Below are 51,837 nucleotides of genomic sequence, written 5' to 3' on the forward strand. Positions count from 1 at the left end.
GCATCAAGCTGTTCGGCCCGGACGGCTATAAGCTTTCCGACGAGCTCGAAATGCGCATCGAGGACCTGCTCGACAGCGACCTGCATTCGCAGCTCGCCAAATCCGGCGATATCGGCCGGGCCAAGCGCGTCGAGGGCGACATTTACCGCTATATCGAACATGTGAAGCGCACGCTGCCGCGCGACGTCACGCTGCATGGCCTGCGCGTCGCGATCGATTGCGCCAATGGCGCGGCCTACAAGGTGGCTCCGTTGGCGCTGTGGGAACTCGGCGCCGAGGTGGTGACGATCGGCAACGAGCCCAACGGTACCAACATCAATCTCGACTGTGGCTCGACCAGCCCGGAAGCGCTGCAGAAGAAGGTGCATGAAGTGCGCGCTGATATCGGCATCGCACTCGATGGTGACGCCGACCGGGTGATCATCGTCGACGAGCGCGGCGAGATCGTCGATGGCGACCAGCTGATGGCTGTCATCGCGGAGAGCTGGGCCGAGGACCGGAAGCTCAAGGGCGGCGGTATCGTTGCGACCGTGATGTCCAATCTCGGCCTTGAACGTTTCCTTAATGCCAAGGGTCTCGATCTGGCCCGCACCAAGGTCGGTGACCGTTATGTCGTCGAGCACATGCGCAATAACGATTTCAACGTCGGCGGCGAGCAGTCCGGCCATATCGTGCTTTCCGATTTCGGCACGACCGGCGACGGCCTCGTCGCGGGCCTGCAGGTTTTGGCGCGGGCGAAGCGCCTCGGCCGACCGATCAGCGAGGTCTGCCGCCGTTTCGATCCCGTGCCGCAGCTTCTGAAAAATGTCCGCTTCCAGGGCGGCAAGCCGCTGGAGGACGTGATCGTCCGCCAGGCTATCGCCGACGCGGAAGCCGAGCTCGCCGCCAAGGGCCGCCTGGTCATCCGCCCGTCCGGCACCGAGCCGTTGATCCGGGTGATGGCGGAAGGCGACGATCGCGGACAGATCGAACGCATCGTCGACGGCCTCGTCGGCGTCATCGCCAACGTCCGCAACGCGGCCTGAGGACATGGTCTCAATGAAAAGGCCACCCGCGGTTTTCGCGGGTGGCCTTTATCGTTGCGGACAGTTCCGGATGCCCGAAAATTCCCGTTCTTGCAGCCTTTAGAACTCTTCCCAATCCTGCTTTACGGCAGCGGCATTGCCCTGGAATGACTGCGCGACTTTCGCGACCATTTTGCGGGCCGGCGATTCCGTCGGGCGGTGGCCGCCGGATGCGAGTGCGGGCGAGGCCCGATGCGAGGAGGTTGCCGCTACAGCTGCGCCGCCGATATGGAATTGCGACAGAAGCTGGAAGAGTTCTTCCGCTTCCCGGGCAAGATTGTGCGCCGCCGCCGTTGCTTCCTCGACCATGGCCGCATTCTGCTGCGTACCCTGATCCATCGTGTTGACCGACGTATTGATCTCCTTGAGACCGGTGGCCTGTTCCTTCGAGGCATCCACGATGGCCTCGACATTGCCATTCACCTGCTGGACCTGGACGACGATCTCTTCGAGGGCCTTGCCGGTTTCCCCGACCAGAGCCACGCCGCTCTTCACATGGTCGTTGGAGGTGTGGATCAGTTCCTTGATCTCTTTTGCCGCCTTGGCGGAACGCTGGGCGAGTTCCCGCACTTCCTGCGCCACCACCGCGAAACCCTTGCCGGCCTCGCCGGCACGGGCTGCCTCGACGCCGGCATTCAGCGCCAGCAGGTTTGTCTGGAAGGCGATCTCGTCGATGACGCCGATGATGTTGCCGATCTCGACGGCGGACGAGTCGATCTTGCCCATCGCTGCGACGGCATCACGGACGACCCGGCCGGAACGCTCGGCATTCTCCTTGGTCATGCGCACGAGGTTGCCGGCCTCCTGAGCCCGGTGGCTGGAGTCGGAAACCGTCGTGGTGATCTCTTCCAGGGCCGCGGCAGTTTCTTCGACGGAAGCCGCCTGCTGTTCGGTGCGTTTGGCGAGGTCGTCGGAGGCTGAGCGGATTTCCTGGGCGCCGGCGGCGATTGCACTCGCATTTTCGGCGACCTTCTGCATCGCTTCGCGAAGTTTCGCCACCGCGGCGTTGAAGTCCACCCTCAACTGATCAAGCGAGGGAATGAACGGTGTGTTGATCTGCCGGGTCAGATCGCCGTTCGCCAGGGCCTGCAGGGCGTCGGCGAGCTGGCGGACAGCCTGGCCCGTCTGTTCGGCAAGCGCGCTACGCTCGGTCGCTTCCTGTTCCATCCTGTGGCGTTCTCCCACGGACCGCTTCGCCTCGGCATCCGCTTCGCGCTCCGCCTTGACGGAGATGGCATCCCTCAGGGCGGCCACGGCGCGGGCGAGCATGCCGATCTCGTCGCCGCGCGCCTCGATCGTGCGGTCGCCTTCGAGGCTGCCCGCAGCCATGGCTTTCAGCGACTGCTGCAGCTTGGAGAGCGGTCCAATGATCGAGCGGGCCGTCAGGAAGGCGGCAATGATCGATAGCAGGGCGGCTATGCCGAGGCCGATCAGCGCAAGCTCTCTAAAGCCGCTCGCCGCGTCGCGGACATCGCCACCGATCGATTTGTTGAGCGCTTCCTGATAATCGATGAACTTGTTGATCGCGCCGAGCCAGGAAACGAAGAGCGGACGGGCCTGTTCCAGCAGGACCTTGCGAGCCGCCTCGCCATCGCCTTTTACCTGCAGCGAAATGATCTGGGCGACCAGCGGATTGGTCTTGGACTGAATGTCGGCGATTTCCGCCAATATCGTCTTTTCCCGATCCGTTGCGCCGGCAGGGGAGCCGACCATTTCCGCCATGCGTTTCTCGTTTTCCGCATAGGAGGCCGCCAGCTTGGCGATCAGCGCTTCCGCTTCCTTGCGCTCGGCCTCGGAGGTGACAAGCGTCACGTCGCGGATGGCGATCGCCCGGTCGTGCACGCTGCCGCGATAGTTGATGGCAAAGCGCTGCTTGACGCTGTTGACGTCATTCACGGTCGCGAGGTTGTTGTCGATCGTCTCGACCTGGCCGATGGAATAGAAAGTCAGGCCGATCATCAGGAGAAGTAAGAAGCCGAACCCGACAGCCAGTCGGAATGCGATGCCGAATGTTATGAGTTTGCTCATGGACAGTTCTTTCTTTCGCGGCGCCACGCGCAGCTATAGGCGGTCAATCTTCTCCGGCGGGGCATTTGGACAATTCCATCGCTGCAATCGTCGATGGTAGTTGTTTGCTCGATGGACAAGATATTGCCGGATTGAACTGTATCTCTAGTCTAAACCACAAGCTCAGAATGCTCTAAAGCTTTGGTTGTACTCCTCCAGTCGTTCGGCTTTATCGATTCCCCCGTAATTCCCAGTTCGGAATATGCTAAAAATAGCCATCTATAGTTGATAAAGCCTTAATTGTTTATCTAAGCTTAAATTACCTTTTTCTACTGAAGTATGGCGGTCAATAGTCTGAGGCTGTCGTGGATATGGCGGCCCCGCCTGGTCGGCGGACGGATGGAAATCCCTCGCCTCTGCGGAGCGGGCGCCCTTGTGCAGGTCTGCGGATATACCGTTGCTTGTAGAATTTCCTGCCGGTTTAGGAAAACGCGCGGTAAATAAGCATGGTTAAGCGAGACTTAACCTTTGTCGATCATCATCCACGGCGGATCAACCCGTTGGCTGCGCGCTTTGCACGCCATACGCGATACGAGCTTTGGAGATGAACCCATGAGAAAGTTGCTGGCCAGCGCGTTTGCGCTGACACTGACGGTGAGCGCCGCCAATTCCGCCGATCTTTACCAGCCGCAGCCGGAGCCCTATCAGGATGCGCCGGAAGTGACCGTCCAGGAGGCGACCGGCTGGTACCTTCGCGGTGACGTTGGTTATTCCTTCAAGAAGTCGCGCGGCACCGAATTCTACCAGGGCACCGGAGCCCCCGGCGTGGCGCTTGCGGAATTCGGTCGTTCCGATCTTCGCGACGCCTTCACGCTCGGCGGCGGTGTCGGTTACCAGATCAACAGCTACCTGCGCACCGACGTCACCCTCGACTACATGTTCAACAGCAAGTTCCGTGGCTCGACCTCCGGCAGTTGCGGTGTCGCCGCCGCGTGTACCTCGACCGACCTTGCCTCGATGCACGCCTATTCGCTGCTGGCCAACGCGTACGTCGATCTCGGCACCTATGGCTACTTCACCCCTTATGTCGGTGGCGGTATCGGCGGCACCTACGTCAAGTGGTCTAACCTGCGCAACACCTCGTGCGCCGACAGCGGCGCCGGTTGCGACCCGGAAGTGAGCCATGGTGGCGAAAAGAGCTGGCGCTTCACCTATGCGCTGATGGCTGGCGCTTCGATCGACATCACCTGCAACGTCAAGGCCGATGTCGGCTATCGCTTCCGCCATGTCACAGGCGGCGACATGTTCGGTCTGGCATCGGGCGGCGGCCCGGGCAAGGACAAGGGTTTCTATTCGCATGAAGCGCGCGTCGGCGCCCGCTACATCTTCGGCGGCTGCGACACGCCGCCGGCTTACGAGCCCCCGCCGCAGCCGATCGTCTACAAGTAAGATCTATCCATCTCCAAGCGAAAGCCGCCTCCGGGCGGCTTTTTGCGTTTCGCGTGGCAAAGCTGCGGCAGAAATTTATCCGTTGGCGACATCACCCGCTTGACTGTGAAGACGGAGAGGCATATCCACGGCGGCGGGACACCTCTCCCCAACGAGAGGCCATCTATCTGGAAGGATAGCCATATGGCAAACGCCGCGAAGCCGGACCTGCGTCCGAACAACACCCACTTTTCTTCTGGCCCTTGCTCGAAGCGCCCCGGTTGGTCGCTCGAAGCGCTTTCCGATGCTCCGCTCGGTCGTTCGCACCGCGCCAAGATCGGCAAGGCAAAGCTCAAGCAGGCCATCGACCTCACCCGTGAAATTCTGAACGTGCCGGCGGACTACCGCATCGGCATCGTGCCGGCTTCCGATACCGGCGCCGTCGAAATGGCGCTCTGGTCGCTGCTCGGCGAGCGCGGCGTCGACATGCTGTCCTGGGAAAGCTTTGGCGCCGGCTGGGTCACCGACGTCGTCAAGCAGCTGAAGCTGAAGGACGTCCGCAAGATCGAAGCCGGATACGGCCTGCTTCCGGACCTTTCCACGGTCGATTTCGACCGCGACGTGGTCTTCACCTGGAACGGCACGACCTCGGGCGTGCGCGTGCCCAACGCCGATTTCATCCCGGCAGACCGCAAGGGCCTGACCATCTGCGACGCCACTTCGGCGGCTTTCGCGCAGGACATGGACTTTGCCAAGCTCGACGTCGTCACCTTCTCCTGGCAGAAGGTTCTGGGCGGCGAGGGCGGTCACGGCATGCTGATCCTCAGCCCCCGCGCTGTCGAGCGACTGCAGACCTACGTTCCGGCCTGGCCGCTGCCGAAAATCTTCCGCCTCACCTCGGGCGGCAAGCTGATCGAAGGCATCTTCGTCGGCGAGACGATCAACACGCCGTCGATGCTTTGCGTCGAGGACTATATCGATGCGCTTAACTGGGCGAAGTCGGTCGGCAGCCTTGAAGGCCTGATTGCCCGCGCCGATGCCAATGCCAAGGTCATCCACGATTTCGTGGCCGCCAACGCCTGGATCGACAACCTTGCCGTCGACCCGGCGACGCGCTCCAACACCTCGGTCTGCCTGAAGATCGCCGACGCTGATGTCGCCGCTCTCGATTCCGACGCGCAGGAAGCCTTTGCCAAGGGCATGGTGTCCATCCTCGAAAAGGAAGGCGTCGCTCTCGACATCGGTGCCTATCGCGACGCGCCGTCCGGCCTTCGCATCTGGGCGGGCGCCACGATCGACGCGGCCGACATGAAGGCTCTGATGCCCTGGCTGACCTATGCTTTCGAAACGCAGAAGGCTGCGCTTTCCAAGGCCGCCGCTTAAAGCAAGTCGCGTATCGGCTCCGCTGACGAAGCGGAGCCCATTTCCTCATTCACGACAGAAACTTTTTCAGGAGGCCCACTGATGGCACCTCGCGTTCTCGTATCCGACGAATTGTCGGAAACCGCCGTCCAGATCTTTCGCGATCGCGGCGTCGAAGTCGATTTCCAGCCGAAGCTCGGCAAGGACAAGGAAAAGCTTGCCGAAATCATCGGCAACTATGACGGCCTTGCGATCCGCTCCGCCACCAAGGCGACCGAAAAGCTGATCGCGGCTGCGACCAACCTTAAGGTCATCGGCCGCGCCGGCATCGGCGTCGACAATGTCGATATCCCGGCCGCCTCGCGCCGCGGCATCATCGTTATGAACACGCCGTTCGGCAACTCGATTACGACAGCCGAGCATGCGATCGCCCTGATGTTCGCCGTCGCCCGCCAGCTTCCGGCGGCCGACGCCTCGACCCAGGCCGGCAAGTGGGAAAAGTCGCGCTTCATGGGCGTCGAGATCACCGGCAAGATCCTCGGCGTCATCGGCGCCGGCAATATCGGCGGCATCGTCTGCAAGAAGGCGATCGGCATCGGCATGCACGTTCTTGCCTATGACCCCTTCCTGTCGGCCGAGCGCGCCGAGGAAATGGGCGTCACCAAGGTCGAGCTCGACGAGCTGCTGGCCCAGGCCGATTTCATCACCCTGCACGTGCCGATGACCGACAAGACCCGTGGCATCCTCGGCAAGGAAGCCCTTGCCAAGACCAAGCCCGGCGTGCGCATCATCAACTGCGCCCGCGGCGGCCTCGTCGATGAGGCAGCACTTGCCGAAGCCATCAAGTCCGGCCATGTCGCCGGCGCCGGCTTCGACGTGTTCGAAGTCGAACCCGCCACCGAAAGCCCGCTGTTCGGCCTCGAAAACGTCGTCTGCACCCCGCATCTCGGCGCATCGACCACCGAAGCGCAGGAAAACGTAGCGCTGCAGGTCGCCGAACAGATGTCGGATTACCTGGTCAAGGGCGCCGTCTCCAACGCCATCAACATGCCGTCGATCACGGCGGAAGAAGCGCCGCGCCTGAAGCCGTTCATCAGGCTTGCCGACGTGCTCGGCGCCTTCGTCGGCCAGGTCACCGAGGATGCGATCAAGGAAATCGAGATCCTCTATGACGGCTCGACCGCCTCGATGAACACCAAGGCGCTGACGAGCGCACTGCTCGCCGGCCTGATCCGCAGCCAGGTCTCCGACGTCAACATGGTTTCGGCGCCGATCATGATCAAGGAAAAGGGCATCATCCTGTCCGAAGCCAAGCGCGACAAGTCGGGCGTCTTCGATGGCTACATCAAGCTGACGGTGACCACTGACACCAGGACCCGCTCGGTTGCCGGCACGGTCTTCTCGGACGGCAAGCCGCGCTTCATCCAGATCAAGGGCATCAACCTCGATGCGGATGTCGGCACCAACATGGTCTATATCGCCAATACCGACGTGCCGGGCATGATCGGCTTCATCGGCACGACGCTCGGCAATGCCGGCGTCAACATCGCCAACTTCCATCTCGGCCGCGACCAGGAAGGCGGCGACGCGATCGCTCTCCTTTATGTCGATGGTCCGGTTCCGGCTGACGTGCTGGCGAAACTGACCGCCAACCCGGCGATCCGCCAGGCCAAGCCGCTGGCGTTCAACGTCGAGTAACAATCATCGAAGCTGCTTACGCCCCTTGTGGTGGTGAGGGTTTTCCGAACAAGACGAAGGCCTCCGGCGAAAACAGCCGGAGGCCTTCGTCATTTTATCCGTCCGGCATGTCCTGCATGTCGGAAAGCTCGATGCCATGCGTATCGAACCACCATTCGGGGCTCATGCCGGGATGCCTTTCCCGCAGGCGCAGGTATTTTGCCCGAAGCCGTTCCTGGCGCTGGACCTCCCCGATGAAGAAAGGATGGTCGAGCGTGCCGCCCATCCGATGCAGGCGGCGGAGCAGTTTGCGCAGGACGTAACCCTGCTCCTTGTTTCCCGGAGGGTAGCCGCTTTCGATGATCTTCATGATCGCACTGCCGAGCGTTTCGAGCGCATCCTCCGGCGGCGTGCCGTTGATGAGCATGTCGAGACGGTCGGCGCCAAAGCCGACATCGATGCAGGTTCCGAGCGGATTGACGATGTTTCCGATCTCCACCCCGTCCTTGTAGAACTCGGTACTGTATCCGGTGATGCTGCCATCGCTCCAGGTGCATTCCGGATCCGGGACGATCGGAATGCGCTCGCGGTAAAGCGGCGTCCAGTCGGTGAGGCGGTCCGGATGAATGGTGACATGATCCGGCGTGAGACCGACCGTTCGCAAGAACTCGAGCCAGAAATCGATGGCACCGCCAACGCTCATCTCCCGGAAGGAGAAGAGGCCGAGCATGGTGAAGTGAAGGAAGTGGGTTCCGTCTCCGATTTCGTCTAGGTCGCCCAGACGCAGGCATGCCTGGCTGTTTGCGACGGTTCCTCTGTGGGAGGGATCGGAGAAGAGGGGTTTGTACTGCTGCATGCCAGCGCTGCAGAAGAGCGTGGTGGCGTCATGCGGCCTTACGGATTGAATGCATGTGAAGTCGATGCCCTTTGAAAGGCAGAAGTCTCGATAGTGCCGGATCAGGCGTCCCGCGGTGACATAGGCAACCTCCTTTGCGTTTGTGTGCCTAGCAAGAGGGTAGTGGCATTCTGCACGCGGCGCAATCCGGTCTGCGGGGGCATCTTTTGAAGCAGAGACCCCGCGCCTGGATATCGCAGGCTGATATCCGGAATGTATGCTTTTGGTTGTATTTTTGATGCTTGGCTCCCGTTTGAAACTCCGTTATCTACTTCGACGGGAAAAATGGAGGATGGGCCTAAAATTCGGATGGCCGCCTCTCTATATAAATCGGGAATACCGCGCTTGAGCGGTCTATGAGGAGAAAACGATGTTATCGAACCTTCGGCGTTTCAAGAACCTGTTCGCGATCCTGGCGATCGGAATGGCGGTTTCCTTGACCGCCGTGGACATGGCTGAGGCGCGCCGCGCCAGCGGTGGTTTCGGCAGCCGCGGAACGCGCACATTCTCGGCTCCGGCGACCACCAACACCGCCCCCACGGCGCCGACCGGCATCAACCGGACGATGACGCCCAATACGCAGCAGAACGCCACGACGCCGCAGAACGGCCTTGGCCAGCAGGCGGCACAGCCTCGTCGCGGCCTGTTCGGTGGCATGTTTGGCGGCCTGCTTGGCGGTCTCGCCCTTGGCGGCCTGATCGGTATGTTCATGGGCACCGGTTTCGGTGGCATGGCCGGCATGCTCGGCATGCTGCTGCAGATCGCCCTGATCGGTGGTCTCGCCATGCTGGCGTTTCGTTGGTTCGCCCGCCGTCAGCAGACGGCCGGCGGTCCGGCAGGCGGGATGAACACCGGTTTTGGCCAGCCGCGCAACGCCTATAACGCGCCGAGCCAGAACACCTCGTCCTTCCAGATCCCGAAGATTGGGTCGCTGGGCGGCGGCGGTGCTCAAGGCGGCTTCGGTGGCGGCCATAATGCGGCTCCGCGCCAGGCCGGGCCGGAGACGGACGAGATCGGCATCACCAATCGCGACCTCGACCAGTTCGAGAAGCTGTTGACCAACGTTCAGTCGGCCTATGGCGAAGAGGACTATGCCAAGCTGCGCAGCCTCACGACGCCGGAGGCGATGTCCTATCTGGCGGAAGAGCTCGGCGAGAACGCTACAAATGGCGTCAAGAACGAGGTGAAGGACGTCAAGCTGCTCCAGGGCGACCTTGCGGAAGCCTGGCGCGAAAACGGCCAGGACTATGCGACCGTCGCGATGCGCTACTCGAGCATCGACTACATGAAGGACCGCAATACCGGCGCAGTCGCCGAAGGCGATCCGAACGCGGTGACCGAAACCGTCGAAGTCTGGACCTTCGTGCGCAAGCCCGCCAACGACTGGCAGCTTTCGGCGATCCAGGCGGCCGCTTAACTTCGAAGCAGCGCAACGGTCTTTTCGTCGCGCTCGCCGTCAAAGAACTGTTCAAGGGCTCGCTCGAAAGGCGAGCCCTTTTCGCTGACCGCCTCGAACAGCGTCATCGAGCTCTTGAATTTCATGTCGTCGGGCGAACCGAGGATAGCGTGCGCCGAAAGGCCCGGATGGGAGAGCATCGCGTCGGTGCATTCGATGAGCCGGGGCCCAAGCAGGGGATGTTCCAGATAGGCTGTCGCCTCCGCCCTCGAGCCGATTGCGAAACGCTGGGACATGATTGAAAAACCGAGGCCCCCGACCTGGGGGAAGACGTACCACATCCAGTGGGAGCGCTTTTTGCCGTCGCGCAGCTCGCCGATGACGCGCGCATAGACAGGCGCCTGCGCGTCGACAAAGCGCATGAGATCGAATTGCATAGTCTTTCCGTCCCGATCGCCCTGTTGCTACAAATCACCCCACGCCATGAAGGCTCCCAAATCATGAAATTTTTGCGGCCGCTCTTTTCGATGCTGCATCGCACCCTAGCTGATGGGGATGGAACGCTTCATTCAGGAATTCCGGAATGACAGGGCCTGGCTGCCGGACTGGCTGGTCAGCTGCGGTGTAATGGCCGTCGCATTTCTGCTCGGCCTTGCCATCCAGCGCTTCGGATTTCGTTTTCTGACGCGGCTGGTCGAGAGCAGGGACCTGTTCTGGCGGTCGCTGGTGTCGCGTACGCGGCGGCCGATGCGGCTGGCGATCCTCACCTGGACGCTGTCGCTCGGTGCGACGATCGCGCCGCTCAGCAGCGATCAGGCGGAGGTGATACGGCATCTGCTGCTGCTCGGCTTCATCATTGTCGTCGGCTGGATGGCGAAGATCGCCCTGCATGTGTGGATGATCGTCTATCTGCGCCGCTTCAAGCTCGATACGGAAGACAATCTGCTCGCCCGCACGCATGTCACTCAATCGCGGATCGCCGAGCGGATCGCCAGCTTCATGATTGTGGCGATCACCATTGCAGCGACGCTGATGACCTTCCCCGCCGTGCAGCAATACGGGGTCAGCCTGCTCGCATCGGCCGGGGTCGCCGGCATCGTGCTCGGCCTTGCGCTGCAGCCGGTGCTGAAGAACATCTTTGCCGGCATCCAGCTTGCGATCACCCAGCCGATCCGCATCGACGACGCGCTGATCGTCGAGGGTGAGTGGGGCAATGTCGAGGAGATCACCTCCACCTATGTGGTGGTGAAATTGTGGGACTGGCGGCGGATGATCCTGCCGCTCAGCTATTTCATCGAGACCCCGTTTCAGAACTGGACGCGCGACAGTTCGGAGCTGATCGGCACGGTGATGATCTATCTCGACTATTCGGTTCCGGTGAATGCGGTCCGTCGCAAGGTCGAGGAGATTGCTGCAACGTCAAAGCTCTGGGACAGGCGTGTGGTGGCCGTGCAGGTGACGGATTTCAGGGAAAACGTCATGGAGATCCGCATCCTCGTCTCGGCCTCCAACGCACCAAGGACCTTCGATCTGAGATGCGAGGTCCGCGAAAAGATCATCGACTTCATCCAGCGTGAATATTCGGCAAGCCTGCCTCGGGTGCGGGCGGAAGGCACCGCCAGCGCCGTCAGGACGGCTGCCGGGAAGGCCGTACGGCACGGGACGCTGCAGTCCTGAATTCCGATCTCCCCATCTCCCCATCCTTGTCCATGTCGCGCATGTTGCACGGGCGTTGGACTTGTATCAGGTCGCTTACCCGCAATCGGTGCGGCGTGAGGCCTCGACCGTTCTTTCCTAAGCCGCGCCTACGATTTGCGCTTCTCCTTGCGCGGGCCACAAATCCTTTCTATATCCCACAACAATTGCCTCCGACGGCCGATCCCGCCGCAGGCCCCGAACATGCTGCCCTCCCATCATGGACCGGCGGCTTGAGAGACCGAGAGAGTTACCCGTGAATACGCTGGATTTTGACAAGAGGCCGGAAGACACACGTGTTGTCGTTGCCATGTCGGGGGGAGTGGATTCCTCCGTCGTCGCCGGTCTGCTCAAACGCCAGGGCTATGACGTGCTCGGCATCACGCTGCAGCTTTACGATCATGGCGCGGCCGTGCACCGCGCCGGTTCGTGCTGCGCCGGCCAGGATATCGACGATGCCCGGCGTGTCTCCGAAACGCTCGGAATCCCCCATTACGTGCTCGATTACGAAAAGCGGTTCCGCGAGACGGTGATCAATCCCTTCGCCGAAGCCTATGCGATGGGCGAAACGCCGGTCCCCTGCGTTGCCTGCAACCAGACGGTCAAGTTCGCCGATCTTCTGGCGACGGCACGAGAGCTCGGCGCCGATGCGCTGGCGACCGGCCACTATATCCGTTCTTCCGCCAATCCGTCGCCGGGCAATCCGAACCGCCGCGCGCTGTTCCGCCCGATCGACAGCGATCGCGACCAGAGCTGGTTCCTGTTTGCGACGACCCAGGAGCAGATCGACTACCTGCGTTTCCCGCTCGGCGGCATGTCGAAGGCGCAGGTGCGCGATCTCGCCGAGGAAATGGGCCTGGTGGTCGCCAAGAAGGCAGACAGTCAGGACATCTGTTTCGTGCCGCAGGGCAAGTATGCCGACATCATCGCCAAGGTGAAGCCGAACGCGGCGCTCGCCGGTGATATCGTGCATATGGACGGGCGCGTGCTCGGCCGCCACGAGGGGATCGTGCATTATACGATCGGTCAGCGCCGCGGTATCGGCATCGCCACCGGCGAGCCGCTCTACGTCGTTTATCTCGATGCCCGCTCGCGCCGGGTGATCGTCGGACCGAAGGAAGCGCTCGATACGCACCGCGTCTATCTGCGCGACGTCAACTGGATCGGCGACGGTGCTCTCGGCGAGGATGCGAAGGGTGGTTTCGCCTGTTTTGCCAAGGTGCGCTCGACGCGCCCGCCGACACCGGCCACCCTCCACTGCGACGATCACGGCGTCTATGTCGATTTGGCAATCGGAGAGGCGGGCGTGGCACCGGGTCAGGCCTGCGTGCTCTACTCCGCCGAAGGTGCGGATGCGCGGGTTTATGGCGGCGGTTTCATCGAACGTTCGGAACGGGCAGCCGAGGCAGAAACCGCTCTGAAGACCCTGCTGTCGACACCGGTTGCCGCCTGAGACCGGCGCCAGCCACGCGGCACGAAATTGCCGCCGGTTTTTGCCCAAACCCTGCTTGACACTTTGGTGACGGGGGACTTATAAGCCGCACGACCAAAGCGGAACCGGGGATGCCGGAACTTCCGCAGTCCCTGTGGCGGGGTAGCTCAGTTGGTGAGAGCGCAGGATTCATAACCCTGAGGTCGGCAGTTCAATTCTGCCTCCCGCTACCACCTCAACAGCCGACAACTCAGGTCCGGCTATTGAGGACAATTTTCCCCTGATTTCGTATTTATAATCGGCTCCGGGTCTTCTCGGATGCACTGTAATGCTGGTGACAATCTCTCTGATCATCGTGCCTGCTTCATGAGGAAGTTCGCCCAGCTTATTCTGTAGGAGCTCTGTGAGGTTTTGGATCACGTAGCGGAACCGATCTATGGCGAGCGGCTTCAGATACAGGACATTGGTGGTCGGCTCCGTGGTTGCAAGTTCCGCTTTGATCCGGTCGCGTTCCTTCCGCAGCTTCGGCATGATGGCCGCAACGTCGTCATCTTCAATTAGGCCGCGCGAAATTTGGTCGACGATAGCGGTGATGCGGTCTTGCACGTCAGTCAAGGCAGTCTCCAGCGTCGCGCGAGTGCCGCGCCATTCGGCTGCCTTGCGGCGGCTGTGGGCCTCATATTCAGTCAAGAAACCGTCGATATATTTGGTGTCTGAAAATATGCTCCGGAGCCGGTCGACAACGTCGTCTTCGATTTTCTGGAGGTAATAACGACCGCTGTTCGCGCAGTCGCCGGACTCCCGGTACCGACTGCACATGATGCGCGGGCCCGACTTGTCGGTGCTAGTCGTGGTCAATGCCCCACCGCACGATGCACAGCGCAATAGGCCTGTTAGCATTCGCTTGGCCCGAGGCATGTACTTGCCGCGCGGACCGCCAACTGCTTCCTTGCGAGCCCTTGCCGCCTCATAGATCTCGTCGGAAACGACCCGCAAATGAGGGGCTTCCGAATATTCATATTCGTTGACGTCGTTTTCCCTGGAGACCCGTCGGCCCGTCGCAGGGTCTTTCACCATCCGCACGCGGTTCCAGACCCGCTTGCCCACATAGAGCGGATTGCGCAGGATGCCGTGGCCTCGCTTCTCATTGCCGTTGATAGTCGAAGCGTTCCACTGCCGACCGCGGGGGGCGGGGATGTTGTCGTGATTCAGGATCGAAGCGATTGCTCGCGGGCTCACGCGGGCCACATAGAGATCGAACACTCGGCGGATTACTTCTGCTTCGGCCTCAACGATCCTTAATTCCCCCGGCTCACCGGGAACAGGTTCATAGCCGTATGATTTGCCGCCGGCATTGCGCCCCTCGCGGATCACGCCGAGCATGCCGCGCTTCGTCTTCTTTGCTCCTTCCTCCCGCTGCATCTGCCCGATAACGCCGTACATACCCACCTGGACGGTGTCCAACAAGCCGCCATTCACGCAGTTGATTGCCACACCGCGGAACTTCAGCGTTTTGTGGACATGGGCGAGATCGGCGATGTCGCGCGATATACGGTCGGGCGCTTCCGAAATGACGATGTCGAATTCGTTCCGCTCTGCCGCCTGCATGAGGTGAGCCAGCCCGGGACGGCCGAACATCGAGGCCCCTGATTTTGCCCGATCAGAATATTCACCTACGAGCTCGAACCCAGATCGTTCGGCATAGGCTTGGCAAAGCCTGATCTGGTCCTCAACCGATCTGTCGTTCTGGAGGTCGGTGGAATAACGGGCGTAAATGATTGCGCGGTTCATTTCGTACTCACTTAACGATGTTTTTCATACATATTGGAGGGCCTGAGGGAGGAGGCGTCAAGCTCAGCCTGATGGCGTGCGAGAATTTTGATCAGCTCCATCAGCGGATCTCGCTCCTTAAGGGGAGACGTTACCCCGGAATGCGTGGGGCGAGACGGCGTAGGTTTTGGTCGGTCGATCATCTCAAAGGTTTCCATAATTGGAGGGGGTGACGGTCAGGCGTTGCCGACTGTCGGGTAGGTGAGAGCATCGTAAAGGCCCCATGTTTCCACGAGGCCCTTGGCGTATTCGAGATCCCCGATGGCGCCGAAGCGTCGGAGCTGCGTGGTCGGGTAATAGGTTCCGTCGATCGACCAGAAGACGCTGCCCACGGCAGCCTTACCGACAACAAACTGAATGATGTAACTGCCGGTCGGGTAGCCGTCGCTGTCAACCAGCCGCATTGTCGGAGTCCATTCGCAGGCGTAGGGCATCAGGCGCGCAGCTCCTTCAGCGCCTCGTCCCTGGCAACGTTGAGTTCGGCCATTGCCTCGGCACTGCCGCCGGCGTCAGGGTGAGCTTTGCGAGCCAACTCCTTGTAGGCTTGCTCGATAGCATCGGCCGAGGGGACGCCGTTCGATCCCTCGAGTCCAAGCACCTCGCGCCAGTTCTTCTTGGTCGGTGCCGGCAGAGCCAGCAGACCGGTGAAGGTGGCACGCACGATGTGCAGGCCTCCATGGCGGAGTTCCGTCCGCCGGCCGTCGATGATGTGATAGATCGCCTGGACATTGTCCTCGACCTTCGGATAGCGATCGACGGCGATGCAGACTGACATCCCATCCCATGTGAACCAGACAGCAACGCCAGTGTCGGACGGCCGATCCTCGCCGAGTGTGACGTTCGAAGAGATCGTGATGTTCTCGACTTTTCTGCCGGAGTCAGCGGCGAACAGGTGCAATGACGACCGCACGTTCTTCAGAGCGCCTGGCAAGCCAGTCTTGAATTTCGAGGCGGTCTTGTTCTTGGTCCGCGGGATGTTGTGCGGCCAGGTGAGCGGGTAAGCGGTAGGTTCCATGTCAGATCACCAGGGTTAGATGTTCAGCCGCCCGGGTCGCCGCCGTGTAGAGCCAGCGATCGCGGTCTTCTCGGAATGCGCTGCTCTCGTCGAACACGCACACGTTCTGCCATTGCGAGCCCTGCGATTTGTGGCAGGTGATCGCGTAGCCGTATGTGAATTGCTGGGTGTCGCGCAGCTCCTTGAAGGGGATCTTCTGCGCCTCCACATCGTCGTCGAAGAACTCCTTGCGGACGGCTACCTTGATGGGGTCTTTCATTCGGTCAGGGTCGTCCGACATGATCGACAGGCTCACCGACTTCTTGAGCGCGCGGCGGCTCACGACTTCGAAGATTTCTCCGTTGGAGATCTTCTTGTCCTTGTCGTTGCGGAGGCAGATCAGCGGCTCGCCCTTCATCGGCAGGGGATCTTCCTTGCCGGCACGCATGCGTAGGCGCTTGTTGTAGGCCTGCCGCGTGCTGTTGCGCCCGACCAGCACTATGTTCGCGCCGGTGACCAGTTGAGGGTCAAGGTGCTGCCTGTCGGTGACGATCAGCCCGTCGGTGTTCATGTGCTCACCGCGGAACCTGCCCTCGCGGATCTGTGTGGCGAGCCAGACGATCGGGCTTTCGGCGGCCTGGCGGTGCACCTCCGTGAGGAGGTAATCCGGCTTCTGCTCGGTGAAGTAGCCGCCGCCCTTGACCGGCGGGAGTTGCCCCGGGTCTCCAAGGACGATGACGGGCTTCCCGAACGAGAGAAGTGCCTTGCCAACTTCCTCGTCTACCATGGAGCACTCGTCGATGACGATCAGCTTGAACTTGTCGAGCGCATCCGGTTCTCGGAGGGTGGTTTCCAAATCGCCGGTGACCGGGTGGATTTCGGTCTTGTAGATCAGCGAGTGAATGGTGCGGGCGCCTTTGCACCCCTTCTGCCGCATGACGCTGGCGGCCTTGCCGGTGTAAGCCGCGAAGGCGACCCTACCGTCGACGTGCTCGGCGAGATGCATGGCGAGGGTGGTCTTGCCGGTACCGGCGTAACCGGACAGGTAGAAGGTGGGCTTGTAACGCATGCGCAGCCAAGCGCCGGCAAGCGAGAGGGCTTCATTCTGTTGAGGACTCCATTGGGTCATGGCGCCCCCGCATAGATCAGTAGCACGAGGCCGAGGAAGACGACGGTGAAGACAATGGCGCCGCCCTTGATCCCGCCAAGGTTCGGGAACGCCCTATGCAAGACGAAAGCGAAGACAGCGCCGAGTACGAGAAGAGCAAAAAGCATGTCAGACTCCTGTGAGTGGTGCGTCCATTTTCAGGACGGGGACGAACCAGTTGATTCGGATGTTCTTCTGGTCACCGAAATCTTTTGCCTCAAATTCCCCGACGATCCAGGTTGGCTTTTCGCACCGCCGGTCATAGGCTCCATCCTGCCGGCGCCACCGCTTCCCGCCTGTCGTGCCGGTCGGAAGAGTGGCGCTGTATTCGGGTAAGGCTTCGAACTCCGCCTTGGTCAGGTGCAGCGGAGGGAGGCTGGCGTAATCGAAGCCGTGGCTGTTGCACTCACGAGCGTCCTTGCACATCTCCCTGTGCAGCTTCGCGTGGTCGTTGTCGCCGTAGTCCGAATCTCCACACTCCCTGCAGCTGTAGACCGGGATTGAACAGGCCGCGTCCGGATAGCATCCGCAGTTGGCGCCGCCGAGGATGACCATTAGGTGGCCGTTGGCGCAGTAGCGTTCGGTCATTTCTTTTTCCCCTTCTCGATTGGCTCCAGGACCAAACGGTATCCGAGCTCGTTCGCCATCTCCTCGACGTCCATGATGCTTGGGCTGCGGTAGCCGTGGCGCCAGTGGCGAACGGCGTTGAAATGGCGATTGATGCGGAAGGCCATGGCCTTGAGGCTGATCTTGCGGGCGCCCATCTCTGTGAAGAGCGCCTTCAATATTGGTGATGCCGTCCTTGGCTCTAATGTCATTTTATTGGCACCTCGAGGCCGTGCTGATTGATGAGCTCGGCGAGCCGGCGGGCGATCGCGTGGGTCTGTTCTTTCGAGATACCGTTGGTGGTACCCATCAGCGCGATCTGAAATTGTGCTCGGCCTTGGGCGTCGAGCAGCAGCAGGCCACCACCCACGATGCCGGAGTAGGGGATGATGCGGGCGTCGACCTTCATTGTGGTCATGCGAAAATCCTCCAGATGCCGTAGGCTACGAGCGCGATTGCTGCCCACAGACCAATTGAGACGAGGAACGCTGGCCGGAAGCGCCTGACAGGGACGGTGATCGCCTCCTCAGTCTCCCTCAGCTTTTTCGTGAGATCGTTTTGGCTCCGCACCCGTCTGATGGCGATGTCGATGTCAGCGGGGTCGAGGTTCTGGATGACCTGAAGATCCACCGAGCTGATCAGCACCTTGTGGTCGACGGCTGCCTCGCACATCGTTCTGATCTCTGCCGCCTTCCTCAAACGCGGCCGCAATGGATCGCCCATGGTAACCGCTAAGAGACCGCGGCCGCCGATCGAGCGCCATTCTTCAGTGGCTTCGTCGTAGTCGGATTTGTGTTTGCTGAAGGCGAAAAGGAACGGGTCGATCTTCGACAGCAGATCGTAGGTCGAAACCCATGCCATGGCGGACAATGCAGCGGTGCCGGTCATGCTGCACCGCCCTTCAGGCGCTTCACCTTGTCGATGATGATGCGCGGGTAGCGCTGCTTGAAAATGTCCCGGGCCTCGTTCGGGTCTTTGGCTTCGATGTCGATGTGCCCGCCGCCGTCGTAGTGGACGCGGAACAGGGTCAGTTCCTCAGTTTGAGATTTCATTTCGGTTCTCCGGGTTTCGCATATTTGCGGGGTTGGAAGGGACGGGAGGGCCACTTGCTCTTGCGTGGTGGCGGCTCTTCGCCCTGGTCCTTCGCCAACAAGCGGCGTCGGAAGTTCTCCTCTGAGTCAGAGACTCGGTGCATTTTTGCGATTTTGCCGACGTCGCCGTCTGCGGTAGTGATCCGTTTCTCCCCGCCGCGCCCAAAGGTCTTTTCCTTGTGCTCGGCGAGAAGCAGCATATCGATGTGGTCCGGGTCGTTGGCTGGTGGGACCGTGTCACCTGTATGTGGATTGATGGGCCGGAGCGCGAGTGCCGGGTTGTGGTCGAACTGAACGTCAGCGACGCTCAGTCCGAACCTTCGGAGGGCAGCTATGAGTTTGACGCGGTCCGGTATCGCTTTGCGCTTTACCTTCTCTCGCATCCGTCTCAGAGCCGCCCGCCTCCGTTCTGGTAATTATTGAGGAGGTTGGCGATGGTCTCCGCCTTGCTCGGGTCAACCATGTGGCAGACCACGCCCTCTTCGTTACCCTCCAAGATGTGCCGTCCGGTGACGCGTGACTCGACCACGTAGGTCTGGTCTTCATCGGAGAGGTGGATAGTAATCGTCTTATAGCGCGCCTCCATGATTACGCCTCCACAACAGGGGTTTCGGTGGCTTTGCCCTGTTCGGGCTCGAGCGGCTTCAGCTTGCGGGTCAGGTGAACCGCCTTGAGGGAGGCGAAGCTGCCGCTCTCGTCGCGAACCCACACCATTTCGTCGTGGACCGCGAGCACCGTGACCTTCTCGAGTTCCTTCCCGTCGATGCCAGCGGGGCGCCAGGCCTCATCGCCAACCGCGAAGAATGGGCGGACCAGCTTGAGCTCGTCGGCAGTGACCGCAAAGCCTTGGTATTGCACGTCGACATAGACACTTTCTGGCTTTGACTGATCGTACTTCACGACACCTGGCACCAGGACCAGGTCACCTTTGCGAAATTGCTGTTGCATAATCGCCTCCTCAAGCGAACGGTGTGCCGGCCAAGCCGCGCGATTGGTTGAGCCAGTGACGGGCGGTGTGCTTGGCCTCCGCATCGATGTGTGCCGCCTTGTTGACGCACCAATCGAGAAAGCCGAAGTCCATCTCCTCCCACGTTTTCCCGTAGTTTTGGCCGAACCTGACGGTGAGCTGCAGAACCGGAGCGCCGGTTAGCTCGATCAGTTTTTGCGGATGCTTCATCAGCATCTGCCGCGCGAGTATGTGCGCCGTTACGTAGCAGTCTGGACCGGCACGGTGCGGGGGGAGCGTCAGCTCGGACCGCGCAAAGTCTTCCTCGAGGTTGAGGTAGTACCGGAGGGCTTGGTTGGAAAAGCTGGGCGCGTCAGGCCACAAGTGCTTGGCGCACTTCATTGTGCAAATCCAGGGGAAGGCCCCGCCGGCAAAGAACGACCGCTCGAACTCTGCATGGTGAGCGCAGAAGATGTCGCCGGGCTCCATGCCGTCCATCAGGATCATGCAAGCCTTGCCAGGGTCGATCGCGCCGGCGACCATGTCATCGCTGATATGATGAACTGCCCGAGCTTCGGGCGGGATGGCGATTCCGGGATTGACGAGCATGGTCGTCGGGCGGGAAACGATCCCTGCCTCATCGACGTCGCAAAACGCGGCCTCGACAATGCCCACGGCCTTTCCTCTTTGGCGATCTTCCGGCGTCCCGGTAGTTTCGAAGTCAACCACGCGCAATTTCATGGCCTCACCTCCACTGCCAGAGCATCGGCCATGACTGCGGCCTGCAGCTGCTCCTTGGCAGCCTGGAGGTCGTCGAGGGCCCATTTGGCGAGGCCTTTCAGGAGCGTCTCGCCCGGGAAGTGCTCCCGCGCCAGGGCCTCGATGGCATCCTTCATGGTGTAGTCACCGTGGTCGACGTGGATCGACATACGGTACCGGCCGCCTTCTTTTTCGAACCGGTGCACCGCATCAAGGACGCGCTCCTGTCGCGCGACCTTCTCGGTGAGTTGGAATATCTCTTCTGTGTATTTTCTCACGATTAAATCCTCTGCCGTTTCACTCCCCAGCATTCGCGCTGAGGTTTACGGAGCCCCTTGCAAGGGCTCCGATTTCAATTCAGGGTTAGGGGTATTTGCCGACATTTAACTTTTCGACATCGAGCAGGGACTTGATTTTGTGGACGAACATGGCGTGCTCGCCGGCCCACGCCTCCTCCTTCACCTGCTGCTGGATCGCCCAGTCGGACATGTCGATGCAGGCCTTTAGCAATGGATGCGTGTAGGCGGGTGTCGCTTCTTTCCAGTCGACCGCCGCCTGCTTGAGCACGCCGCGCCGGCCGCGAGGATCGAGATCTGGCAGGAGGGCAACGCCGAGTAGCTTCTCGGCGGCTTCAGCGGCTTTCGCCTTGTCCGCGGGGAAGACATCGACTTCTGGGACCGCTGGTGGCACCAAGTCCTTCTTGGTCTCGGTTTTGGTCTGCTGGGTGTTCCCGGCGTCTTTGTTCTCTGGCTGCCGCTCCTGCTTCCGCGATGCCCTCCCGTCGCCGGTGTTGTTGATCCGCTGCTGGCGTGGCTCCTGCTGGCTGCCCGCGGGCTGCGTCTCCCGCGGCTGCTGCATTGGGGGCTGCTGCTTGTTCTCGATCGATGGCGTGGCGTTGCCTTCGATGACTTCGCCCGTGAACGGGTTGGTCCGCTCGACCACGCGGTTCGGTGTGAAGTCGAACAACTCGTCCTGGCGCTCGAGGAGCGCGCGGATCTTGTCGTTGTTGACCGAGATATACTTGGCGCCGCGCCGGAGCACGGCCTTCTTGTACATTTCATTCGTCCAGTTCTTCCAGGCAGGCGAGTCGGGCGCCTTCGAAGCCTTCCGAACGTTCTCAAAGTCGACGATCGACATGGTCTCGAGGTGCATGACCCGCTTATGCTCGTCTCGGAAGACAACGTAGCCGCCGACCACCTTGCCGCGGTCGGTAGCGAACCGGTCGGACACATGGGAAAGGGAGTCGGGATCGGACTCGTCCAGCGTGAACACGTCCTTCTCGAAGACGAGGTTACAGACGATGTTGAAGACGCCGCCGAGTTCCTTCATCCGTTTGATGATGCCTTGCACCATCGGCTGATACTGAAGCTCACCCTTGTAGGGGATCATGGCGGCTTCTTTGTTGTCCGGCACGAGGCCGTCGGCCGCGCACTTCGAGATCTCGCGTTTGATACTGTTCTCGGAGCACTTGAGAATGTCCGGGTTCTGCTGAACGGCGATCATGAAGACGGACCGGAGGCGGTCGAAGCTCTTGCCGCTGTCTAGTACAAGCGGCTCGAGTTCAACGCGCAGGCCGTCGATCAGGCGGCCAGCTTCAACGGTTGTTAGGCTGTTCATACTGGATTCCTCGATTGTAGGAGGGCATGACCGAGTGGTTGAGCCGAAGCGGCGCCTTGGGCGGGGGCGTCCAGAGCTGAGCCGGACCCCACTGGTTCATGTAGGAGTGGTAAACTTCGACCGTGTCGGCCACGATGTTGCGAGCGTGCTCGAACATCCTGTCGGCGGTGTCGATCGAGAGGGTGACCGGGATCATCCCGGAGTCCTTGCGGATCATTACCCAAACCCACTCGACGCCGTCGCCCTCGAGTAAGCTCTTGATGAAACCATCGCGAGGAGCGTCACCGTAGACGGCGCCGTAGGCGAGGAGCTTCTTCGCTTCTTGGAAGAGCTCCATATATGCCGCGACCTGGATGTCGTAGCACATGTCGTAGACCTTAAAGATGCCGGCTTGCTCGTGCGTTCCGCCCTTGTAGGTGTCGAATGATTTGAGGTCGACGATCAATGACTTGACGCGATCGCCGGCCGGCGGGATGGCGTAGTCGAGACGGCACTTGCGCCGGACGCCGTTGATGGTGACGATGATGGACAGCTCGGCCGCACCACTGATGAGCGAGCCGGCGACCATGACAGACGCGAGGGTAGGATCGCGCGTCATATTAGCGACAGCATCCTCAATCTCCTGCACCTGTCGGTCGTCGAGGGTTTCGTGGTCCGGATGGTCGAAATACCAGCGGGCAAGGATTTCGTCGAAGAACGGCGGGCATTCGTCCAACTCTCGAGCTCGGGCCATCAGCTCCGGCTTGTTGCCGGTGAGCTTCTGCCCGTGCATGCGGAGGAACTCCTTGATCTGGTCAGTGGTGTTGAGTGCGTCCGGGTAGTCGCTCGGTACCGGCGGATTGGCATAACGCTCTTCGAACGCCGCCTTGCCCTCGAGCACGCGGCAATGCCACGCGCGGCCCCAGGTCAGATATTTCGGATCGCTCTTGCGCGGGCGGAGCCGGTCGTACTGCCACTTGCAGGGATCTTTCGCCAGCTGCATGAACGAGGTCGAGCCGATCGCCGTGTCGGCGTGGTAGATCTCCTCCGGAAGGCCGAAGTAGATGCCGTCCGGCAACTGGTAGCGGCCGTCGGCGTCTGGCTTGAAATCGAGGTAGGTTTTCACAGGCCACCCTCCTTCGTCGTCACCCGGTACCGGATGATATCGCTGTTGAAATTCGAGTCGTCGGGATTGGAGTGCTTCCACCAGAGCCGCTGAACTCGAGCTTTGTCGGTGCGGCCGTCACGCGTCTGGATCTCGACGAGCGTATTGTCAGGAAGTTCCGGCTTCTCGCGATCGCCGGACCAAACGATAAAAGCCTCGTTTTCGAAGATGCCTTCCTCAAGGGGAGGAATGACGACGTCTGGCAGAGCGCCGTCCATCATGTCGGCCAGCGCGCGAAGCATGCGTGCTGACTTCTCGGCATCGCCGTGGAAGGAGCTGACGCGGGCGTGAAACTGATAGGCAGCGTCGACCTTGATCTCTGTGCCAACCTTGATGTCCCGGCCGCCGTTGAGCCGGGTCCATGCCTCGTCATAGGAGCTGGTGAAACCGGCCGCCTTGATGATCTCTTCCTGAGAGATCTCGACAACGAACCTCTCGCGGCCGGCTGCTGCGATGATCTTCATGCGACACCGCCTTTAAGCAGGGTCACGCCGTCGACAAACCGCGAATCCCACATAGCTCGGAAATCCGTGTCGGGGCTCAAGGTGCCGGCGGAGATAGCCTCGAGGAGCTCGACAACGCGGGATTCGGCAGCCTCGTCGCTCTCCGCCTTGAACTGGTATCCGTGGTTGGCAGGCTCCAGTCTGTGCACGGGAGGCTCAACCGGATGGGCAGGGTCGAGCGCGAACACCAGGAGCTCGTGCGTCATCCCCTCTTTGTAGAGTGTGGGAGCCTGCTGGCCCGGGAGATCGGTCGTAAGGTCGTAGAGGAACACGACGTAGCAATCCCAAAGAGGGTGCGCCCAAGCCGCCTCGACGATCCACGTCTTGTTGAATGCGCCGGTGGCCGGCGCTGCGGGAATATGTTCGCGGAATGTCATTCGGCTGCCTCCAGCTGAGCGCCGGCAACACGACCGTCCTCGATGACGATCGCGGTATCGCGAGGCGACTGCACGGACTCGAGCCAGATCTGCATGTCCTGCTCTTCCGCGTAGGTAGCGAGCAGCTTCATCGAGTCGGTGTCGAGCAGCGAGCCGTCACGCACTCGGATGACGCGGAGCTTCGGGTTCATGGCGCCGGCAACAGCGACAGACACGCGAAGCTGCTCGGCGTCGCTCGCCTGATCGAAAGGCTGGCCGTTGACAAGGATCGAGTCATCGGTCAGCTCAAGGCCGCCGACAGGGAGCTCCGCGCGCCTGACCGCCCTGGAGGCCGCTTCCTTGCGGTCGTCGATGGCTTTGGTGTAGGCGGCGCTCTTCTCCTCGGCTGCCTTCAATTCGTTCTGCAGCGTCGCGCGCTGCTGCTTGCGGTCCACGTAGCGGTTGGTCTCTTCCGCCTTGGTGATCTGCTGGCGGATGGTCTCGATGTCGACCTTCTCGCCGCTCGTGTCGATGCCATCGACTTCATCGCGCAGTTCCTCAATCGCCAGCTCGTCCGCAATGATGGCGGCTTGCAGAGTTTTGATCTGTGCCTTGCGGGTGGCGTTGATCGAGTCGAGGGACTGGATGCGCTGATCGATGTTCTGCCGTTTGGTGATGGCGGCATCGATCTTGCTATTGTGATCCATCGCCCTGGAGAGCTCGCCCATTAGGGATTCGGCGCTGATCCGCTGGTCGGGGGTGTCCTCCGGCACGGCAATGGCGTCGATGCGGGCCTTCAGATCGCGAACGGTGCGGTTGACGTCGGTCCGGGCCTCGAAGTCCGCCTTGTTTTTGGCTTCGGCATCGGCGAAGTCATAGTCCTTCACCAGCGCCCGCAGCGCCACCACCTGCTCCTGTGGCTTCATACGAGCGAAGGCGAGGGGGTCGAAGGTAAGGTCGCCGATGAAGGTCTCGAGCAGCTTGACCGGGCTGTCCGCCTTGAAGCCATCCTTGTTCTTCACCGTCAGGGCGATGGTGACGTCGCCGTCTGGCTTCCGCTTGAAGGTCTTGGTGACGATGTAGTCGCCAAGGTCGATCTCGACGAACCCCTTCTCGGCACCTTCGCGGATTGGGCTCGACTGCACCACCTTGTTGGAGTCGAGCGCCCACCAGATCGCGTCTAGGATTGACGTCTTGCCCTGGCCGTTCTTGCCCGTGATCTCAACAAGATTGCCATCTGGTCGGATCTCGACGGCAACCAGCCGCTTAATATTTTCTGCCTGCAATGAAACGATCTTCACGACTTAATCCTCAGTTGGATGATCTTCTGCTCTTGCTTCCGCGATGAAATTTTCGCGGACTTTCTCTGGCAATCGCCGCCATCGGCGGGCGCATGCCTGCTCCGGGGTCTCCGGGATCTGTTTGCCGTTGAGATTGAGCACCAGGCAGGAGCCAACCCCGAAGGCGATGAAGCGTTGGTAGATTTCGAAAGCGCGGCCTTCGATCAGCTCGTGGTCGGTCAAAGATCCACCCCATGCGCTCGTGCGAGGCACTGAACGCGGGACGATTCGATGAGCTCTTTCTGCCCGGCGGACAGCTGTTCGCCGCGGTGCCACGCCTTGATGGCCTCAACCGTGGCGGAGCGAACGTCGGAGGCTTTCGCCAATGCAGATTGTATTGAGTGAATCATGGGATCCGCGAAACTGCCGTTATCTACGTATCGAATGAACTAGATAATACGCATCGTATCGTAGGTGTCAACGGTGCGGTAAATTAATTCGCAACGTATTGACTGTCGGCATGAGCGGGGAGCATAAAAGAGAAAAGCCCCGCACCTCTTTGCAGGAGGTCGGGGCTGAGACTGGAAGGCAAATTCGTTTCGCGGCGAAGATCTCCAGTAGCGCTGAATATACATACACAACGTATTATTTCAAGCTACTCGTCCTCGCTTTGTTCCAAATCCTGTCCAGTTTGCATCATGTGAATGACGCGAACCGGTTCGCCCATGATGTAGATCCGAGCAAGAACGGGATTTGATCTGGCTCAAGGGGTTTCTGGCGGCGAAAGCTGGCAGCCTGCCCTGATCAACGGAGACGTCTCCGAAAAAGAGGCTGATATGGTGGGGCGGACGAGCACGCTGCCATCTGTGGGATAAGCGGTGGTCGGCTCGGTCGGGCAGATACTCCTTCCACTCCAGGGAACACGCTTCTACTCGGAGCGTGGTTCTTGGTTTGTGGGCATCACAGTGATCTCTCAATCGAGCAGGGGAAAGAAATTCAAGACTTCATGAAGGGTAGAGAAGGTATTGATAGACCCCATGAGCTCTTAACGTTTACGCTCTGTGGTTGTCTCAAGCGGTCGATTCAGAAAAACGCGGACTCCGAAATCAAATCGAGCGCCCGAACCACATGACCCGGCCCGCAACATTGAGCAGATCGACTTCGCCTGAAGTGACTTCTTCCGCGGGGTACTTAGGGTTGTCGCTTATCAGTTGAAGGGAGCCATTCATCCTCCCGTGAATTCGCTTCACCAGAACCATGTCCCCGTAAATCACGACATAGATGGCGTTGTCCTTGACCCGGTTTATCGAGGTGTCGACGAGCAAGACGTCACCGTCTCGAATTGTCTCCTCCATGCTATCACCGCGGGCGCTGAGGATGCGAGCGGCCGACGGATTGACGCCTTTCGCGCGCAGCCAGTGAGATTGGAAAGCGAGATATTCCAGCGGATCTTCGCCATACGGAACCAACCCGTTCCCCGCTGATGCCTGGACATCAAGACGCGGAATCAATGCGAATTCCTGGGAGCCCCCGACTTCCGTCTGGAAATAGAAGACGTCGCCGTCGGCTTTACCTTGGACGATCGCCGTCACTTCGGACTCGGCGCCGATTGAAGTCGCTTTATACGCGTCGTCGGGAGTCCCGAACATCAACCAAGCGGGGTCTACATTAAAATGCTGGGCGTATTTGATCGCGGCAAGGCGATCGAATTCGCGCGTACCATTTTCATGCGCTGTGTAGGTGACAATCTTCGTATTGATCCGACGCGCGGCATCCGATGCGGTCTTATCACCTGCTTTTGCCCGGGCAAAACGTAGCCGAGCGTGCGGAGTATCCAACTTCATACTCTCTGAAACTCCTCTTTTGTGTGGCTTCATACGTTTCGTATTGACCGCATAAAAATGCGTTCCGTATATATTACCTCAAATTGGAGACGTAAAGCCAGATGGAAGCCAAAGAACTTGCGGTAAAAGAAAACGGCTACGAGGCCAAGCTCACCGGGGACCAGGTGCGGTTCATCCGCACGATGCTCGGAGAGAGCCAAGCGACCTTCGCAATGCGCTTCGCAGTTCAGCAGCCGGTCATCTTCCGGTTGGAGAAAAAGCGGACGGTCGAGCAGGGCCCGATCATCATCCTCATCGACATGCTGGCGAAGCAGTTCAGCATCGAGGTGCCGGAGAAGCCCATCCGCCGGCCAGATCCAGAGCCGGCCGCGGCGGCTGAATGAGGCGGTCGCGATGGGGGCGGTACGAGGGAAAGGTTGGACGAGGGAGCGGGACGGCATCCTTCGTGATCTGGCAGCGAAGGAATTATCCGCGCGCCAGATAGCATCGAAGATGGGGCTCAGTAACGTCCTCGTTTCGAAGCGCATCAAGAAATTGGGCTTGCGTGAGGTGACTGAACCCAAGGCGCCACCCCAGCCCAACCACATCATCGATTACAAGCGAGCGCGCCGAGGCTTCCATGTGCCGGCTCATCTCGAGAACCAATACTTCGAACTGATCAGGTCCGGAGTGTCCATCGCCGAGGCATGCCGGCGGCTGGAAATCAACGTGCATGCGCCAGCACAGAGGTGAGAGATGATGAGTAAGGACCACAATCAGAAAACAGAACAGGAGCTCCACGAAGAGCGCGTGTTCCTGAACGCGTACACGGATCTGAAGGGCCACAAGTCCGACATGGCGAGCACGAAGGGCGACATGGGCGCCATCTACAAGCGCCTGAAGGATCTCGGCTGGTCGAAGGCCGATGTCGAGTTCGCCTTCACGCTCGAAGACAAGGATGTCGGCAAGGTCGTCGCCGAGTTCGAGCGCCGCATCCGCATCGCAAAGATGTTCGGCCACCAGGTCGGCCGGCAGATCGATCTCCTCGACAAGGATCGGACGCCGCAGGACGAGCGCGCCTACGAGGAAGGCCTCGCGGCCGGCAAGCTGCGCAAGAGCGCAAGCAATCCGTACCAGCCTGGTTCGGAAGAGTTTCAGCGTTGGCAGGACGGCATGAACGAAGGCACCGCCTGGATCAATGCCGAAACTGACAAGGCCGTCAACGGCGAGCAGGCGCCGGACTGATACCACCTGCAGACTACCGACGACCCCCGGCAACAATGCCACAAGATGGAGAAGACCAATGGAAAAGACGTTTCAGTTCGAGCTCGACGACAAGGTGAAGCTCGAGCTCAGCAACGAGACCGGCATGGTCATCGGCCGCGCTGAATTCACGACCAAAGACCCCCAATACCTCGTTCGTTACAAGGCTGCCGACGGTCGCCTGGTCGAAGCATGGTGGGATGAGGACGCGATCCTCGCGGCCTGACCCGTGTCATGGCCTACCGCCTCTCACGCTACCAGCAAGCAAGGCTGGATGCCGCATTCGCACGGGCTGATCGCGAGTCGGCGCTGAGGAAGCAGGACGGGCGCTGCAAGTACTGCCTCTGCAAACTCAACTACAAAAACGTCACCCGGGATCACGTCGTTGCCCGGGCGACAGGTGGCCTAGACCACCGAAACAACATCGTCGCGGCCTGTGTCCGGTGCAACCGGCTCAAGGGGTCGATGTCGGTCAAGCTGTTCTTGCGTCTGATCACTCACCCGCTTCCAGGCGAGCACATGGTCTACCGGATGATCTGGTTCGACCGCCGGCTCAACATCGCGCTCGATGAAATGGAAAAGAACGTGTTCCGCGCTGTGGGGATCAAACAATAATGCGACTGCTTGCTTACGGAGGTCTGGCTAACTGGCCGTTCGGCGATCTGATGCCGGGCAGCTTTGATTTCATGATGGTGGACTATCCGTGGCAGCAGGAGATGTACTCCAAGCGCGGTGAGAAGAAGGCGCCGCAGGGCAAATACAAAACCATGACGGTCGAGGAAGGCCTTTCCCTTCCAGTCATGGACCTTGCGGCGCCTAACACCGTCATGTGGATGTGGGCCATCAACCCAATGCTCGATCAGGCCTTCATCCTCATGAAGGGGTGGGGCTTCGAGTTCAAGACCGCCGGCACCTGGCTGAAGACCACGAAGCACGGGAAGATCCATTTCGGTACCGGCTATATCCTTCGCGGCAGCAACGAACCGTTTCTGATCGGGACGCGTGGCAACCCGAAGACGTCGAAGAGCGTCCGCTCCGGCTTCACCGGATTGGCACGTCGTCATTCTGAAAAGCCTGAAGAGGCATTCGTTGCAGCTGAAAAGCTGATGCCGAACGCCAACCGCCTCGAGCTGTTCAGCCGCACCGATCGGCCGGGCTGGCAGTCGTGGGGTGACGAAGCTGGCAAGTTCAACCCGCTCGAGGTGGCGGCATGAAGAACGCGGCCATCTTCCTCTGCGACACGACCGGCATCATGGCCCGGCCATGGGCCGAGGCCGGCGTCGAATGCTACTGCGTCGATATCCAGAACGGGTTCAAGCGCAGCAAGGCGATCGGCAACCTCCATTTCGTGTGGGGTGATGTCCGCAGCTGGACGCCGCCGCGCCGCAAGATCCTGTTTGTCGCGGCCTTCCCGCCGTGCACGCACGTTGCCAACAGCGGCAGCCAGCATTTCGAGCAGAAGGGCGGGGTAATGCTGCGCGATGCGCTCGAGGTGTTCGAGGCGTGCCGCATGGCGGCCGCGTGGTCGGGCGCTCCCTACTGCATTGAGAACCCGAAGGGGTTCCTGTCGAACGTGCCGCACATCGGCAAGCCCGACTACATGTTCCACCCTTGGCAATTCGCCGGGTACCACAGCGCCGATCATTACACCAAGGAAACGCATCTCTGGACCGGCAATGGTTTCGTCATGCCGCTTCACCGGCCTTACTACGAGAACGCGACGCCTCCGGACAATCGCATCCACATGGCCGCCGGCTCCGGTTTCCGCGGCGATGCCCGAAGCAAGACGCCGATCGGCTTCTCCCGTGCCGTGTTCGACGCCAACGCGCCAGCATCAATCAGGAGAGCAGCATGAATTACGATCCCAAGGGCGCTCCCGGTTCATATTTCGTCTTCGATCCAGGTCGGACCACGGGCTTCGCTTACTGCCTCGCCGGTGGCGAGCGGATGCGAAGCGGCACCTGGCGCTTCAAGCAGGAGTCGCCGGGCGCGGCCTACGCCGAGTTCGTCGGATACCTGAAGCGCATGTTGACGGGGCTGCCTGACCCGCTGGTTGGCATCGAACTTATGACCGTCGTCGACCATGGCGAAAACGGGAAGTCAGCGATCGACGCTCAGCAGGTGATGTTCTCGTCAGGCTGGCCGACCCATGCGCAGACGCTTTGCCACACGATGGGCCTGCGCGAGCCGCAGCTGATCGCCATCTCGACCTGGCGTTCGAAAACTCATCGCAAGATGCGGGTGCCGGACAGCATGAAGAACTTCAAGCAGGCCGATAAGTCGAAGTGGTTGAAGCAGCAGGCCAAGGACTACTGCGACCGGCAGGGCTGGGGCTACAACTCAGAAGACGAGGCGGAAGCGCTCTGCATGCTCGACGCTCTGCGCATGATGCACGAGCCGTCATATGCCTTCGACAAGGGCGCGTCCTACCAGCAGGAGTCGTTCCTGTGACAGGTCGTATTCCGTGCATCAACCCCTGCTGCAAGCGCACGGCCTCGGCTGAGAAATACAGCTACGAGATCATTTGCGGGAAGTGCTTCCGCAATCTGCCAGTCGAGATGCGCAACACGCACCGCTTCTACTGGCGGCAGCTCCGCAAATGGGAGCGCCGCATCACCAAGACCACCGACGAGCTCAAGCGCGAACGCATGAAGCCGATCTGCAACATGTGGTCGGACAAAATTACCCGCCATTGGGACGAGCAAATCAAGGCGACCTTCAGCAGCGAGAAGCCCGAAGGCATCGACGCCTTCCTCGAAGAAATGGGCCTGTAATGCGATTCACAGATCAGTTTCTCGACGACCTCCGCGAGCGCGTGTCTATATCCGATGTGGTCGGTACCCGTGTGACGTGGGAACGGTCGAAGACCCGGCCGCAGCGGGGCGACTATTGGGGGTGCTGCCCGTTCCACGGCGAGTCGCGCCCGTCCTTCCACTGCGAGGATAAGAAGGGCCGGTACCACTGCTTCGGTTGCGGCGCGTCGGGCAACCACTTCAAATTCTTCATGGACCTGGATGGCGTGACGTTCCCGCGCGCCGTCGAAATCGTGGCTTCGTTGGCTGGCGTCAGCTTACCGGGATCGGAAGAGACCGCGGATGAAAAACGCGAGCGCATGAAGCGAGAGGCAGATCGCGCGCGCCGTAACGTCCAGAAGGAAGCTGACGACCGCCGCGAGCAGGAGCGCAAGGCGGAGTCGGTGCGCTCTATTTGGGAGGGAGGCGTCGCGATCGCCGGCACGCTCGCAGAAACCTACCTCCGCACCCGATCGATCGAGCTGGCCGACTTTCCTGCCGGCATGGCGTGGATGCCGAGCCTTCGCTTTCACTCGCGCCTCAAGTTGGGCACGGAGCGGCACCCGGCGCTGATCGGCGGGGTTCAGAGCAAGAGCCGGAAGCTGGTCGCCGTGTGGCGCATCTTCCTTGGTCCGGACGGCAAGGCCATTTCCGATAAGGAAGGCAAGAAGGTGAAGCTCGGCTTCGGCCCGGCGACCGGTGGAGCGGTGCGGCTTGGCCCGGTAACGGAGACGCTGCGCCTCACGGAAGGCATCGAGACCGGGCTGGGCGTCATGCTGCTGACTAAGCCGAACGCCTCGACGTGGGCCACACTTTCCACCTCCGGCATGATGAATTTCGAAATCCCCGAGGGCGTCAAGCGCCTCGAGATCTACGCGGATGGTGATCGCCACCGCCTCAATAACAAGACGGGCGACCTGATGGAGCCGCCCGGAATCGTCGCGGCGAAGAAACTCCAGGAACGTGCAAGGCAAGAAGGCGTCGAGGCGGTCGTGCACCCGTCGCCTGAACCTGACGACTGGCTGGACGTATGGGTTCAAAGGAAGAAAGATGAGCAACGCATCTCCCACTATCGGTAACCTCAAGCTCGAGCAGTTGGTGCTCGGCTGCATCCTCCTCAACGAGGAGAACTACTGGCACGTCTCTGAAATTCTGACGATCGAGCTGTTCGCATCCGAAGACCACCAGAAGATCTTTGCCATTATTCATGAGCTGGCATGCGACGGCCGCGCTATCCGGGTTCCGATCGTCGCCGGCCGCATCGGCAGCCTCAGCGAGGATAAAGACCCAGAAGCGTATGTGTCGATGCTGCTGCATGTGGCATCGCGCGAGGAAGGCATCCCGCTCCAGGACTACGCCTATGAACTGCGCTCGTCCGCGACCAGGCGCAAGGTGATCGCGCTCGCCGAAAACATGATCAAGACGGCGAACGACCTGAAGTACGACCCGGACCAGATCGTTGACCGGGCATCGGAACGCCTGGCTGATATCTCCCGGGCGTCGGCGATCGAGCACGAGTCGACCGTGTCCAGCACCATCGGCCAAGTGGTGAAAATGGCGGGCGATAGCAGCAGCTCAATGGCAATCCGCCCCTGCTTGAATGGCTTGGAGAAGATGATCGGCTCGCTGGCGACGGGCTCTCTCGTTTTGTGGGGTGGAGCGCCCGGCTCTGGCAAGACCGCAATGGCGATGCAGCAGATGCTGTTCTCGAGCACCATCCACCCGACATCGCTGTTCGAATTGGAGATGGATAACCGGTCTCTGGTGGTGCGCTCGGTCGCTGGTGAAACCGGCGTTTCCATGCGCGACATCATGCGCGGCCTGAACGATGATCAGTTCGAGGCGCTGATAGCAGCACAGCGCTCGTTCGCGAACCGCAAGCTGAACATCGTAGCACCGTCGAAGATGACGATCCAACAGATCCGCAGCCGGGCCTATGCGCACAAACGAAAGTTCGGCCTGGATCTTCTTGCTGTCGACCACCTGAAGCTGGTGGATCGGCCGAGCAAGACGCGCATGGACCCGGTCGAGCGCGCCTATGAAAACGCTCGCGACCTAAAGGCCCTCGCGAAGGATCTCAATTGCTGCGTCATCGGGCTCTGCCAGTTCACCAAGGCGGCGCGTCAGAAGGAACAGCCGGAGCCTGAGATGGAAGACTTCTATGGCGGCTCGCTCGAGGAGCACGCTGACCTGATGCTCGCCAACTTCAATCGAAACGACTGGCATAAGCGCAATCCCCCGATGACCAACAAAGGCAACCTGAAGGAGGAGTGGGACCGCAAGGTGCAGAGCACCGCAGGAAAGATCGAAGTCTACAAATTGAAGGACCGCTTCGGGTCGCCACGCGATCGGCACATCTTCGATTGGGACGGGAAGATCACGCAATTCAAGGACCAAGTTTTCGAAACGCAGACCTCGTTCCTCTCGCAGGACGAGCGTGAGTTCGACCTGGGAGCAACCGCATGAACGACTTTTCTTACGAGCTTGAAACCGTCGCCACCGTCGGCACTTTCGCGAAGCTTCGGACATCGAGGGACGGAGAGCTCAAGCCCATCCTCGAAAGGGGCGGCCGGCCGAAAATCTACAAGAGCAGGACCGAGGCAATCCAAGATCTGCTCGACCACATCGTCGCCTACATCAACGGCCGCCTGGTCCGTGATGGCGAAATAGCCGGAGAGACGGCAGCAGAAGCGGAGGCGGTATTCAAGGCGCCGCTCCGGCAGAAGGGGAAAACCCGGGTGATCACAGTAGCTTACAAGGGGCGAGGCGATGGGGAAGACAAAGCACAGCGACAGCAGCATCTACGTGGTGTGGGTTCTATGGCTGATCGGGATGTCGGAGAAGAAGATCGGCCTCGTCGCGTCGAAGGGCGGCAAGCAGGTGTCCGGCATCGTATCTCGCTCCCCCTACGCTAACCGATCGGCGATGAGCGACGACCAAAGGCAGAAGGCGCTCGACGAACTGGCGTCGGTGCGCGTCGGCGAGGACGGGAAGAAGATGGACGGCGGCATCCTCGACCGCATTCCAATGAAGATCATTCCGCTGCAGGGGCGGCAGCTGAAAAGGAGCAAATGAAGTGGCAACGGGACAAGGCATTCTCGAGAGACTGAAGCGCGCGAGGGAGATGCCGCCGGCCGACACGAAGGCCGGAGTCCTTCCGCTCGTCGCCTTCTATGGCCGCGATCAGCAGCAGGAGGAATTGCGCAACCGCTTCTACTCCGCAATGGAACGGGCGATGGCATTCCGAGAGGACGACTTCCCGGACCAGATGGGCGGCGGAAAGAAACCGCACTGGACATTGGTCGACCTTCGCGATGCGATCGCGGTGGTCAATGCCAACTCCAGCCCGATCGAGTTCCTGGTATCGCGCGGGGAGATGCAGACGGGCAGGGATCTCGAGGGGATGGGTGGTGTTCGCTTCCACACTGCACTTCGCCTGCGCGATCTCATCGACGGGGCCAGGGTGAACGGCATGAAGTCGCCGAACCTCGAGGGTGGCGGCGGAGGGGGCGGCAAGTCGGCCGACATCCGCGGCTATCAGCTCGACTGCATCAAGCTCCTCGGCCGGGTGAAGGCCGACATGCCGGAGCAATGGATATTCCCCATGCTCGAGTCGGTAGTGTTCATGGATGAATGGATGGACCTTTGGCCGGTGACCGATGGTCCGGTAGCGAGGAGGGAGGCGCTGAGGAAGCGGCGGCTGAAGACAATTCAGGCCCTCCACTTCGCTCTCGATCGAGCAAGCCTTAGCCTGGGGTATATGCAGGAGAATGATTTCAGGCAGCGGTGGGGTCTTGACGCACCAGCCCAGCCTTACGCAGCTCGTCGTCATACTCAGGCGTCCACGGCTTCAAACCAGCTCGGACTGCTGACATCGCAAGGCGCTCGGAAACGGTGAGCTCTCGCTTGCCGGTGGAGATCAGGCTGACAGTGTTGCTGCCAGTGATACCCATCAGCTCGGCGGCCTGGCTGATTTGCCGGCCGTTGAAGCCGAGCCGGGCAACCCATACCCTGAAGTCGTTTATTGCAGTCTTCATGTTTCCTCCTGCATGTCCTGGGTAACCTTTTCGGCGACATCGAAGTTGGCCTTGTTCACCACCAGCAGCTTGGCAAGAACGTGGACGGAGTGCGGGATGTCCTGCTCTCCGTCCAGCCATTTCATGACCCTGCTTTGCGGCACGCCGCAGATCTCCGCGAAGTAGGTGGGGGTCGTATTCATCTCGTCAATGAGCACAGCCAGCTCGGCGCCGGTCAGCCGGATGTAGCCGCCGGCCTTCCTGGTATCTATCGTGCGGCTTTCGTAGAGGCGGATGACCGCCTCCATCGCCGCAATTTCCGCCATCCGCTCGTCGTCGAAGGTGCGGACGCCGTTGTCGTCTCGTACCAAGTCAGGGATCAGCCCGGGTAAGGCGAACTGGCCGGCGAACCGGCCGTTGCGGGGTAATGCCTTGGCTATAAGGCGGGAGGCAGGCTTGATGCTCATGGTGATCCCTGTGTTCTGCAGCATGTCTGCTTTCTCTTAATCTATTTTATGCCAAGTCGGCCAATCGTATCGGTCACGCTTCTTGCCGTTTTTGCTGACGGTGATGAAGCCGGTATTCACATTCGTCCCGACCGACGAGAACGAGTTAGGCGGGAGATCTTCCCACCGTGCGCCCATATCCTCCATCAGCTGGCGGAACGCGACCGACTTGTGTGTCTGTCGGAACTCGGTGCCGGCCGACATGATGGCGATCAACTTCCCGTCGGGCTTGAGGAATTTCAGGGCGTGGACGACATGGTCAATGTCCCGCTCCCGATCGAAGGGTGGGTTCATGACCACCAGGTCGTACAGCCCGGTGGTCTCTGGCTCGATCGATATGAAGTCCGCATTGAAGACTCGGCCAAGCTTCCTGGCTTTCAGATCCGGGATCAGGTGCGGCTGGATCTCGATGCAGTCGACGACGTGGTCGACGCGGTACCGCTCCTGGTCCCAGCTCTTTTCGTAGTCGGGGTAGCACGCGACGGCGAGGTTGCCGGTACCCGCAGACGGCTCCAGGATCTTAAGGCGATCGCTCTCTTTCAAGCGGTGCCAGACGGGAGAGTTGCGGAGGATACGCTGCGCAGCGGCCGCCGGGGTAGGGTAGAAGCCGAAGTAGCGGGCAGGTGCCGTCTTCGCCTTCTCCGGTGAAAGCGGATCGTCGTCCACCTTGCGGCCATCGGCCAGCACTTCGCCATAGTATTCGCCGATCAGCTTGTTCACCTTGGCGACGAGATCCTTCCGCGTAAACCATAGGTGAGCGTTGCCGTTCTTGAAGATGCGGACATTGAAATACTCGGTCTCAACTTCGGTCTGGCGAGCGCCGGTCTGACCGTGGCGGGCGAGGTCGATCTCGCCGATGGTCTTAGTGAAGTAGTCGGCGGGCCGCTTCTGGCGCCGGGCTGCTTCATTTTCCTCGTCCTGCTTGCGAACCTCGTTCAGCTTGCCGTCAAGGATGGTGAACGTTCGCTCGATATCGATCAGCGTGGAGCGCTCGTCCTTGTGGGAGCTCCAGTTCCAACTGCCGTAGTCATTGAAGCAGCGGGTGAGGATCACGCGGGCTCCGACCTTGAACCCGTTGTGGGATCGGAAGCGACGGTCGAGCTTCGCGAAGGCGTTCGCCATGCCGCGCCGGAAGATCATGTCGGCGTCCATCATGAACTGCTCGAGCGTTGCGAGGACGTTTTCGACGGTCACCGGCGGCATGCCCTTGGCGGCCTGCTCCTCGGTGATCAACTGGCCGGGCTCCGTCGGCTCCTCGATGATGTGGGACATCTGTTCGCGCAGCTGGTCCTTCGCCTGTCGGTCCATCAGGTGCTCGAGCTCGGTGTGGCTGACCACCCATGCCCATACATTCAAGTCGATGATGTGCCGCTTCTCCCGCATGTAGTCGTCGAGGGGCGAGCGGCTGAGCGGGTGGAGCGCGCGCCGAGTGTCGACTTCATACGCCGCGTTGTAGGCGTTGGTGCGGGGGAAGGCGCGCTTCGCCATGTCGATTGCCGCGAGCTCAGCCTCGTGAGCCTCTTCGATCTTGGCGTGGGCGACTCCGAATAACTCGAGTGCCTTGTCCCGATAGGCGACGATCTGCTCGACCGTGTTGCGGGATACGATTGCGTTCATGCTGGTCTCCGTTGATGCCATAGGCGGCGGGGGGGAATTGCTAAGATGTTAAGGCCTGGGGTTGAAAACCCATCCCTGGTCCATACCTCCTTGTGGCGCCAACAGAGACGAAATGATGTATCGTGGAACTTAGCCAGGTAAACCCAAGCCCCAGACAGGCGGCGGTAGTGGGGATCGACAGGTGGCTCCGGCCAGCCGAAGCCGGGCGGTGGTGGAAGTAGAAAGTGATTTACCGAACTCTCTGGGAGGCTCCGGAGACGGGGCCGCTTTAACTTATGGCCGTTTAAGTTGCGCTAGGTCGAAAATAATACTTGCAATTGGGAGTGCCTTTTCATTTCATCTCGCAATAATTGCCAATGAAGAGAAGCAGAATGGAATCCCCGATCGCTTTGCCAAGCTTTGAGCAGCAGCTTGACGCCATGTTCGGCTGTTGCGATCCCGCCGGACGAACCATCGAAGACCCTGAACGCCACTTTAGCCCACAAAGTCTCCAGCGCCTGGACGAGGATACTGCGCCACTCATTAGACGCTATATGGAATTGGCATGTGATGGGTTGAGGCTTCCTGGTGTGTTGCACCGGACGCATCCTATGCTTTGGCTGATCGACAAACCAGGTGATGTCTGGACTGCAATAGAGGAGGTCATTGATGCGGAAACGGGTGCATACCTGTATCCTCTTTCTCGCAGCCAAAGTTCAAAGCCCGGGCATGTGCGCCTCGGACATCCGTCTTTAGTAATTGCCCGCAACAAGCATGCTCGGATCGGCGGAGAGATTAAGTATTCCGCTGCTGCAAATAAGTGGATCATATCAAATCGGTCCGGGAGGTATGGCACCCGCCCAAATCAAACGCAGGCTCATTTGGCTGCTGCAGCCAGTAGGTTTATGGAATTCGATATCGAACTCACCGTAAGCTTTTGGCAGCCAGGAAACTCACAATGATAATATTTTGGGATTTTGAACCATCCGAAATGCCTGCGCTTCAGGAAGTGATTACCTCGTCTGAAGGACTCAAAACTTTTATCTCTTCATTGAAGCATTTTCTGGCTGTGACCCCTCTCGATGGCGGAGCAGGAGAAGACCTGATCTATACTACTGGGACAATGCTTACGAACGCTAACATTTGGTCGCGCCTACCGGCGGAGGATTTGGCCAACGCTTTAGCAGGCGAAGTCCCCATCGCTGCTGTAAAGTTGATCTTAGAACACGCATCGAGCGAATATCGACGCGCGGTGATCAGCGCGATGGAATCCACCACTCTATTGACTGAGTATAAGGAAATCTTAGATCGTGTGGAGGTCAACGAGCGATACAGTGCTCCCGAAGAATTTAAATTCCGGGGAAGTACACGCTTACCCGATCTTTCGCTCACGATGAGAAGTTATAAACCAAACTCGTTACTTTTACGGTTTCACCATAAATTGCCTGAATCTAACTTGCGTTCTAACTTCGGTATTCACTTCCGTGCGTTAGGGCTTGAAAGCTCGGTTGCTATCTCGCTCGGTTTAGGAGTGACATGGGGCGTAACAATTAGACCAAATGCTGTGATAATGCATATCAATGGAAAGTATTTCGTTGAGATCGATGAAAGCGTCCTGCGGAAAGTAAGTAGCCAAAAAAAGGCGCCGATTTTCAGTCGGGATTGATAGCTTTTACAGGTAAAGCTGCAGCAGTGCGGCACGAGAATGACGTGGGCCGTTAGCATCCGAAATAACTCCTCTGGTGGTGAAGGCCCGATAAGAGATGACGAAGGGGTTAACCTCCCTGACCAAGAAGCTGTTCGGAGAGAGGTGGCGATGATTGTGACTGGTCTTGCGCGAGATGAAATCCGGATGCAGCAGGCGGCCAATATCGTAGTCAACGTTCGAGATGAGGCCGACGCCAAGGTGTTCGTCGGCCAGTTGCAATACTCGGGTCGCTGGCAGGGGTAATCCTCTTTCCGCAAATGCGCCCGTACCGTGCCCGGTCAAACCCGCATCGGCATCATGACGTAGGTGACGTCGTCATCCGCGCCGTCCTTGACGATAGCCGGGTCACCCGGGCCGCCGAGCTCGAGCATTGCGCCACCGTCCAGCTGCGCCAGGATCTCGAGCAGGTAACCGGCGTTGAAGCCGATCTCGAGTGTGACGTCGTGATCGACGGTGATTTCGGTTGATGCGTGGCCGAAGTCCGGGTCGTAACAGGTGATGGCGATCTCGCCCGGTGCCAGGGTCAGCTTTGACGATCGGCTCTTCTCGGCCGAGATGGACGAGGCCTGCTTGAGCGCGTCGATGAAGGCTGCCGTCCGGACCGGAACCTTGTGCTGGTTCTGCGTCGGGATGACCCGCAGGTAGTTCGGGAACGTGCCGTCGACGACCTTTGACTCGAGCAGCTCATCCTCGCCGATGAGGAATGACACGCCGCTGTCGGTCACCGAGACCATGATATCGATCGGGCAATCCTTCCGCTTCAAGAGGCGCAGCAGCTCGCCAACCGTCTTCCGCGGGATTATCATGCCGTTCTCGATCGCTTCCGCACCAGCCGGCGCCGGGATCTCAAAGCGAGCCAGGCGGTGACCGTCGGTCGCAACAAACGCCAGCCGGTTGTCGTGGGCGAGGTGCATGAAGACGCCGTTGAGGTAGTAGCGCGTCTCCTCTGTTGAGATAGCGAGCTGGATCTTCGACATGGCCTTCAGCAGTGTGGCCGCCGGCACCATGAAGCTGACGTTCGACTTGCCGAGAGCGGTGCGGAACGCAGCGTCTTCCGGAAAGTCCGACCGCTCGTGCTCCTGCTTCAGGGTGAGCTTCAACTTGCCGATCGACACGGCCAGGCTATCACCGTCCAGGGTGAAGTTGATGTTGGCTGCGTCCTTCACCTTGTCCATGATGCCCTTCAGCTTGTGGGCATCAACGATCGCGAGGAAGTCGCTGTCGGCCTTACCGGCGACCAGCGTCGTGCTGTAGACGTCCATGTCCGTGCCGATGACGTTCACGCCCTTGCGGTTGGAGGTGATGAGCACTGTGTTCAGGACAGGGATGGTGTTCTTCTTCTCGACCACCTTGCAGGCATTGACCATGGCCTTTTTGAAAACCGAATAGTCAAGGGACGCCGTGGAAACAGAGGCGGCGATGTTGGCAAGTGCGTTCATGGGTAGTCTCCGTGGTTCGCATGATTGCGGGGTGGTTGCCGGTTAACCTACCGGCGGAGGATAGAGTAGGCGGTGGTTTCGGCCACAGCCCGGGGGTCGATGCGATCGGGCTCGATGGTGAGCCCGTCGGTAGCGTGCAGGGGATAGGAGTTGTGCGCCGTGAACCGCCTGCTTGCGGGGTCGAACGATATATACAGGGCTCCTGGCTTGATTCCGGGGCGAATGATGAGGCGGCCATCTCGCCGGACGTTCCAGTAGTCGAGGTCGATCATCCAAGGTATCCGGTGCGCGGGATCAGGTCGTACTTCTTGCCGATCTCATAGGTGATTTCGGTCGGCGTCTGCCCGGCTTCCATTGCAGCGGTGATGCGCTCCGGGTGGTCGGACACGAGGTCACCGTATCCCCATTGGCGCTCGGCTTCGGCCCGGCAAGCTGTGATGTATTCTTCCGGCGTCATCTTCTTGCGCTGGAAGTCTCGGTTGCTCGGGTCCGTCGTGCTCCCCTTGTCGGCGGCCACCATGGAGACGAAGATGGTGTGGATGTCAGGGTGGTAAGGCTCGCGGTTGTACTGGTTGTCTTCGGTGAGGAGCTTCCAGTCTAGCCGGCGAAGGACTTCCGGCACGAACTCCCAATCGTAGGCGTTCACGAACTCGTAGCCTTGCGACTCCGTGTGGGTATGCACCCGGAGCGCAATGTCGCCGGCTTGCACGGAGCAGTGGCGCATGGCGGACGAGCCGAGCCCTTCGAAGTAGTCCTTCAGCAGATCGTGGTCTCGGTTCTCGCACAACCATTCCCAGGCGCAGAGGGCGGCTTCCATCTGCAGGTGGGTGTAGGCGTCAGCATCGCTGAACCTCGCCTTCGGATCATCCTTCACGCTGGCGAAGACCTCGATGCCGTTGGCGTCCTTACGGGGCTGCTTCTTGATGAAGACGCTCCACGATGTGGTGTCGCCGGCCAGGCTATCAATGTCAGCAGCGTGGGCATAGCCGATACGTTTGATGGGCATGGTCTCTTCCTTTCGCATGATTGCGGTGTGGTCAGGTGGCAACGCCGAGCGAGGCGGCGGTGCAGTTAGCGATAATGTGTGGCGGGATGATCGAGATCAGATACTCTCGAAGCTTGTCAGGCACATCGATGGTGCCGACGCCGTCAGCGCTTAGCCTTGTGCAGGTGCCGAAGACTCTTTGCTCGACCATGTAGATTGCATACCAGCGAGGGGCGCGACCATTGCTGAAGTCGATATAGATTCTGTCTTTCGTGCTGAATGAGGCCGCGATGTAGATCTCGGTGATGCGGTGCCGGATGCGGGCCGGGTCAACCATCTATTTCGGCACCCGGATCTTCGCCACGCTGTAGGGCTCGGCCGCCATGGGGTTAAGGCGACCGTCTCCGTAGATGGTGTGGTCTTGGAGGTGGTTGCGGACCGCATAGACCGCCTGCTTCTTGGACAGCAGGGCATCGAACCGCACCCGGATTGTGATTTCGTGAGTCGTGCTCTTCATGGTCATGCCTCCTTGGTGCAGAAGGCCTTGGCCCGGTCGATCAGCTTCGCCAACTCTGCGGAGTGGTGCGTCTCGTTCTTGATCTCGGCGAGGGCAGCCAGTTCTTTCACCAGATGGCAGGCCTCCCAGCTGAAGGGCTCGCCGTCCTTGCGCATGTCCATCTCCACGCCATCGCCGCCCCACTTGTCGTCGTCGTTGGGGTCGTCCTCGTCCGGGCCATAGACGATCATAGTTTGGTCGCCTTCGATGGCGTCATCGATCGAGTAGTTGAAGTCGTCGTGCCTCAAGGTCGTTGCCTTCGCGACGGCCTCGTCGAAGCTTGTTGCCTGCACTTCGGTGTCGCACTCACCGCGGAAGGTGGCGAACAGGCGGACGCCGTAGGTGCGGAGCACGGGCTCGTCGTCTTCGCCGTCGCTGTCCTCGTTCGCCTCGATCTCCGCCATGTTGATCGCGCTCTGCATCACGTTCCGTGCAGTGTCGGCATCGAGTTGGCAGCGGAGGCGAAGGAAGTGGAAGACGTTGGTGACCAGGTCTTTCGCCTTCGTCTGGTCGTCCTCGCCGTGCATGGGGTGGGACAGGGTGAAGGCGTCGATAGCCAGAGCTGCGTAGGATGCGCGGTCTGCATTGTCTGGTGTCATGGGGGTTCTCCTTTGTTGCCATAGCTGGCGGGGTGGACTCCGTCCGCATCCGGTCCCATAATCCCGGCATGCCAGACATTGACTGGAATAAAGCGCCAAAGGCGGCGCGGTGGTGGGCGATGGACAAGGATGGCGAGGCACACTGGTTCTGCGCCCCGGATGTCGCTGCGTTCACAGACTTCTGGTTCAGCGAGCCTATGCTGGCACCGAAATTCGGCTACGATGGCGATTGGCGGCAAAGCCTAGTTGAGAGGCCAGCCGTCAAAAGCTGATGCTGATCGGCTCACCGAACGGCAGATCCGCCGTCAGCTCGTCGAACCTACGCGGGTCACCGTAGACTCCCCACAGGACCGGGATTTCCGGATCGTTGCCGAAGTCGTAGACCTCGAGGTCGGTCAGGTAGATGATGAACCGCGCTTCCGGGAACCGCTCCATGATAACGTTGAAGGAGTCGCGGAAAGCGGTACCGCCCCCGCCGACCGGCCGGAGCACCAGCTCGTCGCCGTTCTCGAACTCCTCGATCGCCTGCACCTTGGCGTCGGCATAGATCACGGTCAGCTTGTCGATCGCGCCTTCCATGTATGCGCCGTTGATCTCCGCCGCGAAGTCCTTGCAAGGCTTGTCGTCGAAGACGGAGCCGGAGGAATCCTGCACGATGATGCCATGGCTGACGCCGTCGCTGATCGTGCCGGGGGTGACGAAGCCGAGCGGCAACATGCGCCGGTTCGGTTTCGACCAGCTGAAATCCCGAGTCATGCTCTCGTCGATGAAGCGGCGGAGCATCGCGCGCCAGTCGACCTTGGGCCGGAGCAGCTCTTCCACGAGCTTGGCGATGTTGGCGGGTAGTTTGCCAGCCTGCGCTCCCTTGGCGGCCATGGCGGCCTGCTGGATCTGCACGTTCATCTCCGCCTCGAGCTCGGCAATGGTCGACTGGTCATGTGGGGCGCAGCCGTCGAGGACACCGCCGCAACCGCCGCCGTCCATGCTGTTCTCGTCGGAGTCGTCGCCGTTGTTCTCGTCGTCGAGGATACGGTAGATTTCCTCCGCGGACAGGCCGGTGAAGCGCGGCTCGAGCAGCCCGCACTCCGGCATCTTGCCCACCTTGCACTCGACCAGCTCGCCGTTGATGGCGTAGTCGGCCGCCTTGTTCCACCGGCCGGGCTTGCGGTGCTGCCGGCGGGTGTGATGCTTCAGCGCATTGTGCATGACCTCGTGGGCCAGGACGAACACCAGCTCGTCCTTCTTCAGGCTCATGACGAACGGCGTGTGGTAGTAGAGGTGGCGGCCGTCGGTTGCCATCGTGTCGATGCGCGGGTCATCGGTCGCATCGATCTTCTTCAGCTGCAGCATGAGCACACCGAAGAATGGGTGGTCCCACAGCAGGCCGGTCTGCGCGGCGAGGATCTTGTCTTGGACGTTCATGGTCATGTCCCTTGTGCATGGTTGCGGGTGAGGATGGCCGCCAACCCGACGGCCAATTGTTGCTGAGTGAGTTGGGTTCGGAGGATGCCGGCCAGGTGATGGTTGCTGGCGTTCATCTGGCCGATCGGCCTATCCCTCCGGATGATGTAGACGTTGAACGTCCGGGTGTCGGTGAGCAGGCACAAGCAGTATTCGTGATCGCGGTCTCGCTTGCGGCGGAAGCGCCAGATGTAGGCCCAATTTTGCAGCCCATCGTCAGGCTGAGGCGGGCGGATATTCGCCAGCCACGCTTGCTTGCGGGCTTCGCTGGTCATGGGTGCATCGCGTTCCACGCATCTTTCATGTAGCCGACGGCGTCGGCGGCATGGGTGTCGGCTTGTCGAGTGGCCGCCGCCTTGGATGCGCGCTGCCAGATTGTCGGGCTTATCGAGGCTGCGACACATGCGGCCAGCGCCCTGGGACCGATCGCTTCCTTGCCGATGTCGATCTCATCCGGCTTTGCTGCTCGCCATTTCTGCCATGGGCTGACCTTGCTGTAGCGGCGACGGTAATCTCCGTTGAAGCGGCGGTCGATCACGTCATACTCAAGCCGGATCTCCATCGTGCAGGCCTTGCTGGTCCGGTCGCGGATGAGCCAGTTGAAGGGCTTCACTTCTTTGACGCTGTAAGTGCGGGGCACTGTTACCTCCGTGTGATTGCCAGTGCCGTCGCCCTTGCGATGTCGGCAGCCGAGAGTTTCGATTTCAGGATGTCGGTGACGTTGCCTTCCTGCGTGAGCGTGGCGTCACCTTCGATGAACATCTTGGGGTGAATGCAGGGGCCGGCTTCAGCCTCGATGCCTTGGGATCGAAGGCCCATGCGGTTTCGCCGACCATCCAGCGAGGGCTTGCCGGTGTTGCTCGCCAGAAACTTGCGGGTCTTGGGGGTGTAGGTGAGAACCCAATGGGACATCTCACCATCGCCGCGGATGCCGAAGAAATACCAGCGCAGCTCTTGCGTGGTCGGCTTCCCGTCGAGGATGACTCGCGTCTCCTCCGGTGCGAAAGGCCCGAAGACTTTGCGAATGATCGGCATCATTTCCTCCCGTAGTTGAGGGCGGCTATTGTGGCCCGGGCGATACGCTCATCGCCCAGGCGGTCTCTTAGAATGTCGGTGACGCGGGCGCCTTCGATCACACCGCGCTGCGTTTCGGGCAGCATGTCGAGGCTGCCTTGCTCGGCCAGCCGCTTCGCATACTTGGACTCGTTGCCGCCGGTGTGGTGCTTCACCCGGAACTTGCGGGTGTCGAGGAAGAAGGTCAGCGTGTAGCCTCGCACGTCGCCGTCCATGAGCACGCAGGAGAAGAACCACTTGAAGCCGTAGCCTTTGATCTCCTCACGGTACGGGCCCCACACTGCCTTGAACTTAGCCATCCATGCGGCCTCCGCGGAGTGATATCGCCGTCACTTCAGCGATGTCTTCGGGTTTGAGCATCGACTTCATGGCGACAGCCACGCTGCCCTTTGGGAGCATGTGGCGGAGCACTGCGATCGGGCGGTAGATGTCCGCCAGATCCTTCGCATGGATCTTGTCCCAATAGGTGACCGTCAGAGGATTCGACGTGAACTTCTTCGTCTCGAGGCTGAAGCACAGGTGCCACCGGCGGATCTCACCGGCGGGTGTGACGCCGATGAACTCCCACTTGCAAATCTGCACGATCCGATCGGGATAGACGCCAGCGTCCGCCGTCTTGTAGGACAGCGGACCGGCGATCCAATGCACCCCCTTATCCAAGGGTCACATCCTGGTTCCGCACCGCCCAATCCGTGAAGGTCTGAGTGTGCGACAGGCCCGGGTCACGACGGACGGCATCGACCGCCATCATGATCTCGAACTCACGGGCAGGAATGCGTCGGATGTAGGTCATGGCGTTCTCGAAGGTCTTGGCATCGGCGCGACGGCCCAGTGCTGCCGAGATGGCAAACCGTGCCGACGGATCATCCGGAAGCGGCGCGCTGTTCGGGTTGGCGAGGACCAGATCCAGCGACGGGAGCTTCTGATAGACGCGGATGAAGCCTTCCAGCTCGCCGGCAGCACCATCGCCGACCACACCGGAGACCAGCGACAAGCGCCGGCTCGAGTCCTTGCCGATGTATTTGGCCGCCTGTTCCCACGAGCGGGGGGTGGGGAAGGCGCGGTCATCGGAGGACTCCGGCATCTTGTGGATGAGGTGCGGCCGGAAGCGGAGGAAGGCAATCATGATCGGGTCCATGCCGATCTTGTTGAAGTGCTCCACATGCACGTTGTCGTGGCCGGCGCTTGTGTCCGCCTCGACATCGATATGAGCGAAGCGGTTGGCGAGCGCCGTCGGCATGCGCTGTGCTGCTGCGCGGTCCGTCTGGCGGTTACCAGCTGCAACCACGCGCCAGCCCTTGGGGAGCACGTAGTCGCCGACCTTGCGATCGAGGACCAGGCCGAACATGGCGGCCATCATCGACGGCGGCGCGGCGTTGAGCTCGTCGAGGAAGAGGATGCCTTCCGGACCGTCGCGCTCCACCTGTGGAAACTCGTCGGGCACCTTCCATTTCGTGGTGTCGCCGGAGATATCGGGCAGACCCATGAGGGCGACCGAGTCACGGGTGGAAGCGCGGAAGTCGATCAGGTTCCAGCCGCGGCTATCCGCAATCTGCTGTGTTGCCTGCGATTTGCCGCAGCCGGGTGGGCCCCACATGAACGCCGGCGTGTCCTCATCGAGGTAGTCGTTCAGGTTCAGGGCAGCAGTTTTAATGTGCATTGGTCGTCTCCTTGTTTGCCATATTCGGCTGGGTCGATGGGAAGGCCGATCCTCAAGCGGGTGAGGTCGGCAATGTCGGTGCCGCGCACCATGGAGAAAGCGGCATCGGCAAGCTTGTCGCGCGGGAAGCGCGGGTAGGACAGTTGCGGGAAGGGTGAGAGGTCTTCCGGCAGGCGGTAGTCGTGGAAGTTGGCGCCATACTTCGGCGCTTTGGCTCCCCAATGATCACGGGCTCGCATCTTGAACGTCTTGTCGCGTGGCCCGATCAGCGCCTCGTATCGAAGCGTCTTTCCTTCGTCGGAGCGGAAGGCGAACCAGAACTTGAGCCGTCCGAAAACTACCTGCCGGGCGTAGGGTCCGATCAGGAGTCCGGTGGGCATGTCACTTCCAAATGATCTCATCCGGAAACAGGATGGCCGGGCCGCATATGGGCGGCAGCTCCTCCGGGTCCATCGCCGGGCGCTGGGTCATCATGTTGTTGCGGTAGATTTCGGTCGCCCTAACGTTGCGGATGTGGCGGCCGTTGATGTTGCTGGTCTCTCCGACGAACATGTCGCGGCGTTCGCCCTCGTAGAGCACGGCAACATGCTCGACGGGTTCATCGAATGCGTCGGGCAGAAGCCGCTTGATCCAAGTCGAGATTGGCTCCCTTGTGAAGCGTGGCTCCATGCGGATTTCTTTTGCTTCGCCGAGCGCCGGGATGAGCAAAGCCCGGGCAAACGTTCCTGTTCTGAGGCCGGTCAATGGGCTCTCCTTTGTGCATGATTGCGAGAAAAAGGGACGCTGGCTCCGGCCAACGTCCCCACGTGTTGCGGCGGGTTACTCGATTACTTCATGACCGCCTCCTCTGGCTGTTGACGTTCGGGGTGAACCTGCCTTTACGGTCTCCACACCTACCGGGCAGGGATGGGATCAGGCGAGGAAGTCGGACACGCTGTCCAAGATGCGCTGCGCCTCGGCCGCGGTGTCCTTGCGGACGTTCGCGTCTTCCTTCAGGGCCGCGGCATCGTACTTCGTGAGCGCCTTCAGACGCTCGCCAAGGGCGTCCAGCTCGGGCGACCCGACGATGTTGAGCGACGGCATGACGCTCACCAGATCCGCGATGTTCTCGACGAGGCTGGAGCGGAAGCCGCCGGTGCGCTCGCCGGGGGTGAAGCTGTTGAGGCGGTCCACCATGCGCTCTGTCAGGGTGGCAACGCGCTGGTAGACGTCGCGGACCGCGTTCTCGGTCGCCTTCTGCAGCTGCTCCTCGATATCGGCGCGGATGAGGGCGGCGTGTGCCTCGCTCATGTCGACGCGGAAGTCCGTCGAGGTCGGCACGGGCAGGACCGAATAGACGATGCCGAACTTCTCCCGGATCTCGTTGCTGGTCGGGTAGTCGGTCGCCTTGAACAGCTTGCCCATGCGCTTTTGCGCGTCGGTGACGTGCTGGTCGAAGTCGTTCACCAGCTTATCCACCTCGCGCTGGAACTTGGCGGACTGGACGCGCATCCACGCGGTGAAGGGGAGATAGCCGTCGGCGCTGATGATGCGGCCGCCGTCATTGAGCCACGGCAGGGTGCGCTCATAGAAGCCGTTGCGGGTTTCGCTGACGAGCGTTTGAATGCCGGCGAGCGCTTCCTTGCTCACCAGCAGCTTGTTGACGCGGGAGGCGTCGGATGCTGCGTTGTGGGAGTCGTTGAGCTCCTGCGTCACCTGCCGATCAAGCCGGCGGCCGGACCACTGCGAAATCGTCACGCTGACGATCATCGCACGGCTGGCGAGGGTGGAGGTGGAGGCAGAGAGGGTAGCTGGGGTCATGGAATTCACGTTCAGTCTCCTTTGGTTGCCATGAGTGGCGGGGGCGGTGGAATCTACACGCGGGATTGCGTGGACAGAAGTCAGGCCGCGAGTGATGCGGCCAAGCACCGCGCTCTCTCTTCCGGCGGGATCATCGACAGGAATAGCTCGGCAAGCTTACGCGGGCGCGGCAGGCGCTTTGTGGTGCCGAACCCGTTGTGGATTTTAACTCCAGCCCGGAAGCGCCGGGAATCCGTCTGGAAAACGAGGTGATACTGGCGGCGGGGTTTGCCACAATCAAACCTGTAGACGATGCCTTGGCCTTCCAGATCCGGCGTTGTCAGGCGGCCGACATAGCGGAACACGGGGCGGATGCTATCGGCGTTCATCCGACCGTGTTCCCGTCTTCGTCGAAGGTGAAGTCGGCAAGCGCCTCGTCCACCGCCTCGTCGGACGTAAGGTACTCGTGCTCCGCCTCCAGCTGGCGATAGATCCAGTCCATGAACGAGCGGAGGCATGCGGCGACCTCCTCCACGAAAGGGCCGTAAATGAGCCCATATCGACCACATAGCGCGTTCCAGGTCATCACCTGCAATTGGTTGTCTTCGTCCAGCGAGTCAGGCGTGGGCAAGTCTGCGTCGATCGACACCGAATAGGCGTGGCAATAGCTGGAGGTGCCTTTCTCGATGGTCACCGTTGCGTCCGGGATGAGCGCGTTGCACCGTTCCGATATGTCGGCCAGGGAGAACGCAATCTCATGCAAGCGCTCATCCGTCGGGGCGTGGCGTATGACGGCGGAGAGGGAGGCGAGCGGATTGCTCACCGGGCGCCAATCGCCAGTAAAGCACGCGCCATCGCCTTGGCTGGAGAAGCCCGTGAAATAGATTGCGGGCGAGGTGACCGTCTCGCCGTTTTGCAGGCGTTCGCGCTTGTCGTCGATCTCAATGCCCATCACACCGGCGATCAAGATGGCGTCGTCATAGATCGAGTCCCACCAGTCGTAATGCAGGCCCTCGGCGCGGTAGTCGTCGCGGGCTCGTTCTTTCGCGCGGGGTGACAGCTCCTTAAACGAAAACTCCGCCTTGTCGGCGGAGTCGTCGTCCTCAAAGTCGGTTGCGGGCTGGTTGACGTAAATGGGTGCACCTTCAGCTATTGCGCGGTTGACGGCGCGGGTAAGGGCGGCACGAGCGGCGTTCATGGGAAGCCTCACAGGCTTATGCGGATCGACACAGAAAAGCCCGCCGGTGCGATTTGCACGGGCGGGCGGTGGATCGGCGCGGGTTTCGGTTTAGGCGCGCGGTATGCGGCCTTGACGGGTTTCGGGCGCGGCAACGGGACCGGGCCAGCGATAGGCAATTCTGCGAACGACTCCACCAGTGTTGGAGCTGGCGGAGCGGGAATGGGTGCCAGCGCAACAGGGGCGGGCGCTGGTGCGGGTGCGGGCTTGCTGTTGGAGATTATGCCGGTGGCGCCTTGGAAAAGCACGAGGGCGACCGTCGCAAGCGTGGGGAAGCCGCCAGCGTGACTCATGCGGCGGTTCGCTCGCGAGAGGGCAGGAAGAGTTCCCACGCTTCCCGGGTGGAAAGATAGCGCTCATAGGCAGCCCGGAGCGGCGTGCCTGGCTCACCATGGGCGCGGGGCGTATAGCGGACGTCGCCAGCCCATTCTCGCGGGAAGGTGCGGCGGATCTCGTCCATCCATTCCTCATCGGCGGCAAGGTGAGCGGCGTATGCGGCGGCCATGGGGGGCAGTTCAGGCATAGCGGGTCTCCTTCCGAGCCTCGCGGAGAATGCGGCAGATTTCCTCTTTCACCTCTGCATTGGTGGGCTCGCGGCCCAGGCGGGCGCTAAGGCGGTTCAAGATCGTGTTCTGGTTGTCATTCCGGAACGTGATGTTGATAGCGATCGGCATGAGATATCCCTCTGTGCATAATTGCGGGGTGTCGCGCGGCGCTGATATCGCGGGCAGGCAGCGGCGCGCATAGTCCTGCCGGTGGAATGAGAGCGGGCTTTAACGGTTCCCGCGCATGGGGTGCCTCCGTGGTGCGGTTGATCGGCGGGCGGTGGATGACGTGCAAAAACCCACCTATGGAGGCGGATCTTCAGGTTCGGGCAGCAACGGCGCGGCCAAGGTGGCAGCCAGAGTGAACAAGAATGCGCGGCGGTTCATGTGGGCTTGATCGCGTCCAGATATTCCACCCAGCGAAGGGCAAGCACCCAGCAGGCGAGAATAAGCGCGATGGAAAGCGCCGTTACCACTGTGACCGTGTCCGGCTTGGGCGAGTCTGGCAGTCGAATGAGCGGGCGGACGGAATCGCGACCTTTATCATTCATGACACAGGCTCCAAGGCAGCCAAGTCCCGTGCGGCGGCGATGGCGTCGGAGCGTTCCCTGTAGGTGTCGATAGGTCGGGCGAGACCGCGGCCGATCTTGACCGCCAGAACCCAAAGGGTGCCGTCTCGGCGGTGCTTGGGGAGGACGACGTAGCGGGAAGGGCTTAGCGTTTTCATGCGGCGATCTCCGGAAGGCGGAGACGAGTGCCGTCAACCGAAAGCCAAACGGGATTGCGCCGGGACGCGGGACGGATGTTGAGAAGGCCGAAAGCGATACAAAGGCGGCCTATCCGCACGAGGCGGACTCGGCCCACCTTGCGGGTGGACACGTTGAACATGCGGGAATCTCCATAGGTCGCATGATTGCGGGGGGAACGAAAAAAGCCGCCCGGAGGCGGCTTTAGTTGTCGTAGAGGGGGAGAGCTTTTAGTTCAGCTTTGTCAGCACCGCGAGGGCGCTGACGGCCACGAAAAGCATGCTGCCAAGGCGGACGGTGAGCCGGAGCGTCACCGCGTCCAATGCAGCGGTCAGGTCTGACTTTGTTACGAGTTCTGCCATGATGAAATCCCGTGCGGCTTCGGCGTGGGCCTCGGCGAGTTTCTGCTCTACGCCTACGTCACGGAGGCGTTTCGCGTAACCCAGTGTATCAAAGGCAATTGCCAATTCAAATCTCCTTCATTGCATGATTGCGAGTTCGGCATGTCGCCGCGAAAAGGCGCACCACGGCGCCCTTGCGTAGGGACATGGAAAAGGGGAGGCTAATGCCTCCCCCCATCGATTACGGACCAACCGCGTATCTGTCAGGCGGCAATGTCCATTTCCGCCTGCTCCGGTGCGGCCGCCGGTGCCGCCTTGACGGCCTTCGCCTTGGCAGGCTTTTCCGCCTTGACCGGAGCGACGACGACATTCGGAGTCTTCGCCAGCGTCAAAGCTCCCTTGACCGCCTGCAGAATGCGAGGAGACGCGCCCTTTTCGGTCAGGGTTGAGACCACCTTTTCCAGATAGGCGACTTCATCGAA

At 60.6% G+C, this 51,837-nt stretch carries 74 protein-coding genes, 1 tRNA gene and 1 pseudogene (2 of these 76 cut by a window edge); 24 read left to right on the forward strand and 52 right to left on the reverse strand.

Annotated elements, in window-relative coordinates; genetic code table 11:
• A protein-coding gene (gene glmM / locus PMI07_RS21320) for a phosphoglucosamine mutase (RefSeq protein WP_007758491.1) crosses the window boundary here: on the forward strand, window positions 1-1,025 show its 3' portion. It extends 328 nt beyond the left edge of the window; 1,025 of the gene's 1,353 nt are visible here — the last part of the coding sequence; its start codon lies off the left edge, out of view; the stop codon is at window positions 1,023-1,025.
• A 99-nt stretch (window positions 1,026-1,124) separates the two neighbouring features.
• Here the strand turns inward: glmM and PMI07_RS21325 are convergent, their stop codons facing one another.
• Window positions 1,125-3,092 carry a methyl-accepting chemotaxis protein gene (locus tag PMI07_RS21325; RefSeq protein ID WP_007758493.1) on the reverse strand — a complete coding sequence of 656 codons (1,968 nt, stop codon included), beginning with the start codon at window positions 3,090-3,092 and terminating at the stop codon, window positions 1,125-1,127.
• Window positions 3,093-3,683: 591 nt separating this feature from the next.
• On the opposite strand from PMI07_RS21325, the gene PMI07_RS21330 reads away from it, so the two are divergent.
• The 3 genes from PMI07_RS21330 to serA all read left to right on the forward strand — a co-directional run bounded on the left by PMI07_RS21330 (window position 3,684) and on the right by serA (window position 7,559).
• Window positions 3,684-4,520, forward strand: coding sequence for an outer membrane protein (locus PMI07_RS21330; RefSeq protein ID WP_007758495.1), 837 nt, complete (start codon window positions 3,684-3,686; stop codon window positions 4,518-4,520).
• A 183-nt stretch (window positions 4,521-4,703) separates the two neighbouring features.
• Complete coding sequence (locus PMI07_RS21335; protein ID WP_007758502.1) at window positions 4,704-5,882, forward strand: phosphoserine transaminase; 1,179 nt, start codon at window positions 4,704-4,706, stop codon at window positions 5,880-5,882.
• An 81-nt stretch (window positions 5,883-5,963) separates the two neighbouring features.
• Complete coding sequence (gene serA / locus PMI07_RS21340) at window positions 5,964-7,559, forward strand: phosphoglycerate dehydrogenase (RefSeq protein WP_007758507.1); 1,596 nt, start codon at window positions 5,964-5,966, stop codon at window positions 7,557-7,559.
• A gap of 94 nt (window positions 7,560-7,653) precedes the next feature.
• Here serA and PMI07_RS21345 read toward each other — a convergent pair whose 3' ends face one another.
• Window positions 7,654-8,580, reverse strand: coding sequence for an alanine--tRNA ligase-related protein (locus PMI07_RS21345; RefSeq protein ID WP_155956595.1), 927 nt, complete (start codon window positions 8,578-8,580; stop codon window positions 7,654-7,656).
• Between the two features lie 223 nt (window positions 8,581-8,803).
• Here PMI07_RS21345 and PMI07_RS21350 point away from each other — a divergent pair, with 223 nt between their 5' ends.
• Window positions 8,804-9,850 (forward strand): Tim44 domain-containing protein, encoded by a 1,047-nt coding sequence (locus PMI07_RS21350; RefSeq protein ID WP_007758511.1) that lies wholly within the window; start codon window positions 8,804-8,806, stop codon window positions 9,848-9,850.
• On the opposite strand, the gene PMI07_RS21355 is transcribed toward PMI07_RS21350, so the two are convergent.
• Entirely contained in the window at window positions 9,847-10,266 is a 420-nt protein-coding gene (locus PMI07_RS21355) for a DUF1810 domain-containing protein (RefSeq protein ID WP_007758512.1), read from the reverse strand. The two genes, PMI07_RS21350 and PMI07_RS21355, sit on opposite strands and share 4 nt — an antisense overlap.
• A 118-nt stretch (window positions 10,267-10,384) precedes the next feature.
• Here PMI07_RS21355 and PMI07_RS21360 point away from each other — a divergent pair, with 118 nt between their 5' ends.
• The 3 genes from PMI07_RS21360 (at window position 10,385) to PMI07_RS21370 (ending at window position 13,189) form a co-directional block, all read left to right on the forward strand.
• Window positions 10,385-11,506, forward strand: coding sequence for a mechanosensitive ion channel family protein (locus PMI07_RS21360; protein WP_155956596.1), 1,122 nt, complete (start codon window positions 10,385-10,387; stop codon window positions 11,504-11,506).
• 274 nt (window positions 11,507-11,780) lie between these two features.
• On the forward strand, window positions 11,781-12,977 hold the full coding sequence (mnmA, locus tag PMI07_RS21365) for a tRNA 2-thiouridine(34) synthase MnmA (RefSeq protein WP_007758515.1): 1,197 nt from the start codon (window positions 11,781-11,783) through the stop codon (window positions 12,975-12,977).
• Window positions 12,978-13,112: 135 nt separating this feature from the next.
• Window positions 13,113-13,189 (forward strand) — tRNA-Met (locus tag PMI07_RS21370).
• Here PMI07_RS21370 and PMI07_RS34425 read toward each other — a convergent pair.
• The 22 genes from PMI07_RS34425 to PMI07_RS35780 form a co-directional block, all read right to left on the reverse strand.
• Window positions 13,146-14,747, reverse strand: a complete 1,602-nt coding sequence (locus PMI07_RS34425; protein WP_024164013.1) for a recombinase family protein — start codon at window positions 14,745-14,747, stop codon at window positions 13,146-13,148. The two genes, PMI07_RS21370 and PMI07_RS34425, sit on opposite strands and share 44 nt — an antisense overlap.
• A gap of 215 nt (window positions 14,748-14,962) precedes the next feature.
• Window positions 14,963-15,220, reverse strand: coding sequence for a hypothetical protein (locus tag PMI07_RS21380; protein ID WP_007758519.1), 258 nt, complete (start codon window positions 15,218-15,220; stop codon window positions 14,963-14,965).
• The gene (locus tag PMI07_RS21385) at window positions 15,220-15,801 is read right to left on the reverse strand and encodes a J domain-containing protein (protein ID WP_007758521.1); all 582 of its coding nucleotides are present in this window, start codon (window positions 15,799-15,801) and stop codon (window positions 15,220-15,222) included. Before PMI07_RS21385 ends, PMI07_RS21380 begins: the two co-directional genes overlap by 1 nt.
• Before the next feature lies 1 nt (window position 15,802).
• Window positions 15,803-16,909: an ATP-dependent RecD-like DNA helicase gene (locus PMI07_RS21390; RefSeq protein WP_007758523.1), complete on the reverse strand. Its 1,107-nt coding sequence runs from the start codon at window positions 16,907-16,909 to the stop codon at window positions 15,803-15,805.
• On the reverse strand, window positions 16,906-17,055 hold the full coding sequence (locus tag PMI07_RS35025) for a hypothetical protein (RefSeq protein WP_007758526.1): 150 nt from the start codon (window positions 17,053-17,055) through the stop codon (window positions 16,906-16,908). Before PMI07_RS35025 ends, PMI07_RS21390 begins: the two co-directional genes overlap by 4 nt.
• 1 nt (window position 17,056) lies before the next feature.
• The gene (locus PMI07_RS21395) at window positions 17,057-17,515 is read right to left on the reverse strand and encodes a hypothetical protein (protein WP_007758533.1); all 459 of its coding nucleotides are present in this window, start codon (window positions 17,513-17,515) and stop codon (window positions 17,057-17,059) included.
• On the reverse strand, window positions 17,512-17,712 hold the full coding sequence (locus PMI07_RS21400; RefSeq protein ID WP_155956597.1) for a hypothetical protein: 201 nt from the start codon (window positions 17,710-17,712) through the stop codon (window positions 17,512-17,514). The genes PMI07_RS21395 and PMI07_RS21400 overlap by 4 nt, the downstream gene beginning before the upstream one ends.
• Before the next feature lie 29 nt (window positions 17,713-17,741).
• Window positions 17,742-17,951, reverse strand: coding sequence for a hypothetical protein (locus tag PMI07_RS21405; RefSeq protein WP_007758536.1), 210 nt, complete (start codon window positions 17,949-17,951; stop codon window positions 17,742-17,744).
• Window positions 17,948-18,421: a hypothetical protein gene (locus PMI07_RS21410; protein WP_007758540.1), complete on the reverse strand. Its 474-nt coding sequence runs from the start codon at window positions 18,419-18,421 to the stop codon at window positions 17,948-17,950. Before PMI07_RS21410 ends, PMI07_RS21405 begins: the two co-directional genes overlap by 4 nt.
• Window positions 18,418-18,585 (reverse strand): hypothetical protein, encoded by a 168-nt coding sequence (locus PMI07_RS35030; protein ID WP_007758541.1) that lies wholly within the window; start codon window positions 18,583-18,585, stop codon window positions 18,418-18,420. The genes PMI07_RS21410 and PMI07_RS35030 overlap by 4 nt, the downstream gene beginning before the upstream one ends.
• Complete coding sequence (locus tag PMI07_RS21415; RefSeq protein ID WP_024164014.1) at window positions 18,582-19,007, reverse strand: hypothetical protein; 426 nt, start codon at window positions 19,005-19,007, stop codon at window positions 18,582-18,584. Before PMI07_RS21415 ends, PMI07_RS35030 begins: the two co-directional genes overlap by 4 nt.
• 5 nt (window positions 19,008-19,012) lie before the next feature.
• Window positions 19,013-19,210 carry a hypothetical protein gene (locus PMI07_RS21420; protein WP_007758543.1) on the reverse strand — a complete coding sequence of 66 codons (198 nt, stop codon included), beginning with the start codon at window positions 19,208-19,210 and terminating at the stop codon, window positions 19,013-19,015.
• A 2-nt stretch (window positions 19,211-19,212) separates the two neighbouring features.
• Window positions 19,213-19,572 (reverse strand): hypothetical protein, encoded by a 360-nt coding sequence (locus tag PMI07_RS21425; protein ID WP_007758544.1) that lies wholly within the window; start codon window positions 19,570-19,572, stop codon window positions 19,213-19,215.
• A 10-nt stretch (window positions 19,573-19,582) separates the two neighbouring features.
• Window positions 19,583-20,311 (reverse strand): exonuclease domain-containing protein, encoded by a 729-nt coding sequence (locus PMI07_RS21430; RefSeq protein ID WP_007758545.1) that lies wholly within the window; start codon window positions 20,309-20,311, stop codon window positions 19,583-19,585.
• On the reverse strand, window positions 20,308-20,607 hold the full coding sequence (locus PMI07_RS21435; protein ID WP_007758546.1) for a hypothetical protein: 300 nt from the start codon (window positions 20,605-20,607) through the stop codon (window positions 20,308-20,310). The genes PMI07_RS21430 and PMI07_RS21435 overlap by 4 nt, the downstream gene beginning before the upstream one ends.
• Before the next feature lie 85 nt (window positions 20,608-20,692).
• A complete protein-coding gene (locus PMI07_RS21440; protein WP_007758550.1) occupies window positions 20,693-21,946 on the reverse strand; it encodes a RecT family recombinase in 1,254 nt (417 codons plus the stop codon).
• Window positions 21,924-23,051, reverse strand: coding sequence for a PD-(D/E)XK nuclease-like domain-containing protein (locus PMI07_RS21445; RefSeq protein WP_007758551.1), 1,128 nt, complete (start codon window positions 23,049-23,051; stop codon window positions 21,924-21,926). Before PMI07_RS21445 ends, PMI07_RS21440 begins: the two co-directional genes overlap by 23 nt.
• The gene (locus tag PMI07_RS21450) at window positions 23,048-23,554 is read right to left on the reverse strand and encodes a hypothetical protein (protein WP_007758552.1); all 507 of its coding nucleotides are present in this window, start codon (window positions 23,552-23,554) and stop codon (window positions 23,048-23,050) included. Before PMI07_RS21450 ends, PMI07_RS21445 begins: the two co-directional genes overlap by 4 nt.
• A complete protein-coding gene (locus tag PMI07_RS21455) occupies window positions 23,551-23,970 on the reverse strand; it encodes a hypothetical protein (protein ID WP_007758553.1) in 420 nt (139 codons plus the stop codon). The genes PMI07_RS21450 and PMI07_RS21455 overlap by 4 nt, the downstream gene beginning before the upstream one ends.
• Complete coding sequence (locus PMI07_RS21460) at window positions 23,967-25,250, reverse strand: AAA family ATPase (protein ID WP_007758555.1); 1,284 nt, start codon at window positions 25,248-25,250, stop codon at window positions 23,967-23,969. The genes PMI07_RS21455 and PMI07_RS21460 overlap by 4 nt, the downstream gene beginning before the upstream one ends.
• Window positions 25,251-25,253: 3 nt before the next feature.
• On the reverse strand, window positions 25,254-25,472 hold the full coding sequence (locus PMI07_RS21465; RefSeq protein WP_037087762.1) for a hypothetical protein: 219 nt from the start codon (window positions 25,470-25,472) through the stop codon (window positions 25,254-25,256).
• Between the two features lie 863 nt (window positions 25,473-26,335).
• Entirely contained in the window at window positions 26,336-27,073 is a 738-nt protein-coding gene (locus PMI07_RS35780; protein WP_007758560.1) for a helix-turn-helix transcriptional regulator, read from the reverse strand.
• A gap of 101 nt (window positions 27,074-27,174) precedes the next feature.
• On the opposite strand from PMI07_RS35780, the gene PMI07_RS21480 reads away from it, so the two are divergent.
• The 14 genes and pseudogenes from PMI07_RS21480 to PMI07_RS21540 all read left to right on the forward strand — a co-directional run bounded on the left by PMI07_RS21480 (window position 27,175) and on the right by PMI07_RS21540 (window position 35,005).
• Window positions 27,175-27,456: a hypothetical protein gene (locus tag PMI07_RS21480; RefSeq protein ID WP_007758561.1), complete on the forward strand. Its 282-nt coding sequence runs from the start codon at window positions 27,175-27,177 to the stop codon at window positions 27,454-27,456.
• A gap of 10 nt (window positions 27,457-27,466) precedes the next feature.
• A complete protein-coding gene (locus tag PMI07_RS21485) occupies window positions 27,467-27,805 on the forward strand; it encodes a GcrA cell cycle regulator (protein ID WP_007758563.1) in 339 nt (112 codons plus the stop codon).
• Window positions 27,806-27,862: 57 nt separating this feature from the next.
• The gene (locus PMI07_RS21490; RefSeq protein ID WP_210164778.1) at window positions 27,863-28,297 is read left to right on the forward strand and encodes a hypothetical protein; all 435 of its coding nucleotides are present in this window, start codon (window positions 27,863-27,865) and stop codon (window positions 28,295-28,297) included.
• Window positions 28,298-28,355: 58 nt separating this feature from the next.
• Window positions 28,356-28,541 carry a hypothetical protein gene (locus PMI07_RS21495; protein WP_007758567.1) on the forward strand — a complete coding sequence of 62 codons (186 nt, stop codon included), beginning with the start codon at window positions 28,356-28,358 and terminating at the stop codon, window positions 28,539-28,541.
• Between the two features lie 8 nt (window positions 28,542-28,549).
• Window positions 28,550-28,930: an HNH endonuclease signature motif containing protein gene (locus PMI07_RS33745; RefSeq protein WP_007758569.1), complete on the forward strand. Its 381-nt coding sequence runs from the start codon at window positions 28,550-28,552 to the stop codon at window positions 28,928-28,930.
• A complete protein-coding gene (locus tag PMI07_RS21505; RefSeq protein ID WP_007758571.1) occupies window positions 28,930-29,529 on the forward strand; it encodes an MT-A70 family methyltransferase in 600 nt (199 codons plus the stop codon). Before PMI07_RS33745 ends, PMI07_RS21505 begins: the two co-directional genes overlap by 1 nt.
• Window positions 29,526-30,170, forward strand: coding sequence for a hypothetical protein (locus tag PMI07_RS21510; RefSeq protein WP_007758573.1), 645 nt, complete (start codon window positions 29,526-29,528; stop codon window positions 30,168-30,170). The genes PMI07_RS21505 and PMI07_RS21510 overlap by 4 nt, the downstream gene beginning before the upstream one ends.
• Window positions 30,167-30,766 (forward strand): hypothetical protein, encoded by a 600-nt coding sequence (locus PMI07_RS21515; protein WP_007758577.1) that lies wholly within the window; start codon window positions 30,167-30,169, stop codon window positions 30,764-30,766. Before PMI07_RS21510 ends, PMI07_RS21515 begins: the two co-directional genes overlap by 4 nt.
• Entirely contained in the window at window positions 30,763-31,089 is a 327-nt protein-coding gene (locus PMI07_RS21520; RefSeq protein ID WP_007758579.1) for a hypothetical protein, read from the forward strand. The genes PMI07_RS21515 and PMI07_RS21520 overlap by 4 nt, the downstream gene beginning before the upstream one ends.
• Window positions 31,089-31,391 (forward strand): annotated as a pseudogene (locus tag PMI07_RS35785) (CHC2 zinc finger domain-containing protein); the annotation flags it as partial. The gene PMI07_RS21520 and the pseudogene PMI07_RS35785, both read left to right, overlap by 1 nt.
• A gap of 36 nt (window positions 31,392-31,427) precedes the next feature.
• Entirely contained in the window at window positions 31,428-32,186 is a 759-nt protein-coding gene (locus PMI07_RS36000) for a toprim domain-containing protein (protein ID WP_348626251.1), read from the forward strand.
• A complete protein-coding gene (locus PMI07_RS21530) occupies window positions 32,158-33,573 on the forward strand; it encodes a DnaB-like helicase C-terminal domain-containing protein (RefSeq protein ID WP_024164015.1) in 1,416 nt (471 codons plus the stop codon). The genes PMI07_RS36000 and PMI07_RS21530 overlap by 29 nt, the downstream gene beginning before the upstream one ends.
• 303 nt (window positions 33,574-33,876) lie before the next feature.
• The gene (locus PMI07_RS35040; RefSeq protein ID WP_007754736.1) at window positions 33,877-34,182 is read left to right on the forward strand and encodes a hypothetical protein; all 306 of its coding nucleotides are present in this window, start codon (window positions 33,877-33,879) and stop codon (window positions 34,180-34,182) included.
• A 49-nt stretch (window positions 34,183-34,231) separates the two neighbouring features.
• On the forward strand, window positions 34,232-35,005 hold the full coding sequence (locus PMI07_RS21540; protein WP_155956599.1) for a hypothetical protein: 774 nt from the start codon (window positions 34,232-34,234) through the stop codon (window positions 35,003-35,005).
• Between the two features lie 135 nt (window positions 35,006-35,140).
• Here the strand turns inward: PMI07_RS21540 and PMI07_RS21545 are convergent, their stop codons facing one another.
• Window positions 35,141-35,614, reverse strand: coding sequence for a hypothetical protein (locus PMI07_RS21545; RefSeq protein ID WP_007754743.1), 474 nt, complete (start codon window positions 35,612-35,614; stop codon window positions 35,141-35,143).
• Between the two features lie 12 nt (window positions 35,615-35,626).
• The gene (locus tag PMI07_RS21550; protein WP_007754745.1) at window positions 35,627-37,246 is read right to left on the reverse strand and encodes a DUF4942 domain-containing protein; all 1,620 of its coding nucleotides are present in this window, start codon (window positions 37,244-37,246) and stop codon (window positions 35,627-35,629) included.
• Between the two features lie 371 nt (window positions 37,247-37,617).
• Here PMI07_RS21550 and PMI07_RS21555 point away from each other — a divergent pair, with 371 nt between their 5' ends.
• Complete coding sequence (locus PMI07_RS21555) at window positions 37,618-38,187, forward strand: hypothetical protein (RefSeq protein ID WP_007754747.1); 570 nt, start codon at window positions 37,618-37,620, stop codon at window positions 38,185-38,187.
• Window positions 38,184-38,891 (forward strand): hypothetical protein, encoded by a 708-nt coding sequence (locus PMI07_RS21560; protein ID WP_007754751.1) that lies wholly within the window; start codon window positions 38,184-38,186, stop codon window positions 38,889-38,891. The genes PMI07_RS21555 and PMI07_RS21560 overlap by 4 nt, the downstream gene beginning before the upstream one ends.
• 6 nt (window positions 38,892-38,897) lie before the next feature.
• Here PMI07_RS21560 and PMI07_RS35045 read toward each other — a convergent pair whose 3' ends face one another.
• The 25 genes from PMI07_RS35045 to PMI07_RS21680 all read right to left on the reverse strand — a co-directional run.
• Window positions 38,898-39,215, reverse strand: a complete 318-nt coding sequence (locus tag PMI07_RS35045; RefSeq protein ID WP_155956600.1) for a hypothetical protein — start codon at window positions 39,213-39,215, stop codon at window positions 38,898-38,900.
• Window positions 39,212-40,372, reverse strand: a complete 1,161-nt coding sequence (gene dnaN / locus PMI07_RS21565; protein ID WP_007754753.1) for a DNA polymerase III subunit beta — start codon at window positions 40,370-40,372, stop codon at window positions 39,212-39,214. The genes PMI07_RS35045 and dnaN overlap by 4 nt, the downstream gene beginning before the upstream one ends.
• Window positions 40,373-40,419: 47 nt before the next feature.
• The gene (locus PMI07_RS21570; RefSeq protein WP_007754754.1) at window positions 40,420-40,644 is read right to left on the reverse strand and encodes a hypothetical protein; all 225 of its coding nucleotides are present in this window, start codon (window positions 40,642-40,644) and stop codon (window positions 40,420-40,422) included.
• Window positions 40,641-41,378, reverse strand: coding sequence for a hypothetical protein (locus PMI07_RS21575; protein ID WP_007754755.1), 738 nt, complete (start codon window positions 41,376-41,378; stop codon window positions 40,641-40,643). Before PMI07_RS21575 ends, PMI07_RS21570 begins: the two co-directional genes overlap by 4 nt.
• Window positions 41,379-41,409: 31 nt before the next feature.
• A complete protein-coding gene (locus tag PMI07_RS21580) occupies window positions 41,410-41,694 on the reverse strand; it encodes a hypothetical protein (protein WP_007754756.1) in 285 nt (94 codons plus the stop codon).
• Window positions 41,695-41,874: a hypothetical protein gene (locus PMI07_RS21585; protein WP_007754757.1), complete on the reverse strand. Its 180-nt coding sequence runs from the start codon at window positions 41,872-41,874 to the stop codon at window positions 41,695-41,697.
• 2 nt (window positions 41,875-41,876) lie between these two features.
• A complete protein-coding gene (locus PMI07_RS21590; protein ID WP_007754763.1) occupies window positions 41,877-42,512 on the reverse strand; it encodes a hypothetical protein in 636 nt (211 codons plus the stop codon).
• A 261-nt stretch (window positions 42,513-42,773) separates the two neighbouring features.
• The gene (locus PMI07_RS21600) at window positions 42,774-43,934 is read right to left on the reverse strand and encodes a VWA-like domain-containing protein (protein WP_007754765.1); all 1,161 of its coding nucleotides are present in this window, start codon (window positions 43,932-43,934) and stop codon (window positions 42,774-42,776) included.
• 2 nt (window positions 43,935-43,936) lie between these two features.
• Complete coding sequence (locus PMI07_RS21605) at window positions 43,937-44,248, reverse strand: hypothetical protein (protein ID WP_024164016.1); 312 nt, start codon at window positions 44,246-44,248, stop codon at window positions 43,937-43,939.
• Window positions 44,245-44,613, reverse strand: coding sequence for a hypothetical protein (locus PMI07_RS21610; protein WP_007773858.1), 369 nt, complete (start codon window positions 44,611-44,613; stop codon window positions 44,245-44,247). Before PMI07_RS21610 ends, PMI07_RS21605 begins: the two co-directional genes overlap by 4 nt.
• A gap of 2 nt (window positions 44,614-44,615) precedes the next feature.
• The gene (locus PMI07_RS21615; protein ID WP_007773860.1) at window positions 44,616-45,008 is read right to left on the reverse strand and encodes a hypothetical protein; all 393 of its coding nucleotides are present in this window, start codon (window positions 45,006-45,008) and stop codon (window positions 44,616-44,618) included.
• Window positions 45,008-45,346: a hypothetical protein gene (locus PMI07_RS21620; protein WP_007773861.1), complete on the reverse strand. Its 339-nt coding sequence runs from the start codon at window positions 45,344-45,346 to the stop codon at window positions 45,008-45,010. Before PMI07_RS21620 ends, PMI07_RS21615 begins: the two co-directional genes overlap by 1 nt.
• Entirely contained in the window at window positions 45,339-45,707 is a 369-nt protein-coding gene (locus tag PMI07_RS21625) for a hypothetical protein (protein WP_007773863.1), read from the reverse strand. The genes PMI07_RS21620 and PMI07_RS21625 overlap by 8 nt, the downstream gene beginning before the upstream one ends.
• A complete protein-coding gene (locus tag PMI07_RS21630; RefSeq protein ID WP_007773864.1) occupies window positions 45,700-46,707 on the reverse strand; it encodes an AAA family ATPase in 1,008 nt (335 codons plus the stop codon). The genes PMI07_RS21625 and PMI07_RS21630 overlap by 8 nt, the downstream gene beginning before the upstream one ends.
• Window positions 46,683-47,087, reverse strand: a complete 405-nt coding sequence (locus PMI07_RS21635; protein WP_007773865.1) for a hypothetical protein — start codon at window positions 47,085-47,087, stop codon at window positions 46,683-46,685. The genes PMI07_RS21630 and PMI07_RS21635 overlap by 25 nt, the downstream gene beginning before the upstream one ends.
• A gap of 1 nt (window position 47,088) precedes the next feature.
• Window positions 47,089-47,451 (reverse strand): hypothetical protein, encoded by a 363-nt coding sequence (locus PMI07_RS21640; RefSeq protein WP_007773866.1) that lies wholly within the window; start codon window positions 47,449-47,451, stop codon window positions 47,089-47,091.
• Between the two features lie 168 nt (window positions 47,452-47,619).
• Window positions 47,620-48,516 (reverse strand): DUF3150 domain-containing protein, encoded by an 897-nt coding sequence (locus PMI07_RS21645; RefSeq protein WP_024164017.1) that lies wholly within the window; start codon window positions 48,514-48,516, stop codon window positions 47,620-47,622.
• Window positions 48,517-48,587: 71 nt separating this feature from the next.
• Entirely contained in the window at window positions 48,588-48,875 is a 288-nt protein-coding gene (locus PMI07_RS21650) for a hypothetical protein (RefSeq protein ID WP_007752894.1), read from the reverse strand.
• Window positions 48,872-49,684, reverse strand: a complete 813-nt coding sequence (locus tag PMI07_RS21655; RefSeq protein ID WP_007752891.1) for a hypothetical protein — start codon at window positions 49,682-49,684, stop codon at window positions 48,872-48,874. Before PMI07_RS21655 ends, PMI07_RS21650 begins: the two co-directional genes overlap by 4 nt.
• 328 nt (window positions 49,685-50,012) lie before the next feature.
• Window positions 50,013-50,246: a hypothetical protein gene (locus tag PMI07_RS21665; protein ID WP_007752889.1), complete on the reverse strand. Its 234-nt coding sequence runs from the start codon at window positions 50,244-50,246 to the stop codon at window positions 50,013-50,015.
• Window positions 50,239-50,397, reverse strand: coding sequence for a hypothetical protein (locus tag PMI07_RS35050; RefSeq protein WP_007752880.1), 159 nt, complete (start codon window positions 50,395-50,397; stop codon window positions 50,239-50,241). The genes PMI07_RS21665 and PMI07_RS35050 overlap by 8 nt, the downstream gene beginning before the upstream one ends.
• A gap of 254 nt (window positions 50,398-50,651) precedes the next feature.
• Window positions 50,652-50,819 (reverse strand): hypothetical protein, encoded by a 168-nt coding sequence (locus PMI07_RS35055; RefSeq protein WP_007752879.1) that lies wholly within the window; start codon window positions 50,817-50,819, stop codon window positions 50,652-50,654.
• Entirely contained in the window at window positions 50,816-50,995 is a 180-nt protein-coding gene (locus PMI07_RS21670) for a DUF2188 domain-containing protein (RefSeq protein ID WP_007752878.1), read from the reverse strand. Before PMI07_RS21670 ends, PMI07_RS35055 begins: the two co-directional genes overlap by 4 nt.
• Before the next feature lie 249 nt (window positions 50,996-51,244).
• Window positions 51,245-51,481, reverse strand: a complete 237-nt coding sequence (locus tag PMI07_RS21675; protein ID WP_007752874.1) for a hypothetical protein — start codon at window positions 51,479-51,481, stop codon at window positions 51,245-51,247.
• A 137-nt stretch (window positions 51,482-51,618) separates the two neighbouring features.
• Window positions 51,619-51,837, reverse strand: the final stretch of a protein-coding gene (locus tag PMI07_RS21680; RefSeq protein WP_007752871.1) for a hypothetical protein. It continues 351 nt past the right edge of the window; 219 of the gene's 570 nt are visible here — the last part of the coding sequence; its start codon lies off the right edge, out of view — the gene reads right to left on this strand; its stop codon occupies window positions 51,619-51,621.

The organism is Rhizobium sp. CF080 (genome assembly GCF_000282095.2).
In the GTDB taxonomy this organism is placed as follows: Bacteria; Pseudomonadota; Alphaproteobacteria; order Rhizobiales; family Rhizobiaceae; genus Neorhizobium.

Excerpts from the sequence above, each read along its gene's own strand:
- PMI07_RS21360 (WP_155956596.1), top strand. The coding sequence starts at position 10,385 with ATGGAACGCTTCATTCAGGAATTCCGGAATGACAGGGCCTGGCTGCCG.
- PMI07_RS21395 (WP_007758533.1), bottom strand. The coding sequence starts at position 17,515 with ATGACCGAACGCTACTGCGCCAACGGCCACCTAATGGTCATCCTCGGC.
- PMI07_RS21430 (WP_007758545.1), bottom strand. The coding sequence starts at position 20,311 with ATGAAATTGCGCGTGGTTGACTTCGAAACTACCGGGACGCCGGAAGAT.
- PMI07_RS21655 (WP_007752891.1), bottom strand. The coding sequence starts at position 49,684 with ATGAACGCCGCTCGTGCCGCCCTTACCCGCGCCGTCAACCGCGCAATA.
- PMI07_RS21665 (WP_007752889.1), bottom strand. The coding sequence starts at position 50,246 with ATGCCTGAACTGCCCCCCATGGCCGCCGCATACGCCGCTCACCTTGCC.
- PMI07_RS21380 (WP_007758519.1), bottom strand. The coding sequence starts at position 15,220 with ATGCCCTACGCCTGCGAATGGACTCCGACAATGCGGCTGGTTGACAGC.
- PMI07_RS21630 (WP_007773864.1), bottom strand. The coding sequence starts at position 46,707 with ATGCACATTAAAACTGCTGCCCTGAACCTGAACGACTACCTCGATGAG.
- PMI07_RS21420 (WP_007758543.1), bottom strand. The coding sequence starts at position 19,210 with ATGGAGGCGCGCTATAAGACGATTACTATCCACCTCTCCGATGAAGAC.
- PMI07_RS36000 (WP_348626251.1), top strand. The coding sequence starts at position 31,428 with ATGAAGCGAGAGGCAGATCGCGCGCGCCGTAACGTCCAGAAGGAAGCT.
- PMI07_RS21635 (WP_007773865.1), bottom strand. The coding sequence starts at position 47,087 with ATGCCCACCGGACTCCTGATCGGACCCTACGCCCGGCAGGTAGTTTTC.
- PMI07_RS21425 (WP_007758544.1), bottom strand. The coding sequence starts at position 19,572 with ATGCAACAGCAATTTCGCAAAGGTGACCTGGTCCTGGTGCCAGGTGTC.
- PMI07_RS21390 (WP_007758523.1), bottom strand. The coding sequence starts at position 16,909 with ATGACCCAATGGAGTCCTCAACAGAATGAAGCCCTCTCGCTTGCCGGC.
- PMI07_RS21545 (WP_007754743.1), bottom strand. The coding sequence starts at position 35,614 with ATGCTGCAGAACACAGGGATCACCATGAGCATCAAGCCTGCCTCCCGC.
- PMI07_RS21540 (WP_155956599.1), top strand. The coding sequence starts at position 34,232 with ATGCCGCCGGCCGACACGAAGGCCGGAGTCCTTCCGCTCGTCGCCTTC.
- PMI07_RS21620 (WP_007773861.1), bottom strand. The coding sequence starts at position 45,346 with ATGGCTAAGTTCAAGGCAGTGTGGGGCCCGTACCGTGAGGAGATCAAA.
- PMI07_RS21415 (WP_024164014.1), bottom strand. The coding sequence starts at position 19,007 with ATGCGAGAGAAGGTAAAGCGCAAAGCGATACCGGACCGCGTCAAACTC.
- dnaN (WP_007754753.1), bottom strand. The coding sequence starts at position 40,372 with ATGAACGCACTTGCCAACATCGCCGCCTCTGTTTCCACGGCGTCCCTT.
- PMI07_RS21450 (WP_007758552.1), bottom strand. The coding sequence starts at position 23,554 with ATGAAGATCATCGCAGCAGCCGGCCGCGAGAGGTTCGTTGTCGAGATC.
- PMI07_RS21440 (WP_007758550.1), bottom strand. The coding sequence starts at position 21,946 with ATGAACAGCCTAACAACCGTTGAAGCTGGCCGCCTGATCGACGGCCTG.
- PMI07_RS21350 (WP_007758511.1), top strand. The coding sequence starts at position 8,804 with ATGTTATCGAACCTTCGGCGTTTCAAGAACCTGTTCGCGATCCTGGCG.
- PMI07_RS21560 (WP_007754751.1), top strand. The coding sequence starts at position 38,184 with ATGATAATATTTTGGGATTTTGAACCATCCGAAATGCCTGCGCTTCAG.
- PMI07_RS21495 (WP_007758567.1), top strand. The coding sequence starts at position 28,356 with ATGGAAAAGACGTTTCAGTTCGAGCTCGACGACAAGGTGAAGCTCGAG.
- PMI07_RS21600 (WP_007754765.1), bottom strand. The coding sequence starts at position 43,934 with ATGAACGTCCAAGACAAGATCCTCGCCGCGCAGACCGGCCTGCTGTGG.
- PMI07_RS21385 (WP_007758521.1), bottom strand. The coding sequence starts at position 15,801 with ATGGAACCTACCGCTTACCCGCTCACCTGGCCGCACAACATCCCGCGG.
- PMI07_RS35780 (WP_007758560.1), bottom strand. The coding sequence starts at position 27,073 with ATGAAGTTGGATACTCCGCACGCTCGGCTACGTTTTGCCCGGGCAAAA.
- PMI07_RS21670 (WP_007752878.1), bottom strand. The coding sequence starts at position 50,995 with ATGAAAACGCTAAGCCCTTCCCGCTACGTCGTCCTCCCCAAGCACCGC.
- PMI07_RS35040 (WP_007754736.1), top strand. The coding sequence starts at position 33,877 with ATGGGGAAGACAAAGCACAGCGACAGCAGCATCTACGTGGTGTGGGTT.
- PMI07_RS35025 (WP_007758526.1), bottom strand. The coding sequence starts at position 17,055 with ATGCTTTTTGCTCTTCTCGTACTCGGCGCTGTCTTCGCTTTCGTCTTG.
- PMI07_RS21325 (WP_007758493.1), bottom strand. The coding sequence starts at position 3,092 with ATGAGCAAACTCATAACATTCGGCATCGCATTCCGACTGGCTGTCGGG.
- PMI07_RS21615 (WP_007773860.1), bottom strand. The coding sequence starts at position 45,008 with ATGCCGATCATTCGCAAAGTCTTCGGGCCTTTCGCACCGGAGGAGACG.
- PMI07_RS21510 (WP_007758573.1), top strand. The coding sequence starts at position 29,526 with ATGAAGAACGCGGCCATCTTCCTCTGCGACACGACCGGCATCATGGCC.
- PMI07_RS21505 (WP_007758571.1), top strand. The coding sequence starts at position 28,930 with ATGCGACTGCTTGCTTACGGAGGTCTGGCTAACTGGCCGTTCGGCGAT.
- PMI07_RS35055 (WP_007752879.1), bottom strand. The coding sequence starts at position 50,819 with ATGAATGATAAAGGTCGCGATTCCGTCCGCCCGCTCATTCGACTGCCA.
- PMI07_RS21405 (WP_007758536.1), bottom strand. The coding sequence starts at position 17,951 with ATGACCACAATGAAGGTCGACGCCCGCATCATCCCCTACTCCGGCATC.
- PMI07_RS21335 (WP_007758502.1), top strand. The coding sequence starts at position 4,704 with ATGGCAAACGCCGCGAAGCCGGACCTGCGTCCGAACAACACCCACTTT.
- PMI07_RS21590 (WP_007754763.1), bottom strand. The coding sequence starts at position 42,512 with ATGACACCAGACAATGCAGACCGCGCATCCTACGCAGCTCTGGCTATC.
- PMI07_RS21515 (WP_007758577.1), top strand. The coding sequence starts at position 30,167 with ATGAATTACGATCCCAAGGGCGCTCCCGGTTCATATTTCGTCTTCGAT.
- PMI07_RS21580 (WP_007754756.1), bottom strand. The coding sequence starts at position 41,694 with ATGGTTGACCCGGCCCGCATCCGGCACCGCATCACCGAGATCTACATC.
- PMI07_RS21585 (WP_007754757.1), bottom strand. The coding sequence starts at position 41,874 with ATGAAGAGCACGACTCACGAAATCACAATCCGGGTGCGGTTCGATGCC.
- PMI07_RS21530 (WP_024164015.1), top strand. The coding sequence starts at position 32,158 with ATGAGCAACGCATCTCCCACTATCGGTAACCTCAAGCTCGAGCAGTTG.
- PMI07_RS21555 (WP_007754747.1), top strand. The coding sequence starts at position 37,618 with ATGGAATCCCCGATCGCTTTGCCAAGCTTTGAGCAGCAGCTTGACGCC.
- PMI07_RS21570 (WP_007754754.1), bottom strand. The coding sequence starts at position 40,644 with ATGATCGACCTCGACTACTGGAACGTCCGGCGAGATGGCCGCCTCATC.
- PMI07_RS21575 (WP_007754755.1), bottom strand. The coding sequence starts at position 41,378 with ATGCCCATCAAACGTATCGGCTATGCCCACGCTGCTGACATTGATAGC.
- PMI07_RS35050 (WP_007752880.1), bottom strand. The coding sequence starts at position 50,397 with ATGCCGATCGCTATCAACATCACGTTCCGGAATGACAACCAGAACACG.
- PMI07_RS21455 (WP_007758553.1), bottom strand. The coding sequence starts at position 23,970 with ATGACATTCCGCGAACATATTCCCGCAGCGCCGGCCACCGGCGCATTC.
- PMI07_RS33745 (WP_007758569.1), top strand. The coding sequence starts at position 28,550 with ATGGCCTACCGCCTCTCACGCTACCAGCAAGCAAGGCTGGATGCCGCA.
- PMI07_RS21410 (WP_007758540.1), bottom strand. The coding sequence starts at position 18,421 with ATGACCGGCACCGCTGCATTGTCCGCCATGGCATGGGTTTCGACCTAC.
- PMI07_RS21330 (WP_007758495.1), top strand. The coding sequence starts at position 3,684 with ATGAGAAAGTTGCTGGCCAGCGCGTTTGCGCTGACACTGACGGTGAGC.
- PMI07_RS34425 (WP_024164013.1), bottom strand. The coding sequence starts at position 14,747 with ATGAACCGCGCAATCATTTACGCCCGTTATTCCACCGACCTCCAGAAC.
- PMI07_RS35030 (WP_007758541.1), bottom strand. The coding sequence starts at position 18,585 with ATGAAATCTCAAACTGAGGAACTGACCCTGTTCCGCGTCCACTACGAC.
- PMI07_RS21605 (WP_024164016.1), bottom strand. The coding sequence starts at position 44,248 with ATGACCAGCGAAGCCCGCAAGCAAGCGTGGCTGGCGAATATCCGCCCG.
- PMI07_RS21355 (WP_007758512.1), bottom strand. The coding sequence starts at position 10,266 with ATGCAATTCGATCTCATGCGCTTTGTCGACGCGCAGGCGCCTGTCTAT.
- PMI07_RS21480 (WP_007758561.1), top strand. The coding sequence starts at position 27,175 with ATGGAAGCCAAAGAACTTGCGGTAAAAGAAAACGGCTACGAGGCCAAG.
- PMI07_RS21550 (WP_007754745.1), bottom strand. The coding sequence starts at position 37,246 with ATGAACGCAATCGTATCCCGCAACACGGTCGAGCAGATCGTCGCCTAT.
- PMI07_RS21485 (WP_007758563.1), top strand. The coding sequence starts at position 27,467 with ATGGGGGCGGTACGAGGGAAAGGTTGGACGAGGGAGCGGGACGGCATC.
- serA (WP_007758507.1), top strand. The coding sequence starts at position 5,964 with ATGGCACCTCGCGTTCTCGTATCCGACGAATTGTCGGAAACCGCCGTC.
- PMI07_RS21650 (WP_007752894.1), bottom strand. The coding sequence starts at position 48,875 with ATGAACGCCGATAGCATCCGCCCCGTGTTCCGCTATGTCGGCCGCCTG.